47 protein-coding genes are annotated in these 57,305 nt (G+C 73.4%); 27 read left to right on the top strand and 20 right to left on the bottom strand.

Annotated elements, in window-relative coordinates:
- Positions 1-135 precede the first annotated feature (135 nt).
- From AMK24_RS09350 to AMK24_RS09335, 4 genes are all read left to right on the top strand, one after another.
- The gene (locus AMK24_RS09350) at positions 136-426 is read left to right on the top strand and encodes a hypothetical protein (RefSeq protein WP_073766996.1); all 291 of its coding nucleotides are present in this window, start codon (positions 136-138) and stop codon (positions 424-426) included.
- Positions 427-495: 69 nt separating this feature from the next.
- Positions 496-906, top strand: a complete 411-nt coding sequence (locus AMK24_RS09345) for a rodlin (RefSeq protein ID WP_073766994.1) — start codon at positions 496-498, stop codon at positions 904-906.
- A 207-nt stretch (positions 907-1,113) separates the two neighbouring features.
- Positions 1,114-1,320, top strand: a complete 207-nt coding sequence (locus AMK24_RS09340) for a hypothetical protein (RefSeq protein ID WP_073766992.1) — start codon at positions 1,114-1,116, stop codon at positions 1,318-1,320.
- Positions 1,321-1,437: 117 nt separating this feature from the next.
- The gene (locus tag AMK24_RS09335; protein ID WP_073766990.1) at positions 1,438-1,845 is read left to right on the top strand and encodes a rodlin; all 408 of its coding nucleotides are present in this window, start codon (positions 1,438-1,440) and stop codon (positions 1,843-1,845) included.
- A 244-nt stretch (positions 1,846-2,089) separates the two neighbouring features.
- On the opposite strand, the gene AMK24_RS09330 is transcribed toward AMK24_RS09335, so the two are convergent.
- Entirely contained in the window at positions 2,090-2,590 is a 501-nt protein-coding gene (locus AMK24_RS09330) for a DUF5949 family protein (protein ID WP_073766988.1), read from the bottom strand.
- Positions 2,591-2,942: 352 nt separating this feature from the next.
- On the opposite strand from AMK24_RS09330, the gene rsgA reads away from it, so the two are divergent.
- The 3 genes from rsgA (at position 2,943) to AMK24_RS09315 (ending at position 6,763) form a co-directional block, all read left to right on the top strand.
- Complete coding sequence (rsgA, locus tag AMK24_RS09325) at positions 2,943-4,100, top strand: ribosome small subunit-dependent GTPase A (RefSeq protein WP_073766986.1); 1,158 nt, start codon at positions 2,943-2,945, stop codon at positions 4,098-4,100.
- A 274-nt stretch (positions 4,101-4,374) separates the two neighbouring features.
- Positions 4,375-5,130, top strand: a complete 756-nt coding sequence (locus tag AMK24_RS09320; RefSeq protein WP_073766985.1) for a dienelactone hydrolase family protein — start codon at positions 4,375-4,377, stop codon at positions 5,128-5,130.
- Positions 5,131-5,377: 247 nt separating this feature from the next.
- Complete coding sequence (locus AMK24_RS09315; RefSeq protein ID WP_073766984.1) at positions 5,378-6,763, top strand: DNA-3-methyladenine glycosylase 2 family protein; 1,386 nt, start codon at positions 5,378-5,380, stop codon at positions 6,761-6,763.
- Between the two features lie 123 nt (positions 6,764-6,886).
- Here the strand turns inward: AMK24_RS09315 and AMK24_RS09310 are convergent, their stop codons facing one another.
- Together AMK24_RS09310 and AMK24_RS09305 are read right to left on the bottom strand one after the other, a co-directional pair.
- Positions 6,887-7,369 (bottom strand): DUF456 domain-containing protein, encoded by a 483-nt coding sequence (locus AMK24_RS09310; RefSeq protein WP_073766983.1) that lies wholly within the window; start codon positions 7,367-7,369, stop codon positions 6,887-6,889.
- 91 nt (positions 7,370-7,460) lie between these two features.
- Positions 7,461-8,453: a helix-turn-helix transcriptional regulator gene (locus AMK24_RS09305; protein ID WP_073768721.1), complete on the bottom strand. Its 993-nt coding sequence runs from the start codon at positions 8,451-8,453 to the stop codon at positions 7,461-7,463.
- Positions 8,454-8,664: 211 nt separating this feature from the next.
- Between AMK24_RS09305 and AMK24_RS09300 the strand changes: the two genes are divergently transcribed.
- The 3 genes from AMK24_RS09300 (at position 8,665) to AMK24_RS09290 (ending at position 16,246) form a co-directional block, all read left to right on the top strand.
- Positions 8,665-12,432, top strand: coding sequence for a S8 family peptidase (locus tag AMK24_RS09300; RefSeq protein WP_073766981.1), 3,768 nt, complete (start codon positions 8,665-8,667; stop codon positions 12,430-12,432).
- Positions 12,433-12,618: 186 nt separating this feature from the next.
- Positions 12,619-14,391, top strand: a complete 1,773-nt coding sequence (locus AMK24_RS09295) for a protein phosphatase 2C domain-containing protein (RefSeq protein ID WP_073766980.1) — start codon at positions 12,619-12,621, stop codon at positions 14,389-14,391.
- Between the two features lie 112 nt (positions 14,392-14,503).
- Positions 14,504-16,246 (top strand): pyruvate dehydrogenase, encoded by a 1,743-nt coding sequence (locus AMK24_RS09290; protein ID WP_073766979.1) that lies wholly within the window; start codon positions 14,504-14,506, stop codon positions 16,244-16,246.
- Positions 16,247-16,330: 84 nt separating this feature from the next.
- On the opposite strand, the gene AMK24_RS09285 is transcribed toward AMK24_RS09290, so the two are convergent.
- On the bottom strand, positions 16,331-16,765 hold the full coding sequence (locus AMK24_RS09285; protein ID WP_073766978.1) for a ribonuclease: 435 nt from the start codon (positions 16,763-16,765) through the stop codon (positions 16,331-16,333).
- A 342-nt stretch (positions 16,766-17,107) separates the two neighbouring features.
- Here AMK24_RS09285 and AMK24_RS09280 point away from each other — a divergent pair, with 342 nt between their 5' ends.
- Positions 17,108-17,485: an ATP-binding protein gene (locus tag AMK24_RS09280; protein ID WP_073768719.1), complete on the top strand. Its 378-nt coding sequence runs from the start codon at positions 17,108-17,110 to the stop codon at positions 17,483-17,485.
- 24 nt (positions 17,486-17,509) lie between these two features.
- Here AMK24_RS09280 and AMK24_RS09275 read toward each other — a convergent pair whose 3' ends face one another.
- A complete protein-coding gene (locus AMK24_RS09275; protein WP_073766977.1) occupies positions 17,510-18,613 on the bottom strand; it encodes a DUF2637 domain-containing protein in 1,104 nt (367 codons plus the stop codon).
- A 192-nt stretch (positions 18,614-18,805) separates the two neighbouring features.
- A complete protein-coding gene (locus AMK24_RS09270; protein ID WP_073768717.1) occupies positions 18,806-19,654 on the bottom strand; it encodes a (2Fe-2S)-binding protein in 849 nt (282 codons plus the stop codon).
- A 146-nt stretch (positions 19,655-19,800) separates the two neighbouring features.
- Here AMK24_RS09270 and AMK24_RS09265 point away from each other — a divergent pair, with 146 nt between their 5' ends.
- On the top strand, positions 19,801-20,610 hold the full coding sequence (locus AMK24_RS09265) for a GntR family transcriptional regulator (protein WP_073768715.1): 810 nt from the start codon (positions 19,801-19,803) through the stop codon (positions 20,608-20,610).
- Between the two features lie 258 nt (positions 20,611-20,868).
- Here AMK24_RS09265 and AMK24_RS09260 read toward each other — a convergent pair whose 3' ends face one another.
- The gene (locus AMK24_RS09260; RefSeq protein WP_073768713.1) at positions 20,869-21,651 is read right to left on the bottom strand and encodes a hypothetical protein; all 783 of its coding nucleotides are present in this window, start codon (positions 21,649-21,651) and stop codon (positions 20,869-20,871) included.
- Between the two features lie 170 nt (positions 21,652-21,821).
- Positions 21,822-23,564 (bottom strand): PucR family transcriptional regulator ligand-binding domain-containing protein, encoded by a 1,743-nt coding sequence (locus AMK24_RS09255; RefSeq protein WP_073766976.1) that lies wholly within the window; start codon positions 23,562-23,564, stop codon positions 21,822-21,824.
- Positions 23,565-23,890: 326 nt separating this feature from the next.
- Between AMK24_RS09255 and AMK24_RS09250 the strand changes: the two genes are divergently transcribed.
- From AMK24_RS09250 to AMK24_RS09225, 6 genes are all read left to right on the top strand, one after another.
- Positions 23,891-24,781, top strand: a complete 891-nt coding sequence (locus tag AMK24_RS09250) for an FAD binding domain-containing protein (protein ID WP_073766975.1) — start codon at positions 23,891-23,893, stop codon at positions 24,779-24,781.
- Between the two features lie 2 nt (positions 24,782-24,783).
- The gene (locus AMK24_RS09245; protein WP_073766974.1) at positions 24,784-25,383 is read left to right on the top strand and encodes a (2Fe-2S)-binding protein; all 600 of its coding nucleotides are present in this window, start codon (positions 24,784-24,786) and stop codon (positions 25,381-25,383) included.
- Entirely contained in the window at positions 25,380-27,794 is a 2,415-nt protein-coding gene (locus tag AMK24_RS09240; protein ID WP_073766972.1) for a xanthine dehydrogenase family protein molybdopterin-binding subunit, read from the top strand. Before AMK24_RS09245 ends, AMK24_RS09240 begins: the two co-directional genes overlap by 4 nt.
- 352 nt (positions 27,795-28,146) lie before the next feature.
- A complete protein-coding gene (locus AMK24_RS09235) occupies positions 28,147-29,604 on the top strand; it encodes an NCS2 family permease (protein ID WP_073766970.1) in 1,458 nt (485 codons plus the stop codon).
- A 40-nt stretch (positions 29,605-29,644) separates the two neighbouring features.
- Entirely contained in the window at positions 29,645-30,787 is a 1,143-nt protein-coding gene (locus AMK24_RS09230) for an XdhC family protein (protein ID WP_073766969.1), read from the top strand.
- 62 nt (positions 30,788-30,849) lie between these two features.
- A complete protein-coding gene (locus tag AMK24_RS09225; protein WP_073766968.1) occupies positions 30,850-31,521 on the top strand; it encodes a hypothetical protein in 672 nt (223 codons plus the stop codon).
- 83 nt (positions 31,522-31,604) lie between these two features.
- Here AMK24_RS09225 and AMK24_RS09220 read toward each other — a convergent pair whose 3' ends face one another.
- The 3 genes from AMK24_RS09220 to AMK24_RS09210 all read right to left on the bottom strand — a co-directional run bounded on the left by AMK24_RS09220 (position 31,605) and on the right by AMK24_RS09210 (position 34,817).
- Entirely contained in the window at positions 31,605-33,158 is a 1,554-nt protein-coding gene (locus tag AMK24_RS09220) for a peptidoglycan-binding protein (protein WP_073766967.1), read from the bottom strand.
- 259 nt (positions 33,159-33,417) lie between these two features.
- Complete coding sequence (locus AMK24_RS09215) at positions 33,418-34,149, bottom strand: nitroreductase family protein (RefSeq protein WP_073766966.1); 732 nt, start codon at positions 34,147-34,149, stop codon at positions 33,418-33,420.
- Between the two features lie 221 nt (positions 34,150-34,370).
- Positions 34,371-34,817, bottom strand: a complete 447-nt coding sequence (locus AMK24_RS09210) for a nitroreductase family deazaflavin-dependent oxidoreductase (protein WP_073766965.1) — start codon at positions 34,815-34,817, stop codon at positions 34,371-34,373.
- Positions 34,818-35,145: 328 nt separating this feature from the next.
- Here AMK24_RS09210 and AMK24_RS32600 point away from each other — a divergent pair, with 328 nt between their 5' ends.
- From AMK24_RS32600 to AMK24_RS09195, 3 genes are read left to right on the top strand one after another with little or no spacing between them, the layout of a single operon-like run.
- Positions 35,146-35,385 carry an acyl carrier protein gene (locus AMK24_RS32600; protein WP_384579787.1) on the top strand — a complete coding sequence of 80 codons (240 nt, stop codon included), beginning with the start codon at positions 35,146-35,148 and terminating at the stop codon, positions 35,383-35,385.
- Positions 35,382-36,644, top strand: coding sequence for a beta-ketoacyl-[acyl-carrier-protein] synthase family protein (locus AMK24_RS09200; protein WP_073766964.1), 1,263 nt, complete (start codon positions 35,382-35,384; stop codon positions 36,642-36,644). The genes AMK24_RS32600 and AMK24_RS09200 overlap by 4 nt, the downstream gene beginning before the upstream one ends.
- A gap of 27 nt (positions 36,645-36,671) precedes the next feature.
- Positions 36,672-37,571: an alpha/beta fold hydrolase gene (locus AMK24_RS09195; protein WP_073766963.1), complete on the top strand. Its 900-nt coding sequence runs from the start codon at positions 36,672-36,674 to the stop codon at positions 37,569-37,571.
- A 159-nt stretch (positions 37,572-37,730) separates the two neighbouring features.
- Here AMK24_RS09195 and AMK24_RS09190 read toward each other — a convergent pair whose 3' ends face one another.
- The 3 genes from AMK24_RS09190 to AMK24_RS09180 form a co-directional block, all read right to left on the bottom strand.
- A complete protein-coding gene (locus AMK24_RS09190; RefSeq protein WP_073766962.1) occupies positions 37,731-40,148 on the bottom strand; it encodes an endonuclease/exonuclease/phosphatase family protein in 2,418 nt (805 codons plus the stop codon).
- A 225-nt stretch (positions 40,149-40,373) separates the two neighbouring features.
- A complete protein-coding gene (locus tag AMK24_RS09185; RefSeq protein WP_073768709.1) occupies positions 40,374-41,453 on the bottom strand; it encodes a glycoside hydrolase family 5 protein in 1,080 nt (359 codons plus the stop codon).
- Between the two features lie 177 nt (positions 41,454-41,630).
- Positions 41,631-42,026, bottom strand: a complete 396-nt coding sequence (locus AMK24_RS09180) for a VOC family protein (protein WP_073766961.1) — start codon at positions 42,024-42,026, stop codon at positions 41,631-41,633.
- Between the two features lie 129 nt (positions 42,027-42,155).
- On the opposite strand from AMK24_RS09180, the gene AMK24_RS09175 reads away from it, so the two are divergent.
- Entirely contained in the window at positions 42,156-43,655 is a 1,500-nt protein-coding gene (locus AMK24_RS09175) for an MFS transporter (RefSeq protein ID WP_073766960.1), read from the top strand.
- Positions 43,652-44,689: a glutathione S-transferase family protein gene (locus tag AMK24_RS09170; RefSeq protein WP_073766958.1), complete on the top strand. Its 1,038-nt coding sequence runs from the start codon at positions 43,652-43,654 to the stop codon at positions 44,687-44,689. The genes AMK24_RS09175 and AMK24_RS09170 overlap by 4 nt, the downstream gene beginning before the upstream one ends.
- A 160-nt stretch (positions 44,690-44,849) precedes the next feature.
- Here the strand turns inward: AMK24_RS09170 and AMK24_RS09165 are convergent, their stop codons facing one another.
- A complete protein-coding gene (locus AMK24_RS09165) occupies positions 44,850-45,728 on the bottom strand; it encodes a DMT family transporter (RefSeq protein WP_073768707.1) in 879 nt (292 codons plus the stop codon).
- 145 nt (positions 45,729-45,873) lie between these two features.
- Between AMK24_RS09165 and AMK24_RS09160 the strand changes: the two genes are divergently transcribed.
- Complete coding sequence (locus AMK24_RS09160; RefSeq protein WP_073766957.1) at positions 45,874-47,001, top strand: winged helix DNA-binding domain-containing protein; 1,128 nt, start codon at positions 45,874-45,876, stop codon at positions 46,999-47,001.
- A gap of 79 nt (positions 47,002-47,080) precedes the next feature.
- Here AMK24_RS09160 and AMK24_RS09155 read toward each other — a convergent pair whose 3' ends face one another.
- Positions 47,081-47,923, bottom strand: coding sequence for a response regulator transcription factor (locus tag AMK24_RS09155; protein ID WP_073766956.1), 843 nt, complete (start codon positions 47,921-47,923; stop codon positions 47,081-47,083).
- 129 nt (positions 47,924-48,052) lie between these two features.
- Between AMK24_RS09155 and AMK24_RS09150 the strand changes: the two genes are divergently transcribed.
- Both AMK24_RS09150 and AMK24_RS09145 read left to right on the top strand, forming a co-directional pair.
- Positions 48,053-49,729 (top strand): AMP-binding protein, encoded by a 1,677-nt coding sequence (locus AMK24_RS09150; protein WP_073766955.1) that lies wholly within the window; start codon positions 48,053-48,055, stop codon positions 49,727-49,729.
- Entirely contained in the window at positions 49,726-51,381 is a 1,656-nt protein-coding gene (locus AMK24_RS09145) for an AMP-binding protein (protein WP_199876404.1), read from the top strand. Before AMK24_RS09150 ends, AMK24_RS09145 begins: the two co-directional genes overlap by 4 nt.
- A gap of 54 nt (positions 51,382-51,435) precedes the next feature.
- On the opposite strand, the gene AMK24_RS09140 is transcribed toward AMK24_RS09145, so the two are convergent.
- The 3 genes from AMK24_RS09140 to AMK24_RS09130 form a co-directional block, all read right to left on the bottom strand.
- Positions 51,436-51,633 (bottom strand): hypothetical protein, encoded by a 198-nt coding sequence (locus AMK24_RS09140; protein ID WP_073766954.1) that lies wholly within the window; start codon positions 51,631-51,633, stop codon positions 51,436-51,438.
- A 9-nt stretch (positions 51,634-51,642) separates the two neighbouring features.
- Entirely contained in the window at positions 51,643-52,272 is a 630-nt protein-coding gene (locus AMK24_RS09135) for a GNAT family N-acetyltransferase (protein ID WP_073766953.1), read from the bottom strand.
- A 94-nt stretch (positions 52,273-52,366) separates the two neighbouring features.
- Positions 52,367-53,077, bottom strand: coding sequence for a hypothetical protein (locus tag AMK24_RS09130; protein WP_073768703.1), 711 nt, complete (start codon positions 53,075-53,077; stop codon positions 52,367-52,369).
- Between the two features lie 281 nt (positions 53,078-53,358).
- On the opposite strand from AMK24_RS09130, the gene gcl reads away from it, so the two are divergent.
- Positions 53,359-55,143 (top strand): glyoxylate carboligase, encoded by a 1,785-nt coding sequence (gene gcl / locus AMK24_RS09125; protein WP_073766952.1) that lies wholly within the window; start codon positions 53,359-53,361, stop codon positions 55,141-55,143.
- Between the two features lie 598 nt (positions 55,144-55,741).
- On the opposite strand, the gene AMK24_RS09120 is transcribed toward gcl, so the two are convergent.
- Entirely contained in the window at positions 55,742-57,199 is a 1,458-nt protein-coding gene (locus AMK24_RS09120) for a catalase (RefSeq protein WP_073766950.1), read from the bottom strand.
- Positions 57,200-57,305 lie beyond the last annotated feature (106 nt).

Here is a 57,305-nt window from a genome sequence, read left to right as displayed (position 1 = left end):
AGTGCTCCGCAGTTTCCCGACTGCGCACTGATCGTTGATCAGAGGGAAAGCGGCAGAAGTCACAGGCAAAGAAGACCTTGTGTGCGGCACGGAAACGTGACCGAAGCAGACGCCGCGCGGAAGGGAACCAGAAAAGTGAAGTACGCGAAGACCGCCGCCCTCGTCGTCGGTTCCGTGGCGGCTCTCGGAACGGCCGCCCCCGCCTTCGCCGTTACTACGCCCACGGCCCCCAACTTCAGCCTCGACGGCGGCCTCAACCAGGTGATGGCCAGCGCCCCGCAGGTCGTCGACCCGCTGGTGGAGACGGCCGCCGACACCACCGAGACGCTCACGGAGGACGGCACCGTCGGCAAGCTGGCGGGCCGGGCGACCGGTGCGGTCGAGGGCGCGGCTCCGCTGCTGGGCGGCGTTCCCCTCGGCGGCTGACCGCCGCCGCACGGCCGGTTTCCCCGGCTTCTCCACCTGATCCGCATCCATATCCAGAAGGGCTTTTCCATGTTCAAGAAGATCATGTCCTCGGCCGCCGTCGCCGTCTCCATCGTCGGCGTCTCCGCCGCGGCCGCCCCGTCCGCCATGGCCATCGCCAATGACGGCGGCACCACCACGGTCAACGGCAACGGCGCCTCGCAGGCGTACGGCAACTCCGAGACCCACGGCGACTGGAGCCCGCAGTTCGCGCTCATCCAGGGCTCGCTGAACAAGCCCTGCATCGCCCTGCCGGCCAAGGCGAACGTCGGTTCGCTGCTCGGCGTCGTGCCGATCTCGGTCCAGGACATCAACGTCCTGTCCTCGCCGCAGAACCAGCAGTGCACCGAGAACTCCACCCAGGCCAAGGGCGACGAGGCCCTGTCGCACCTGCTGAACGACATCCCGATCCTCTCCGGCAACGGCGCCGGCAACAACTGAGGCCGGGCGGCTCCGGGCCGCACGGAGCGGCGCACGGGGGGCCGGTCCCTCGCGTCGTCACGGCGACCGTTCTTCACCGTGACGGCGGGGCCGGCCCTTCGTGGTGCGCGGACCGCGGTGAGCGGGAGCCTCCGGCCGGGGCGCCCCGTTGGGCCGGATGCCGTAGCCCCGGCCGACGATCCGGGCCGGGCCGGGTAGGGCCTCCCCATGGACCCGTACGGCAGTCAGACCCCGCAGGGCGGCGAGCGGCGCCCCGCGCCGACCGGCACCCCGATCTACGACCGGCTCGTCGCCGAATGGCGGGCGGCCGGAGGCGACCACCCCTTCGCCGAACCGGCCCCGAGCCCGGTCCCGCGCCGCGGCGCCGGGTTCGTACCGGCGGCACGCACCTCGGAACCGGCCCCTGGAAACTGAGGAAAGCGTCGACTTCGCGCCGGAAACAACCCATTTGAGTGGCATTGCGCAACCCCACAGGGGCAACGGCAGTTGATCAGTACGTTCCACAACGGGACGCTCCGAAAGGTGAAGTTGATGAAGAAGATGATGGCCGGCGCTGCAGTGGCCGTGTCCCTGCTCGGTCTGTCCGCGGCCGCGGCTCCCTCGGCCATGGCGATCGGCAACGACGGAGGAACCACCACCCTCAACGGCAACGGCGCCGAGTCGGAGATCGGCAACGCCGAGACGGAGGGCGACTTCAGCCCGCAGAGCCAGCTCATTCAGGGCACCCTGAACAAGCTGTGCGTCGGCCTGCCCCTCAAGGCCAACGTCGGTTCGCTCATCGGTGTCGTGCCGATCGCGGTCCAGGACGTCAACGTCCTCTCCAACCCGCAGAACCAGCAGTGCGCCGACAACTCGACCCAGGCCAAGGGCGACGAGCCGCTGTCGCACATCCTGGACGACATCCCGGTCCTCTCGGGCAACGGCGTCGGCAACAACTGACGCGCCACAGCCTGAGGCGTTGAACGCGGGCGGTCCGGAGATCACTCTCCGGGCCGCCCGCCGCCGTTCCCGCCACACGGCCTGCACGCCGTCCGCGACGAGCGGGGCGCGACGGATGCGGCGGCGCACCCGTCCGGGCGTACGGAGGGCCGGGCGCAGGGGCGTCCGGGCGCACGGGTGAGGCCCACCGTCCCCTGCGGGTCGGTGGGCCTCCATGGGTCTCCGGGGCGGCGGGGCCGGCGCCTCAGCCCAGGGACCGGACCGGGAGAAGGCAGTGGGCGGCCGTGCGGACGACGTCCTCGTCCGTGACGAAGGCCCGCAGCCGGTCCTCGCCGACCGGGTGCCCGGGTACGGCTTCCGGCCACGGGGCCGTGGCGAACATCCCGTACACCTGCCCCTGCCCCTGGGTCGCGGCCAGCCACTCGGCGGGGGCGGGGTACTGCGCCGAGAGGTGAGGAAGCGTCAGGACGGCTTGACCCGCCTGGACGAGGAGCTTCGCCTGGACGCGCGAGGACTCCGCCGCGTCCTGGATCGGGCCGCCCACGCGGAGGCCCGCGCGCCCCAGCGCGGCGCGCATCGCCTCACGGCCGACCTCCGGGCCGTCCTGCCCGTCCCCCAGCGAGTAGGCGAGGAGGAAGGCGGTGTCCTGGTCGGCGCCGGGCTGCCGCCCGCTCCAGCCGATCAGGATCTGCGTGCCCAACTGGGCCTGGGTGAACGTGCCGGCGGGCGCCTGGGGTGTGGTCATGCTCGGCACCCTAACGGCCATGGACCGGGCTCTCCGCACGCGTATCACTCGATAGAGGGAGATCTGCGGGTGAGACCGGAGAAAAGTACCGGCCTCGGCATGCCGGAGAAAACCTGTTGACGGTGGTCCCCGGCCGACCGCTAAGGTGGGCGACGTTCCGCACGCGGCGCTGACGTGTGCGACCGGAAGCCAGAGGAACCAGGAGGTGAGGACATTGATGACTGTCGTTGCGATGGGCACTGCCCACAACCGGAAGAGCATCGTCCTCATCCCCGTGGCCACCGGCTGACCGACTTCTCCCACTTCTCCGCGCCGAGCGCGCGTGCCGGGGCCACCCTGTGAAGGGTTTCCCTTGTCTTTCTCGTTCTCCTCTTCCTCCACCGCCTCTTCCTCGCACCCGCTGACTCCGTACGGCTGGGACGAGGACTGGGCGGCGGCCTTCTCCCCGTACGCCGAGCAGGGGCTCGTGCCCGGCCGGGTCGTGCGGGTGGACCGCGGCCGGTGCGACGTGGTCACCGCTGACGGCACGGTCCGCGCCGACACCGCGTTCGTGGTGCCCCGCGACCCGATGCGGATCGTCTGCACCGGCGACTGGGTGGCGCTCGACGCGGACGGCGACCCCCGGTTCGTCCGTACGCTGCTGCCGCGCCGGACCGCCTTCGTCCGCTCGACCTCCTCGCAGCGGTCCGAGGGCCAGGTGCTCGCCACCAACATCGACCACATCGCCATCTGCGTCTCGCTCGCCGTCGAGCTGGACCTCGGGCGGGTCGAGCGGTTCCTCGCGCTCGCCCTGTCCAGCTCCGAGGGCGCCGCGCTGCTGGGCGACGGCTCCGGCGGGGAGTACCGGCCCCAGCCGATCGTGGTCCTGACCAAGGCCGACCTGGTACCCGACGCGGCCACCCTGTCCCACCTCGTCCAGGACATCGAGTCCATCGCGCCCGGCGTCCAGGTGCTGCCCGTCAGCTCCACCACGGGCGAGGGGCTCGACGTCTTCGGCGCCATCGTCTCCGGCGGTACGAGTGTGCTGCTGGGCATCTCCGGGGCGGGCAAGTCCACCCTGGCCAACACCCTTCTCGGCAACGACGTGATGGAGGTGCGGGCCATCCGGGAGATCGACGGCAAGGGCCGGCACACCACCACGACCCGCAACCTGCTCGTCCTGCCGCAGGGGGGCGTCCTCATCGACACCCCCGGGCTGCGGGGCGTCGGGCTCTACGACGCCGGGACCGGGGTCGGGGAGGTGTTCTCCGAGATCGAGGAACTGGCCGCCGACTGCCGGTTCCACGACTGCGCCCACGAGGCCGAACCGGGATGCGCCGTCCTCGACGCGCTGGAGGACGGGACGCTGCCCGAGCGGCGGCTGGAGAGCTACCGCAAGCTGATCCGCGAGAACCAGCGCATCGTCGCCAAGACCGACGCCCGGGTACGCGCGGAAATCCTGCGGGACTGGAAGCGCAAGAGCGCGGTGGGGCGCGCGGCCCTGCAGGCCAAGCGCGGCCGGGCGCGGTAGCCGGGCGGGGCCGGGACGGGGCCGTGTGCGGGGGTCCGGAGCGGGCGGCGGTTCGCTCCGGGCCGGTCCGGGCGCCCCGCACTTCTCCTGGGAGCGAGCGGGACACGCGCCGAAAGGGCGACGGGAGGGTCCTGAAGCCCTCGGCGCCCGGCCCGTCGCCCGTTCGGCGCGGTTCCGGTGAGCCGCCGCCGCGATGCAGAGCGGCGTCCGCGCTGTTCTGCCCGTGGCAGAACAGCGGGCGGACCGGGCTGGACCACTCCTACAGTCCCGTTCCATGACGACGATCACGACGCGTACGGTCGAGTACCCGGCGGACGGTCTGCCGATGATCGGACACCTCGCGCTCCCGGCCGGTACCGGCCGCCGGCCCGCGGTGCTGGTCGGGCCGGAGGGCATGGGGCTCAGCGACGTCGAACGCCGCCGGGCCGACGCCCTCGCCGAGCTGGGATACGTGGCGCTGGCCTTCGACCTCCACGGCGGGCGCTACCTGGCCGACCCCGAGGAGATGCTGGCCCGTTGCATGCCGCTGCTCGCCGATCCCGAGCGGATGCGGGGCATCGGCTGTGCGGCGCTCGACGTGTTGCGCGCCGAACCGCGGACCGACCCCGACCGGATCGCCGTCATCGGCTACGGCACCGGGGGCGCCGTCGGGCTGGAACTCGGACGCGACGGCTTGGGCCTGCGCGCGATCGGGACCGTCAACGGACTGACCACGGGCCGACCGGGCGAGGCGGCGCGCATCCGCTGCCCGGTGTGGGCCGGGGTCGGGTCGGAAGACCCGATCATGCCGCCCGCACGACGGGACGCGTTCACCGCCGAGATGCAGGACGCGGGCGTCGACTGGCGCCTCACGGTCTACGGCGGCGCCTTGCACGCCTTCCACCACCCGCCCGTCGACCACCCCGCGGTCCCCGGCGTCGGCCACCACCCGCGCCACGCGCGGCGAGCCTGGCGCGACATCGTGGACCTGCTCTCCGAGTGCCTGCCCCTGACGGAGGACCCGGCCGGTCCGAGCACGACCGCCCGCTGACCGGCGCCCACCGGACCGCGCGGCACGTTTCCGGCATCGCTCCGGTCCCGCCCCCTTTTCCCGCAGCGGGACGCCGACGCCGCGCTCCCCGCCCCGGAACGGAAGGCGTCCCCGGCTCCGCCGACGAGCAGAGGACCCGCACACCCAGGGCCGTCTCGTCGCCCCTTCGACCCGTACCCCGGCCCCCGGTTCGACGTCCGAAAACCGCCGGTGCGAGGGTTCCGGCTGCCGCACACTGGACGGTGTGATGGACGAACGGACCCGGTACGAGGCGGTGAGCAGCCGTGACGCACGGTTCGACGGCGCCTTCTTCTTCGCCGTCGTGACCACCGGCATCTACTGCCGGCCGAGCTGCCCCGCCGTCACCCCCAAACGTGCCAACGTGCGCTTCTACCCCACCGCCGCGGCGGCCCAGGCGGGCGGCTTCCGGGCCTGCCGCCGCTGTCGGCCGGACGCCGTCCCGGGCTCCGCCGAGTGGAACGCCCGCGCGGACGTCGTCGGCCGGGCCGTGCGGCTGATCGGCGACGGCGTCGTGGACCGCGAAGGGGTTCCCGGGCTCGCCGGGCGGCTCGGCTACAGCGCCCGCCAGGTCCAGCGCCAGCTCACCGCGGAGCTGGGCGCCGGACCCGTCGCGCTCGCCCGCGCCCAGCGCTCCCACACCGCCCGGGTGCTCCTCCAGACCACCGGCCTGCCGGTCACCGAGATCGCCTTCGCCGCCGGGTTCGCCAGCGTGCGGCAGTTCAACGACACCATCCGGCAGATCTACGCCCGCACCCCCAGCGCCCTGCGCGCCGAGGCCGGTACGGGGCTCGGCGGCGGACGCCGCGAGGGACTGCGCTCCGGCATCCCGCTGAGGCTCGCCCACCGGGGCCCGTACGCCACCGCCGCCCTGTTCGACCTGCTGGCCGCCGAGGCGGTCGCCCGGGTGGAGGAGGTGGCGGGCCCGCCCGGCCGTCGCGTCTACCGGCGTACCCTGCGGCTGCCCTACGGGTGCGGGATCGTCGCGGTCGACGAGGCGGCTCCGGGCGGCCCCTGGCTGGAGGCCCGCGTCCAGCTCACCGACCTGCGCGACCTCACCACCGCCGTCCAGCGGGTGCGCCGGCTGTTCGACCTGGACGCCGACCCGTACGCGGTGGACGAGGCGCTGGCCGCCGACCCCCGGCTCGCCCCGCTCGTGGCCGCCCGCCCCGGGCTGCGTTCGCCCGGCGCGGCCGACCCGGAGGAGGCCGCGGTACGGACCCTGGTCGGGCGCGCGGACGCCGAGGAACTGGTCGAGCGGTACGGGAAGACGCTGGACGTGCCGTGCGGCGGACTCACCCACCTGTTTCCGGAGCCCGGCGTGCTCGCCGGCTCCGCCGAGGACCCGGCGCTGCGGGCCCTGGCCGCGGCGCTCGACGACGGCGTGCTGCGGCTGGACGCCGGGGCCGACCGGGACGAGGCGGAACGCGTCCTCCTGACGCTGCCCGGGATCGGCCGGCGCACCGCGGCCCTGATCCGCATGCGGGCGCTCGGCGATCCGGACGTGGACCCCTGCGGAACGCCCGGCGCGGAGCTGTGGCGGCCCTGGCGCTCCTACGCCGTACGCCACCTGGAAGCGGACGCGGAAGCGGAGGCGGCCCCGCGCCCGAGCTGACGTCCCGAGCCACCCGGGAGCCCCGAGGCCCCGGCCGTGAGCCGGGGCCGGGTCCGGGCCGCCGGGGCCTCGGGCCGGGCGGACGCGGTGGCCCGCCGTCCCTCAGGCCGCCCCGGGGCCCGGTCAGCCCCAGAGCACCGCGCCCAGCCAGGCGCCCGCCACCAGCAGGCAGCAGAACAGCTCCACCAGCACCGCGTAGCCCGTCGCCCGCATCACCGCGCGCACCGACGTCCAGGCCGCGCCCCGGCTGCCCAGCCGCAGCCGCTCCGCGGCGAAGACGGCGCCCACGTATCCGAGGACCCCGCCCACCACGGGCACCACGAAGAAGCCCACGATCCCCGCGACCCCGCCGAGCATCAGAGTGCGGCGGGGCGCGCCCGACTCGCCCGGGCGGCGCGGCGGCAGCACGGGCTTGAGGGCCTGGTTTAGCAGCATCAGCGCCGTCGCGCCGATCAGGACGCCCCACGCGGTCGGGGTCATGTCCGTCAGCGCCCACCACAGCACCCCGGCCCAGACGATCGCCTGACCCGGCACACCCGGCGCCAGCACCCCGACCAGGCCCAGCAGCAGGACCAGCCCCACGGCGACGAGCTGCCACACACTCATCCGACCAGCCTGCCCGAGAGTGCCCCGCTCCGCCCGTCAGCACACCCCGGCCACCTGCGCGGACGCGGCGACGGGCTTCCGGGCCGGGCCCTCAGCCCCCCGGACCGGTACGGGCCACCCAGCCGCGCTCGTACGCGTGCCAGCCCAGCTGGAGCCGCGTCGAGACCCCGGTCAGCTCCATCAGCCCCTTCACCCGCCGCTGCACGGTCCGCAACCCCAGATCCAACTGCTTGGCCACACTGGCGTCGGTCAGCCCGGCCAGCAGCAAGGACAGGATCTCCAGGTCCGTGGGGTCGGGCCCGGCCCCGTCCTCACGCACCCCGCCGCCCTCGCCGAGCCGCAGCGGCATGGCGTCGCGCCACACCGACTCGAAGAGGCCCATCAGCGACTCCAGCAGCCCGCTGGCGTGCACGACCAGGGCGGCGGGCTCCGCGCCGCGCCCGGTGAGCGGGACCATGGCGAGGCTCCCGTCGGCGACCACCAGCTTCGTCGGCACCCGGCCCACCACCCGGCACTGCTCGTCCCGGCTCAACGCCGCCGACACCTCCATGATCCCGTACGGCGTCGACAGCACCTCGCGCTCGACCACCACGCGGTAGCTCACCCCGCGCGACGCCGCCCGCTCCTCCGACTCGTTCTCCATCCCGGTCACCACGGCGGGCGTCCCCGTCACCAGGGCGCACACCTCGGACGCCGCCCCGAGCTGCAACTGGTGGAAACGCTGGGACACGGCGCTCGCCCCCGTCACCACCTCCACCAGGTCGTGCACCGCCGGCTGGCTCGCCTCGGCCCGGTACTCCTCGGCGAGGAGCGCGGACGCCAGCTCCGCCTGCTCCAACTCGTGCCGCTGCTGGATCAGCAGGGCGCCGAGCGCCACGCCGGGCGGGGCCGCCACCCACCGGCCGGGCCGGGCCGACGACTGGGCGGCGAGCCCCTGCCGCTCCAGCCGCCGCAGCACCCGTTCCGCATCCGCCTCCGGCAGGGCGAGCCGGTGCGCCAGATCGGCCAGCTCCGCCGCCCCCGTCGCGACGAGCGCGCGGTACGCCGCCTCCTGCCTCTCGTCGAGACCCAGGGCCCCCAGCATTCTCCCGACCTCCCCGAACGTGCTGATCGCGCACCGCGGCGCCCCTGCGGCCGGGCCCCGGATGGCGGGAAAGGGCCACGGCGTAAACCCGCCGCCCACATCATCCCCCGTACCCCTGGCACCTCTGCCACTGTGGCGCCACCGCAGCACCAACCAGCCCCGGAATTCTGCCTCTTGGGCTGATTCATTCCGGATTGACCAGGGGAGAGCGATGCGCCCGATATCGCGTACGGCACTCGGAGCGGCGACCGCCGCCGTGCTCGCCGTCACCGTCGTGGCACCGTCCGTGGCAGCGCCACCGGACGCGCCCGGCGCGAAGAGACCGATCACCGGGAGCACGGCGGCCGCCGCGGACCGGAAACCCGTCACGGTGACCCTCGTCACCGGCGACCGGATCCTGGTGACCAAGAACGCCTCGGGTGCCTCCAACGCCACGGCGCTGCCCCGCGAGGACGGCACCGTGCCGCTCGTCCAGACCCGGCAGTCCGGCCCCGACCTGTACGTCTACCCCGAGTCCGCCGTCCCCGCGCTCGCCGCCGGCACCGTGGACGAGGAACTGTTCAATGTCACCGGACTCGTCCGCCAGGGTTACGACGACAGCCGCACGGACTCCGTCCCGCTGATCGCCACCTACACCGGGGACGCCGCCCGTCGCTCCTTCGCCGCCCCGCGCGGGGCCGAGCGCGGAGCGGTCCTCGACGTCATCGGCGGACAGGCGCTGAAGGCCGACAAGAAGCGCGCCGCCGACTTCTGGGCCGATCTCACCACGCGCCGCACCCTGTCCGGCTCCGGTCTGAAGAAACTCTGGCTCGACCGCAAGGTGGAAGCGAGCCTCGACCGGTCGACGAAGCAGGTCGGCGCGGACCTCGCCTGGGCCGCCGGCTACGACGGCGCCGGCGCCAAGGTCGCCGTCCTGGACACCGGCGCGGACGCCGAACACCCCGACCTCCAGGGCCGGATCACCGCGTCGGAGAACTTCACCGGATCCGGTGGCACCGACGACCACCAGGGCCACGGCACCCATGTCGCGTCCACCGTCGGCGGCTCCGGCGCGGCGAGCGGCGGCACGAAGAAGGGCGTCGCGCCCGGCGCCGATCTGATGGTCGGCAAGGTCCTCGACGACGGCGGCTCCGGTGCGACCTCCTGGATCATCGCGGGCATGCAGTGGGCCGTCGACAACAAGGCCGACGTCGTCTCCATGAGCCTCGGCAGCGCCGGGCCCACCGACTGCACCGACCCGATGGCCCAGGCCGCCGCCGAACTCGCCGAGAGCGAGGACACGTTGTTCGTGGTGGCCGCCGGGAACATCGGCCCCTCTCTCAACACCGTCTCCTCGCCCGGCTGCGCCCCCGGCGTGCTGACGGTGGGCGCGGTGGACCGCGACGACTCCACCGCGAACTTCTCCAGCCGGGGGCCCACGATCGGTTCCCACACTCTCAAGCCCGAGATCGCCGCGCCCGGCGTCGCCATCTCCGCCGCGGCGGCGGGCGGCCGGGGCTCCAAGGCGTACCGCTCCATGTCCGGTACGTCGATGGCGACCCCGCACGTGGCGGGCGCCGCGGCCGTGCTGAAGCAGCGCCGCCCCGAGTGGACGGCCCAGCAGATCAAGGCGGCCCTGGTCTCCTCGGCGAACAGCGCCGTCCCCGGTGACGTCCGCGAGACCGGCGGTGGCCGCCTCGACGTGGCCCGCGCCGTCCGTACGCCCGTGTTCGGCCCCTCCGTCGTGCAGGGCGGCACCTTCAACTGGCCGCAGGACAAGAGCGACCGCACCACCGCCGCCGTGCCGTACACCAACACGAGCGGCAAGCCGGTGAAGCTCTCGCTGAAGCTCGCGGGGGTCACCGGCAACGACGGTTCGGCGGTCCGCTCGCGGATCGCCGAGCTGAACCGCACGTCGGTCACCGTGCCCGCCGGCGGGACCGTCGAGGTCCCGCTCGCCCTCGACCCCGACGCCCGGCTGACCGCCGCCCAGTACGGCGACGTCACCGGCCGGATCCTCGCCACGGCCCCCGGCGGAGTGAAGGTCTCCACCCCCTTCTCCCTGTACGTGGCCCCCGAGACGGTCACTCTGCGCGTCAAGCTCGTCGACGGCACCGGCAAGCCCGCGGGCGGCGTCTCCTCCGTCGACCTCGTCGGCACCGACACCTCGTCGGGCGAGCGCCGCTTCAACGCCGGCGCGGCCGACCAGACCTACCAGATGCGGCCCGGCGCGTACTTCGTCTCCAGCTTCGTCGAAACACCCGACACCAGCGATCCGACCGGCCGGCTCGCGGCTTCCGTGGGCTATCTGGCGCGCCCCCAGCTCAACGTCACCGAGGACACCACCGTCGTCCTCGACGTCCGCAAGGCCCACCGGCTGAAGGTGCGGACCGAGGACCGGGTCTCCGAGACCCGGGGCGCGACCCTCGCGTTCGGCCGCACCTGGAACGACACCTGGCTGCACTCGGGATCGATCTCCGGGCCCGGGATCATCAAGGACTACCTGGTCGACGTGCGGGGCAAGGCCCGTGACGGGGACTTCGAGTTCTCCTCCTTCTGGCGGGCCTACGCCCCGCAGATCCAGAAGTTCTCCCTGGTCGGCGGAGCGGCCCTGCACCCCCGGCCCGCCACCACCGGCTCGGTCAACCTGGATGGCGCCGGCCGCGCCGAGGTCGTCGACGCCGGTGCGGGCAGTGCCGCCGAACTGGCCGCCGCCGGAGTGAAGGACCGGATCGCCCTCGTGAAGGTCGGCGACGACGACTCGACCGTCCTGGCCCAGGCGCGGGCCGCTCAGGCCGCAGGGGCGAAGGCGCTCCTGGTGCACCGCCCCGCGGCCGGGGACTGGCAGCCGGGCCTCGGTTACGGAGCCGCGCCCCTGCCGGTCCTCGGACTGCGCGCCGACGAGGCCGCCGTGCTGAAGAAGGCCCTCGGCGAGGGGAAGGCGGAGGTCTCCTGGAGCGCCACGGCCGTCAGCCCGTACGTCTACAACCTGTCGTTCCCGGAGAAGGGGCAGATCACCTCGGACCGCACCTACAAGGTCGAGGACGAGAAGCTCGGCTCGGTCGTCTCCACCCATGAATCCATGGGCGTGGCCGCCGACTTCGTCGACACGCTCCTGGTCGCCCGTCCGTACGGAGGCACCTTCTTCGCGTCCACCATGGCCGTGGTCGCCACCCCCGGGAAGCGCACCGAGTACTACTCGGCGGGCGACACCGTCTGGCAGAAGATGCTCTCCTCCAGCTTCCCGTGGGGCGAGTTGATGACGGGCGACGCCCGTACCCACCAGGCCGGACGGACGCTGGCGGAGTCGTGGTACCGGGGCCTCCTGGTCCCCGGCGCCCCGCGTGACGCGGACGGCGAGGAGGCCCTGGCCGGTGAGCGTCAGGACAACGTGATCGGTGCGGCTCCCGCGTTCATGACCGACTCCGAACACGTCGGGCAGCAGGGCTCATTCGGAGACATCGGGAGCATGCGGCTGAAGCGCGACGGCAAGGCCGTCGGCGAGACCGGCTACCCGTACGGCGCGTTCGACGTGCCCGCCGAGGACGCCGCGTACGAACTGACCCTGACCACCACGAAGATCGGCGCGCCCGCCAAGGTCTGGAAGCGGTCGACCCTGACCGAGACCACCTGGGGCTTCCGGTCGGAGCGGAAGCCGGACGTGGCGTCGCAGGGGATCCCGATGCTGTTCCCGCGCTACGACGTGCCGATGGACGGGATGAAGACCGTGCCCGCGAAGAACGGCCAGCGGATTGGCCTCGCCGCCACCGGCCACGCCGGGTACACCCCCGGCGAACTCACCGCCGCGAAGGTCTCCTTCAGCTACGACGGCGGCGAGACGTGGCACGCGGCGACCACCGCGGTGAAGGGCGGCCGGTGGACCGCGACCGTCGACCACGCGGACGCGCGGGGCGAGTCCGTAGCCCTGCGGACGGAACTGACCGACGCGAACGGCAACTCCGTCGTCCAGACCGTCCACGACGCGTACGCCGTGCGCTGAACGGTGTCGCTGAACCGGTGATCGGCTGAGCATACGAGCGGCCGGAAGGCCGATACGCCGATCACATCGACCGGTCCGCCGGGCGTCCTTCCCGTGGGGGGTGAGGCGCCCGGCGGGCCCTTTTCCACGGCCCGCATTTTCCCGATGTCCCGTTTTCGGGCCGCCTCGGCGGTGGACAATAGGGGCATGAGTCAGCAGGGGGAGACACCCGCCGCCCACGAGGACGACTGGTGGCGCAAGCTGTACGACGAGACCGCGCCGGACACCGGTCCCGGCAGCGCGGCCGACAGCCTCGACGACCGCTTCCACTCCGTGTCGGACACGGTGGGCGGCCCGGTGGACGACGACCGCCGGGCCACCGTCCGCGAACCCGTACGGGGCCCGTACGCGGAGGCGTACGAGGACCCGTACGCGGACCGGTACGAGGGGCCGGAGCCGGACCGTGACGAGGAGCCGTACGCGGTTCGCGGCCCGAAGACGGAGGCGGACCGCTCCCAGGAGCCGCCCGGTGCGCCCGGAACGCCCCGGGAGGCGGACCGTCAGGAGGAACCGGTCGCGGCCCGCGAGGCGGTCCCGGCGGAGGACCATGACGAGGAGCTGTACGGGGACGCCTCCCGGCGCCGGGTCCCGCCACCGGGCCGGGCCGCGACCACGGACGCGACACCGGCCCCGGACCGTGCGCCCGCCCCGCCGGTGTCGCCCCCGCCCCCCCCCCCCCCGGTGTCGCCCCCCCCCCCTGCCCCGCCGGTGTCGTCCCCGCCTCCGGACCCGCGTGTGGCGCTCCCGCTCCCGGCCCGGGGCCGCGCGCCCGCCCCGCCGCCCGGCTCTCCGCCGCCCCCGCCGTCGCCCCGCACCGCCGTCTTCCCCGCCCCCTGGGAACCGCCCGGCGGACAGACGGGGCCCCGGACCTTCACCGCCCCCCGGAGGCCCGCCGGACCCGGCCCCGGGACTCCGCGCGAACGCCGGCCGGTCCCCGACGCCTTCGATGCCGAGGCCCGGCCCGCCGTAGGCCACCTGGGGGAGCGGCCCCCCACCTACGACGCCGAGCCCGCCGCCCTGCCCTCCGCCACCTCGGAGAACCTGGGCACGCTCGTCCCCGACACCGTCCTGGACGGCGCGCGGTACGGCACGTACACCCTGCGCACCGCCTCCGTACGCGGCGACTCCGCCCGCTTCCGGGGCGAGCCCCGGCGCGACGGGCTGCTCACCGCCCGCTTCGGGACCGGCGAGAGCGCCCTCGTCCTCGTCGCCGTGGCCGGCGGCAGGCGGTCCGGCGAAGCGGCGCACCTCGCCGCCGCCGACGCCTGCCGCTGGATCGGCGGGGCTGTCGCCCGCAGCCACCTGCGGCTCTCCGAGGACATACGGGCCGGCCGTCGGGGCGACCTGAAGTCCGGGCTGCACCGGCTCACGGACCGTACGTACGGAAGGCTGCGCGCCCGCGCCGCCGAACTGGGCGTGGCACCCGACGCGTACACCGCGAGCCTCCGCTGCCTCCTGCTGTCCGCCGACCCCGAATGCCGCACCCGGGTCTTCTTCGGCGTCGGCGGCGGCGGCCTCTTCCGGCTCCGCGACGGACTGTGGCAGGACCTGGAACCGGTCGTTCCCGAGGCCGCGGGCGGGCGGCCGGGCGACGAACCGGCGGAGGGGGCGGACGGCGATCGGCTGACCATGGACCTCCACATCACCGCGCCCCCGTCGGCGGAGACCGGCGGACCCCCGGGGCCGCCCGCCGAGCCCTTCCGCTTCCGGGCCTCCGTGGCGCGTCCCGGCGACACGCTGATGCTCTGCGGCAGCGGCCTCGCCGAGCCGATGCGCGGCGAACCGGAACTGCCCGCCGCGCTCGCCGACCGCTGGGGTAGCGGCGGCCCGCCCGGACTGCCCGCCTTCCTCGCCGACGTCCAGCTCCGCGTCACGGGGTACGCCGACGACCGCACCTGCGCCGCCGTCTGGGAGGCGTAACCGCGCCCCCCGTGGGTTGATGGATTCCGGAGACCGGCGACGAGGTGTTTCGCCGCTCCGGTCTCCGGACAACCGAAGTGCACGGATCACGGGCAAGGAAGGGCGCGCACCCATGGCCAAGCAGAACGTGGCGGAGCAGTTCGTCGACATCCTCGCCAGGGCAGGCGTCAAACGCCTGTACGGCGTCGTCGGCGACAGTCTGAACCCCGTCGTGGACGCCATCCGGCGTAACTCCTCCATCGACTGGATCCACGTCCGGCACGAGGAGACTGCCGCCTTCGCGGCCGGTGCGGAGGCACAGGTCACCGGCTCCCTCGCGGCCTGTGCCGGTTCCTGCGGACCGGGCAACCTGCACCTGATCAACGGCCTGTACGACGCCCACCGGTCCATGGCCCCCGTGCTGGCGCTCGCCTCGCACATCCCCTCCGGCGAGATCGGCCTCGGCTACTTCCAGGAGACCCACCCGGAACTGCTGTTCCAGGAGTGCAGCCACTACAACGAGATGATCTCCAACCCGGAGCAGATGCCCCGACTGCTCCAGACGGCGATCCAGCACGCCATCGGGCGCGGCGGGGTCGGCGTCGTCACCATGCCGGGCGACATCGCCTCCAAGCCCGCCCCCGAGAAGTCCATCGAGCACGCGCTCGTCACCGAGCGGCCCACCGTACGGCCCGGGGACGACGAGATCGACAAGCTCTGCCGCATGGTGGACGAGGCCAAACGGGTGACGTTGTTCTGCGGCAGCGGCACGGCCGGGGCGCACGCCGAGGTCATGGCGTTCGCCGAGAAGATCAAGTCGCCGGTCGGCCACGCGCTGCGCGGCAAGGAGTGGATCCAGTACGACAATCCGTACGACGTCGGTATGAGCGGGCTGCTCGGCTACGGGGCCGCGTACGAGGCGACGCACGAGTGCGACCTCCTCATCCTGCTCGGCACGGACTTCCCGTACAACGCCTTCCTGCCGGACGATGTGAAGATCGTCCAGGTCGACGTGCGCCCCGAGCGCCTCGGCCGCCGCTCCAAGCTCGACCTCGCCATCTGGGGCGATGTGCGCGAGACCCTGCGCTGCCTCACCCCCCGGGTGCAGCCCAAGTCCGACCGCAAGTTCCTCGACCGGATGCTGAAGAAGCACGCCAACGCCCTGGAGGGCGTGGTCAAGGCGTACACCCGCAAGGTCGACAAGCACGTGCCGATCCACCCCGAGTACGTCGCCTCCGTGCTGGACGAGATGGCCGACGAGGACGCCGTGTTCACCGTCGACACCGGCATGAACAACGTGTGGGCCGCCCGCTATCTGACGCCCAACGGCAAGCGGCGGGTGATCGGTTCGTTCAGCCACGGCTCGATGGCCAACGCACTGCCGCAGGCGATCGGCGCCCAGTTCACCGACCGGAACCGGCAGGTCGTCGCGATGTCCGGCGACGGTGGATTCTCCATGCTGATGGGCGACTTCCTCACGCTGGTCCAGTACGACCTGCCGGTGAAGGTCGTCCTCTTCAACAACTCCTCCCTCGGCATGGTCGAGTTGGAGATGCTGGTGGCCGGGCTGCCGTCGTACGGGACCACCAACAAGAACCCCGACTTCGCCGCCATCGCCCGTGCGGCCGGCGCCTACGGGGTCCGGGTGGAGAAGCCCAAGCAGCTGCAGTCCGCGCTCAAGGACGCGTTCAAGCACAAGGGCCCCGCCCTCGTCGACGTCGTCACCGATCCGAACGCGCTCTCCATCCCGCCGAAGATCAGCGCCGACATGGTCACCGGCTTCGCGCTCTCCGCCAGCAAGATCGTGCTGGACGGGGGAGTGGGCCGGATGCTCCAGATGGCCCGCTCCAACCTCCGCAACGTGCCGCGTCCTTGACCGGAACCGGAACCGGGGCCGGGGCCGGTGCCGCCGGGGCCGCCGGGGCCGGCCGTCGGCCCCGGCGGGAGGTTCGGCGCGGGGTCAGCAGCCGTGGTCGACCAGGTCGAAGGACGCGTAGTGGTCGGCGGTGTAGTAGTCCTCCTCGTTCCGCTCGCCGGTGACGATCCGGCGGGCGCCGCGGGTCTCGGAGCCGGGTGTGACCACGGTGTACTCGTGGTAGTAGCCGGTGGACCGGTCGGGGAGCAGGCCCTCGCGGTTCTGGAAGACGGCGCCGTCCTGCTCGTACGGGAAGGGCCCGCCCCGCTCGATCAGGTCCAGGGTGTCGTGCGCCTGGGAGGGGAGGGCGGAGAGGCAGATGCTCCCGACCGCCGCCGCCCGGAACGCGGACGCGGAGTGGGAGGCGGCCGGGGCCGTGGTGGGGCCGGCCGCCTGGGCCGTGACCGGACCCGAGGCGATGAGGAGGGAGAGGAGGGCGGCCGAGCCGCCGAGCCGGGAGATCCGCGGGAGGGTGCGCATGCCCCATGATGGTGCGCGTGGACGGCGCACGGTCAACGCCGACTTGCGCGTGTTCGCAGGATGTCGACCTCGGCTGCGCCTATGTGGTGATGACGTGCGCGGGTGGGATGTTCTGTGCGCCCCTCGCCGCTTCCGGCCGTGCGCGTATCGGCCCGCCGCCAAGCGTGACCGTGTGCGTACAGGGGCATGCATCCCGTGAGGCTGTTCGACGGACGGCCGGACCGGAGGGGGTAGGCGACTGTGCGGGCGGGGGAAATGACGAAGCGTCAGAAGAGGGCCGGGGTCGTCGAGGTGCGCGGCCCCCGGGGGCGCAGACCGGGCGATGCGCCGCAGCCGGCCCGGATGCGCCGAAGGGTCGGCCACGCCGACCGGTCCGCGGTGGGGGAAGTCCGCCGGGAGCTGCGGGAGTTCCTGGAGCACCGCTCCGGGCGGGAGCAGACCGAGGCGGCGGAACTGCTGGTGAGCGAACTGGTGACCAACGCCCTCATCCACACGAGGCACGGGGCCGTGGTCACCGCCACGGCGACGCCCGCCCGCCTCCGCGTCGAGGTACAGGACTTCGCGTCCGAGGACCTGCCCGCTCCGTACGTACCGAACGCCGACGACGGTACGCACGGCAGGGGACTGCTCCTGGTCCGGAGCCTGGCCGACGCCTGGGGGGTGGAAGCGCAGGCCCTGGGCAAGGTCGTCTGGTTCGAACTGCACGGCGGAAGGCCCTGAGGGGCCCTCCGCCGCACGAGGGGATCAGCCGAACTGCTGCTCCAGATCCTTGAGTTTCTGTTCCAGGGAGTCCAGCCGGGGAAGTGTCTGGGTGTCGTCCTCCGCGGTGAGGTCGACGGTCCGCGGGTCACTTCCCCGGTCGGGGGCGTCCAGGCTCTTCGAACCCGGGCCGTCCGCCTGCTTCGGGCCGACGGCTTGCAGGGATGGCCGGGGTCGCAGGGGCAGCTGACCCGGCTCCGCTATGGCGGGCTCCGTGACGGCCGGCGCGGAGCCCGCCGACGACGGGGCGAGGGCGGGCGCGTCCACCTGGTGCCCGCCCCGGACACCGCGCCCCCAGGCCCGGTTCTGCCGGTTCAGGGCCTTGATGCGGGCCCGGTCCAGCTTGGCCTGTTCCCGGCGGCGCACCCGGGTCTGCTCCTGCTCCTTGCGGTCCTCCCGCACCTCGTCCACCGCCTCGTCCAGGGTGCGGACGCCCTCCAGGAGCATCAGCGACCAGGCGCCGAAGGTCTCCCGGGGGGCCCGCAGCCAGCGGACGATCCGGATCTGCGGCAACGGACGGGGCACCAGGCCCTGTTCGCGCAGCGCCGCACGGCGGGTCTGCTTCAGGGCGCGGTCGAAGAGCACCGCGGCCGAGAGGGACATCCCCGCGAAGAAGTGCGGCGCGCCCGCGTGGTCCATGCCCCGGGGCGCGTGCACCCAGTTGAACCAGGCGGCGGCCCCGGCGAACGTCCACACCAGCAGCCGGGAGCCGAGCGCCGCGTCTCCGTGGCTCGCCTCCCGTACGGCCAGCACGGAACAGAACATCGCGGCCCCGTCCAGTCCGAACGGGACCAGGTACTCCCAGCCGCCGCTGAGGTTCAGGTTCTGCCGGCCGAAGCCCACGAGCCCGTGGAAGGAGAGCGCGGCGGCGACCGCCGCGCAGCAGAACAGCAGGACGTACGAGGCGGTGGCGTACAGCGCCTCCTTGCGTCTGCGGCGTTCCTCGCTGCGTTCCCAGGAGTCGTCGGCCGCCGCGGCCTTGCCGGCGGCACGCTTGCCGCGTGCGACCACCGTCACCGCCGCCATGACTCCCACGAGCAGTACGGCGCCCGGAAGCAGCCAGTCAAGCGATATGTCGGTCAGTCTCATGCGCGGTCCCTTGCGTCACGTAGGGCGTTTCGTGCGCCATCGTGACGGAATTACCGTGCCGCTCCGGTGGTTTCGGGACAAGAGCACGCCATGGGGGTGGGAGGTGCTATCGATGGGTGGAAATTTCTCGAACGCCCGGCCGATCGGACAGAGTCGCGTTCGATTTCCCGTCCTCCGGAAGGGCGGTGTGGATCAGGAAGCCGCGGCGAGCTTCCGCACCCGGTCCGCGTCGCAGGTACGCGGGCAGGTGACGCAGGTGTCATCGGGCCGCAGCGTGTAGAACAGGCAGCAGCTCGCCCGGTCCCGGGTCGGCAGGGACTGCCCCTCGGGCCCGGTCAGCTCCCGGAAGCCCGCGCCGCCGGCGTACGGCTTGGTCGCGCCGGGGAGCAGCAGCTCCAGTTCGGCCATCGCGCGGCGCTCCTCGCTCAGCAGGTGCGCGATGTACCAGAGGCCCTCGACGATCTCGTCCGTCGCCATCCCCCACAGGGCCCGCTTCCCGCGCCGCATGCGCGGTCCGAAGCCCTCCAGCACCGGACCGAGGTGCTCGGCCAGGGAGTCCAGGACCTCGGCCCGCAGCGCCGCCTCGTCCGGGACGACCCGGGCCCCGGGCAGCGCGGCGGCCGGGTCGTCCGGCAGGCAGGCGAACTCCCCCGCCCGCACGGCCAGCCGCCCCAGCGCCCGCTGGAAGGACACGGCCCCGACCGGGACGCGGGGCACCCGGCGCTGAAGGAACCACGGGACCGTCACCAGCAGGCAGGCGGGCCAGGCGTACCGGTGCAGTCCGAAGCTGGCCACCACGTCCGGACGGGCCTGCTGCCCGTAGTCGCGCAGCACCTGGGCCTCGTCCCAGGCGAGGAAGGAGTCCACGGCGCCGCCGCCGGCCGCCAGCTCCGCCGCGCCGACCCAGTCCGCGCCGGACGGGGCGTCGGCGTCGCCGTCGAGCACGTCGATCCGCAGACCGGGGAACACCTCGCTCAGGCGGGCGTACGCGGCGGCCGCGGGTGACGTCGCGGCGTCGATGAGCGGCGGGGAGAGGGGCATGCAGGGGACCACCGAATCGGGATCGGTTGCAGGTAAGGCTTACCTTATCCGATCTCGTCGATGCGGGAACCGCGACCTTCTCCCTCTATCGTGCACAGGAGGTCCGGCCCACGCGAGCCGGCATGCGGCGGGCGGAGGAGGTCCGGGTGGAGCAGGGCAGCGCGCACGACGGCGCACGTCCGGCGTACGCCCCCGGCGTGTTCCCACGCACGGAGGCCGGGGCGCGCGTCCCGGCACAGGCGCCGGGCCCCGGCCGCGCCCCGGCGTCCGAGCGGGCCCGGAGCGGGCGCCCCCGCGGTGAGAGCCTTCCCGGCGAGCCGACCGCGCCGCGCGCCGTGCGGCGGCACTCCGTGCGCGGACAGATCCTGGACGCCCTGCGCACCGCTCTCGTCGACGGCGAGCTGGCGCCCGGCCGGGTGTACTCCGCCCCCGTGCTCGGCGCGCGCTTCGGGGTCTCCGCGACCCCCGTGCGCGAGGCCATGCAGCAGCTGGCCGCCGAGGGCGCCGTCGAGGTCGTGCCGAACCGCGGCTTCCGGGTCAGCGAACGCGGCCCCCGCGAGCTGGCCGAGCTGGCCCAGGTGCGGGCCCTGATCGAGGTCCCGGTGATGCTGGACCTGGCCCGTACGGTCCCGGCGCACCGCTGGAGCGCCCTGCGCCCCCTGGCGGACGCCACGGTCGCGGCGGCGGCCGTGGGCGACCTGGCCGCCTACGCGGAGTCGGACCGGGCCTTCCACAGCGCGGTCCTCGCGCTGTCGGGCAACGGGCAGCTCGTGGCCGTCGCCGAGGAACTGCACCGGCGCGCCCAGTGGCCGCCGGTCTCGGGCCCCGTCACCCGCCGGGCCGACCTGCTCGCGGACGCCTCCGAGCACACCGCCCTGCTCGACGCGCTCGTCGCCCAGGACCTGGCCGTCGTCCGGGCCCTGGTCGGCGAGCACTTCACCGGCGCCGCGGGCTGACGGAAGGAGCCCCGGACCGGGAGGTCCGTGCCTCCCCGGTCACCCCCCCCACCCGCACCTTTCACCCGGACGGCCCGCACTCCAACGGGTCATGCCCGTACAGGTCGCGCCCGCACGGGCCGCACACGTACAGGCCGCATACGTACAGGCCGCGCCCCCGACTCCGTCACCCGCGCCGTCGAGCGGATGCGCGGCCCGTATCCACCCGGCCCGCGCCCGAACGACGGGACCGTGCCGGAGCCGGTGCGCTCCGAGGGGTCAGTCCGCCCCGCCCGTGCGCGGCGCGGGCGGCCCCAGGTACGGGGCCAGCCAGGTGGGCACGCCGCCCAGCAGCCGGAACAGCCGGCCGGCCTCGGCGCGCAGCCGGGCCGCCTCCGGTTCCTCCGCCGTCTCCGCGAGCGAGATCAGCGCCGGAGCCGTACCGACCAGGAACCCCAACTCCTCGCGGATGCGCAGAGATTCGGCGAATCCCCGCCGGGCCGCGGCCAGCTCCCCCTCGCGCAGGTCGAGGGCGGCCAGGTGCCGCCAGGTGGACGACAGCAGCAGCGCGTCGTCCTGCTCCGCCGCACCGGCGTGCGCCCGGCGGAACGCGGCCCGTGCCGACTGCGGCGACTCCGCGATGTTCTGGGCGATCAGCCCGCGGCGGAAGTCCAGCAGCGGACGGGCCGGAGACGCGGGGGCCAGCAGGGCCGCCGACCGGCTGAGCGCCACGCTCGCCTCGTCGGCCCGGTCCCGTACCGCCAACAGGGTGGAGGCGTACGCCAGATGACCCCGCTCCGAGGCGGCCGAGCCCCGTTCGTCGTCGCTGCGGGCGACGGCCTCCGCCGTCCGCAGGGCGTCCTCCGCCTCGGTCCAGCCCTGTCCCGTGTACAGGCACCGCTCGGTCAGCAGCGCGGTGCGCTGGAGGGCGGCCGCCGCGTCGGTGCTCGCGTGGTGCTCCAGGAGGGCGGCCGCGTCCGTCCAGCAGGCGCGGGACCGCAGCCGCCATACCGCGGTCTGGAGCGGCGGATCGTCATCTGCTGTCGTTCCGGAACCAGACATGGCGGTATGCGCCACATTGCCCTCCCCGAGCGCGCCGTCGTGCTGTTGGGTACGGCGCATCTCAGCACGGATGGGCACTCCGGGCCAAGGGGTCCGGACGATGTCAGGTGAAATATTTCACAATCGGCGGGAGCGCTCCGGGCCCGGCGGCCCCGTCCCCCGCCGGAGCGTCAGCTCATGCGCAGGGCGAGGAAGAAGTCGAGCTTGTCCTCCAGGCGCGAAAGGTCACGCCCCGTCAACTGCTCGATTCGTCCGACGCGGTAGCGCAGGGTGTTGACGTGCAGGTGCAGCCGGGCCGCGCAGCGGGTCCATGACCCGTCGCAGTCCAGGAAGGCCTCCAGCGTCTCGATCAGCTCCGCCCGGTGGCGCCGGTCGTAGTCGCGCAGCGGGTCCAGCAGCCGGGCGGTGAAGGCGCGCCGGACGTCGTCGGGGACGAACGGCAGCAGCAGCACGTGCGAGGCCAGTTCGTGGTGGCCGGCGGCGCAGACCCGGCCGGGCCGGGCGGCGGCCACCCGCCGCGCGTGCCGGGCCTCCTCCAGCGCGCCGCGCAGCCCCTCGGCGGAGTGCACGGCCGCGCTGACACCGAGTGTCAGCCGCCCGTCGTCGCCCAGTCCGGCCGAGAGCGGTTCGCGCACGGAGGCGAGCAGCGCCTCGGCGTGGAGTCCGGGCTCCCCGGGGAGCGCCTCGGCGTCCGCGCCGTCCGCCGCGGCCCCGTCCGCGCCCTCCCCGGCGTCCGAGGGCGGATCCGCGGGCGCGGGCAGCGGCACCAGCGCGATGGCCTCCTCGCCCGTGTGGGCGACGGCGATCCGGTCGGCCGAGTCGGGGCCGCCGACCGCCGGGTCGACGAGGATCTCCTCCAGCAGCGCCTGCGCCACCGGGCCGCTCGCGATGCCGCCCGCGGCGGCCGGCCCGCCCGCCGCGCTCCAGTCCACCCGGGCCACCACGACCTGCCACTGCGGGGCGGCGCCGAGGCCGGGCAGCAGGACCGGCGCGGCGACCCGCAGCCTGGCCGCGATCTCCGCGGGGGCGGCTCCCGCCTGGACCAGCTCCAGCACCTCCTGGGCGAGCCTGCGGCGTACGGCACGGGCCGCGTCGCGGCGGTCCCGCTCGACCGCGATCAGCTGGGTGACGCCCTGGAGCAGGTCGAGGCGGGCGGCGGGCCAGTCCGAGGCGTCCGCCTCGACCGCCAGCAGCCAGTCGGAGAGGACCGACTCCCGTACGTCGCGGGCGGGCGCCGAGCCCCGGCCGGTGTTCCGGATCGGGAAGAGCGCATACGTCGTACCGGCGACGGCCGCCCGGTGCGGGGCCCGGCGGCCGGCACGGGTCGCGGCCAGGTGGTGGCCGGCCAGCGCCGTGCCCAGCGGACCCGGCAGCGGGGCGCCCGCCCCGGCGACCTGGCGGCCGGTGGGGGACAGCACCCAGGCCCGCAGGTCCAGGTCGGAGGTGAGGAGGTCCAGCACCACATCGGGGCCGCCGCCCGCCGGGCCCGAGGTCATCAGCCGCCGGTGCCGGTCCACCACGGCCGCCAGGTCCCCGGCCCGCTCGCCGGACACCTGGCGTACGACGTGTTCGGTGATCGTCGCGAAGGCCACCGTCTCGTGCACCGCGAAGAGCGGGAGGCGGTGGCGCCGGCACGCCTCCACCAGATCGGCGGGAACGTCCCCCAGCTCCGCCTCGCCGGCCGCGAGACCGGCCACCCCCGCGCCCGCGAGGATCCGGACGAACGGCTCGGAGTCCGCGGCGCCCCGGTGCCAGGCGAGGCCCGTGAGCACCAGTTCGCCGCCGGAGAGGTAGCGGCTGGGGTCGCGCAGGTCGGTCGTCATGACGCCCCGGACCGTGCGGTCCAGCTCGTCCTCGCCGCCGAGCAGCCGGAGGCCCAGCGCGTCGGTCTCCAGCAGTGCGCGCAGCCGCATCTCGTCGCCGCCGATCTTTCGTGGAAGGAGTGGGTGAAGGGGTGGGGCCGGTGGCCGCGAGGGGGTGAAGGGGGCCGTGGGGCGGGGGAGGGGTGGGTCGAAGGGGTACCTGTGAATTGCGGAGAGATGACGAACCTCCGCCATTCGTTCGAATCTACAAGACGAGGACGGAGACCAGCCAACTGCTTCGGTGTTTCGGTGACTGCACCGGCCGGGGCCCGGCTTGTGTACTGGGTCACACACCACGTGAACACCGCATGAACGCCCAGTCGAGGGCCGGCCGTCCCCAGTCCCGGCGAACCACCCGATCGAGAAGAGAGCCACTCATGGACTTCCTTCGCCCCGCCAGCTGGGAGGAGGCGCTCGCAGCCAAGGCCGAGCACCCCACGGCTGTGCCCATCGCGGGCGGCACCGATGTCATGGTCGAGATCAACTTCGACCACCGGCGGCCCGAGTACCTCCTGGACCTGAACCGGATCGGTGAGCTGTCCGAGTGGGAGGTGGGCCGGGAGAACGTACGTCTCGGCGCCTCCGTGCCGTACAGCAGCATCATGGAGCACCTGCGCGCCGAGCTGCCCGGGCTGGCGCTCGCCTCGCACACCGTCGCCTCCCCGCAGATCCGCAACCGCGGCGGGGTCGGCGGCAACCTCGGCACCGCCTCCCCGGCCGGCGACGCCCACCCGGCCCTGCTCGCCGCCGGCTGCGAGGTCGAGGCCGAGTCCGTACGCGGAAAGCGGCTGATCCCCATCGACGCCTTCTACACGGGCGTCAAGCGCAACGCCCTGGAACCGGACGAGCTGATCCGCGCCGTGCACATCAGGAAGGCCGACGGACCCCAGCAGTACTCCAAGGTCGGCACCCGCAACGCCATGGTCATCGCCGTCTGCGCGTTCGGCATCGCCCTGCACCCCGAGACCCGCACCGTGCGCACCGGCATCGGCTCCGCCGCCCCGACGCCCATCCGGGCCAAGGAGGCCGAGGAGTTCCTGAACGCCGCGCTGGAGGAGGGCGGCTTCTGGGAGAACGGAAAGATCATCACCCCGTCGATCGCCCAGCAGTTCGCCGCCCTCGCCTCCGGCGCCTGCAACCCGATCGACGACGTACGCGGTACGGCGAAGTACCGCAGGCACGCGGTCGGCATCATGGCCCGCCGCACGCTCGGCTGGACCTGGGAGCAGTACCGCGGCGCGGGCCGCGCGCTGGAAGGAGCCGCGTAACCATGCGAGTCAATTTTACGGTCAACGGCCGTCGGCAGGAAGCCGACGACGTGTGGGAGGGCGAGTCCCTCCTCTACGTCCTGCGTGAGCGCATGGGCCTGCCCGGCTCCAAGAACGCCTGCGAACAGGGCGAATGCGGCTCCTGCACGGTCCGCCTGGACGGCGTCCCGGTCTGCGCCTGCCTCGTCGCCGCCGGCCAGGTCGAGGGCCGCGAGGTCGTCACCGTCGAGGGCCTCGCCGACTACGCCAAGCACCGCCAGGACGCCCACCCCGGCGGCGGCTGCGCCTCCGGCGCGTGCGGCACCACCCTGGACGCCGCCCAGCGGTGGCAGGCCCGGCCCACCGACGGCCAGGCCGGCGAGGCCGTCGAACTGGCCCCGATCCAGCAGGCGTTCATCGACGCCGGAGCCGTCCAGTGCGGCTTCTGCACCCCCGGCCTGCTGGTCGCCGCCGACGAGCTGCTGGAGAACACCCCCTCCCCGTCCGACCAGGACATCCGCGAGGCGCTCTCCGGCAATCTGTGCCGCTGCACCGGGTACGAGAAGATCCTCGACGCGGTCCGCCTCGCGGCCGCTCGCCAGGGAGAGGCGGACCGGTCATGACGACGCCCCAGACCCGGTACGTACCGGCCGGAACGCCCACCGGGATCACCCAGGGTTCGCCCACGAAGGGCGGGATCGGCGAGTCCACGCTCCGCCCCGACGGCACCCTCAAGGTCACCGGCGAGTTCGCGTACTCCTCCGACATGTGGCACGAGGACATGCTGTGGGGGCAGACGCTGCGCTCCACCGTCGCGCACGCCGAGATCGTCTCCATCGACACCTCCGAGGCGCTCGCGACGTCCGGGGTCTACGCGGTCCTGACCTACGACGACCTGCCCGCCGCGATGAAGAACTACGGCCTGGAGATCCAGGACACCCCGGTCCTCGCCCACGGCAAGGTCCGCCACCACGGTGAACCGGTCGCCCTCGTGGCCGCCGACCACCCGGAGACCGCGCGCCGCGCCGCCGCCAAGATCAGGATCGAGTACCGGGAGCTGCCCGTCGTCACCGACGAGGCGTCGGCGACCGCACCCGACGCCGTCCTCGTCCACGAGAACCGCGACGACCACCACATCGGCCACGTACCGCATCCCAACATCGTGCACCGGCAGCCGATCGTCCGCGGCGACGCCGACGAGGCCGCGAAGCGCGCCGACGTCGTCGTCACCGGCGAGTACACCTTCGGCATGCAGGACCAGGCGTTCCTCGGCCCCGAGTCCGGCCTCGCCGTGCCCTCCGAGGACGGCGGCGTCGAGCTGTACGTCGCCACCCAGTGGCTGCACTCCGACCTCAAGCAGATCGCCCCCGTCCTCGGCCTGCCCGAGGACAAGGTCCGCATGACGCTCTCCGGCGTCGGCGGGGCCTTCGGCGGCCGTGAGGACATCTCGATGCAGATCCACGCCTGCCTGCTGGCGCTCCGGACCGGCAAGCCGGTCAAGATCGTCTACAACCGGTTCGAGTCCTTCTTCGGACACGTCCACCGCCACCCGGCGAAGCTCCACTACGAGCACGGCGCCACCAAGGACGGCAAGCTCACGCACATGAAGTGCCGCATCGTCCTGGACGGCGGGGCCTACGCCTCCGCCTCCCCGGCCGTCGTCGGCAACGCCTCCTCGCTCTCGGTCGGCCCGTACCGGATCGAGGACGTCGACATCGAGGCGGTCGCCCTCTACACCAACAACCCGCCCTGCGGCGCGATGCGCGGCTTCGGCGCGGTCCAGGCGTGCTTCGCCTACGAGGCGCAGATGGACAAGCTCGCCGCGAAGCTCGGCATGGACCCGGTCGAGTTCCGGCAGCTCAACGCCATGGAGCAGGGCACCCTGCTGCCCACCGGCCAGCCCTGCGACTCGCCGGCCCCGGTCGCCGAGCTGCTGCGGCGGGTCAAGGCCCGGCCGATGCCGCCCGAGCAGGAGTGGCTGACCGCTGGCAGCGACGGCGCCTCCGTCGACGTCCGGGCGCTGCCCGGCGGACTCTCCAACACCACCCACGGCGAAGGCGTCGTGCGCGGCGTCGGCTACGCGGTCGGTCTGAAGAACGTCGGCTTCTCCGAAGGGTTCGACGACTACTCCACCGCCCGCGTCCGGATGGAGGTGATCAACGGCGAGCCGGTCGCCACCGTGCACACCGCGATGGCGGAGGTCGGCCAGGGCGGCGTCACCGTCCACGCCCAGATCGCCCGCACCGAACTCGGCGTCAACCAGGTCGTCATCCACCCGGCCGACACCCGCGTCGGCTCCGCGGGATCCACCTCCGCCTCCCGGCAGACGTACGTCACCGGCGGCGCGATCAAGAACTCCTGCGAAGCCGTCCGGGAGAAGGTCCTGGAGCTGGGCCGCACCAGGTTCGGCTCCTACCATCCGGCCTGGGCCACCGCCGAACTCCTCCTGGAGGGCGGCAAGGTCGTCACCGACGGAGGCGAGGTCCTGGCCGATCTCGCCGACGTACTGGAGGACGAGGTCGTCGACGTCGAGCTGGAATGGCGCCACCGGCCCACCGAAGCCTTCGACCTGCGTACCGGACAGGGCAACGGCCACGTCCAGTACTCCTTCGCCGCCCACCGCGCCGTCGTCGAGGTCGACACCGAACTGGGCCTGGTCAAGGTCATCGAACTGGCCTGCGCCCAGGACGTCGGCAAGGCGCTCAACCCGCTCTCCGTCCTCGGCCAGATCCAGGGCGGCACCCTCCAGGGCATGGGCGTCGCGGTGATGGAGGAGATCATCGTGGACCCGAAGACCGCGAAGGTGCGCAACCCGTCCTTCACGGACTACCTGCTCCCCACCATCCTCGACACGCCGACGATCCCCGTCGACGTGCTCGAACTCGCCGACGAGCACGCCCCCTACGGGCTGCGCGGCATCGGCGAGGCCCCCACCCTCTCGTCCACCCCGGCCGTCCTCGCGGCGATCCGGAACGCGACGGGCCTGGCGCTCGACAGGACACCGGTGCGGCCCGAACACCTCACCGGCACCTGACGGTCCGCCGGGCGGGCCCCACCGGCCGTCCGCCCGGCGGCCCCGCGAACGGCCCCCGGACCCTCCGGGCGGCCCCCCGGACCCTCCGGGCGGTGCGCGACGCCGGGAACGTCACACTTCTCCGCACCCCGCACCGCCCGGAGCCACCGAGTACCGCACCGCTCGCGGTTCCTCACCGCCGTGCCCCCGGGCACGGCACGCCCCACGGACCATCCGTGCCTCCGGCACATCCGTTCTGCCTCACCACTCCGTCCCGGCCGTCCCCGGGTCGTGCGGCCGACGCGGTCATCCCAAATCCCGCATTCAGGAATCTCCAGGCGGGTGCCCCTGTGAACCTTGGGAGTCAGGCATCATGACCCAGCAGTCAGTGGAACCGAAGACCAGTCCGGAGGAGGCGGGCCCCGGCTCGCGCGTCCCCGCCGGAAGATCATGGCTCGACCGGTACTTCCACATATCCGAACGGGGATCGACCGTCGCGCGCGAACTGCGCGGCGGCGTCACGACCTTCATGGCCATGGCGTACATCCTCCTGCTCAACCCGCTGATCCTGGGCGGGGAGGACGTCGAGGGGAACCTCCTCGGCCAGCCCGGCCTGATCACCGCGACCGCCTTCGCCGCCGCCGCCACGACCCTGCTCATGGGCTTCGTCGGCAAGGTGCCGCTCGCGCTCGCCGCCGGACTCAGCGTCTCCGGCGTGCTCGCCTCGCAGGTCGCGCCCGCCATGACCTGGCCGCAGGCCATGGGCATGTGCGTCGTCTACGGTGCGGTGATCTGCCTCCTGGTGGTCACCGGCCTCCGCGAGCTGATCATGAACGCGATCCCGCTCGCGCTCAAGCACGGCATCACCATGGGCATCGGGCTCTTCATCGCCCTCATCGGCCTCTACAAGGCCGGCTTCGTCCACCAGGGCAAGGCCACCCCGGTCTCCCTCGGCCCCGCCGGTGAACTCGCCGGCTGGCCCGTCCTCGTCTTCTGCGTCACCCTGCTGCTCATCTTCATGCTCCAGGCGCGCAACGTCCCCGGCGCGATCCTGATCGGCATCGTCGTCGGCACCGTGGTGGCGATCGCGGTCAACGCGATCGTGGACATCGACCCCGAGGCGTGGAGCAGCGGTCCGCCGGAGCTCACCGGCGGCGCGGTCTCCACCCCCGACTTCTCGCTCTTCGGGAACGTCGAGTTCGGCGGCTGGGGCGACGTCGGCGTGATGACCGTCGGCATGATCGTCTTCACCCTGGTGCTGGCCGGCTTCTTCGACGCGATGGCCACCATCATCGGCGTCGGCGCCGAGGCGAAGCTCGCCGACGACAAGGGCCGGATGCCGGGCCTGTCCAAGGCGCTGTTCATCGACGGCGCGGGCGGCGTCATCGGCGGCGTCGCCTCCGGCTCCGGCCAGACCGTCTTCGTCGAATCGGCCACCGGCGTCGGCGAAGGGGCCCGGACCGGGCTCGCCTCCGTCGTCACCGGCCTCTTCTTCGCCGCCTGCCTCTTCTTCACCCCGCTCACCGCGATCGTCCCGACCGAGGTGGCCTCCGCCGCTCTCGTCGTCATCGGCGCGATGATGATGCAGAACGCCCGGCACGTGGACTGGGGCGACCGCTCGGTCGCCATCCCGGTCTTCCTGACCGTGGTCCTGATGCCCTTCACCTACACCATCACCACCGGTGTGGCCGCGGGCGTCATCTCGTACAGCGCCATCAAACTCGCCCAGGGACGGGCCCGCGAGGTCGGGGCCTTCATGTGGGGGCTGACGGTGGTCTTCACCGTCTTCTTCGCCCTCAACCCGATCGAGAGCTGGCTGGGCGTCCACTGACGCGCCCGCCCCGCCCCCTTCACCCTCCGAGGAGACACGCATGCTGGACATCGCCGAAGAGCTGCACCGGTGGGTCTCGCAGGGACGTGAGTTCGCCGTCGCCACCGTGGTGGCGGTCGGCGGCAGCGCGCCCCGGCAGCCCGGCGCCGCCCTCGCCGTCGACCGCGACGGCACGGCCGTCGGCTCGGTCTCCGGCGGCTGCGTGGAGGGGGCGGTGTACGAGCTGTGCCGCCAGGCCCTGGAGGACGGGCGGTCCGTCCGCGAACGGTTCGGCTACAGCGACGAGGACGCCTTCGCGGTCGGCCTGACCTGCGGCGGCGTCATCGACATCCTGGTGACGCCGCTGCGGGTGGACGACCCCGCCCGCCCGTTGTTCGCCGCCGCCCTCGCGGCCGCCGCCGAGGGGACGGCGGCGGCGCTCGCCCGGATCACGGACGGACCCGCCGAACTGCTCGGCCGCCCGCTCCTGGTCCGCCCCGACGGCAGCTACGAGGGCGGGTTCGGCGGCGATGCGGCGCTCGACCGTACCGCCGCCGCCGAGACCCGCGCCCTGCTCGACGCCGGCCGCACCGGACCTCTCGCCATCGGCGCGGAGGGCTCCCGGTGCGGCCGGCCCGTCGAGCTGCTGGTCGAGTCCAGCGTCCCCCCGCCCCGCATGATCGTCTTCGGCGCCATCGACTTCGCGTCCGCCCTCGTGCGGGCCGGGAAGTTCCTCGGCTACCGGGTCACCGTCTGCGACGCCCGCCCGGTCTTCGCCACCGCCGCCCGCTTCCCCGAGGCCGACGAGGTCGTCGTCGACTGGCCCCACCGCTACCTCGCCGGGACGGCCACCGACGCCCGTACGGTGCTCTGCGTCCTCACCCACGACGCCAAGTTCGACGTGCCCCTCCTGGAGGCCGCCCTGCGCCTCCCGGTCGCCTACGTCGGCGCGATGGGCTCGCGCCGCACCCATCTGGAGCGCGAGGACCGGCTGCGCGAGGTCGGCCTCACCGACCGCGAACTGGCCCGGCTCCACTCGCCGATCGGCCTCGACCTCGGCGCCCGTACGCCGGAGGAGACGGCCCTGTCCATCGCCGCCGAGATCGTCGCGGTCCGGCGCGGCGGCAGCGGCGTACCGCTCACCGGGGCCCACACCCCCATCCACCACGACACCGGCGGACAGCCCCTCGCGCCGGTGGCCTGAACGTCCCTTCCGGGCACGGGACCAGGTACGGGGCGCCTCGGCCGGTGCGGTTGGATGAGCGTATGAGCGTTCACGACGTGGCCCGCAGGCTGCCGGGCATATCCACCCTCTCCGACCGCTGCCGATCCCTGGCGATGCTCGACGCGATCCTGTGCGCCGAGTGGGACCACCGCTGGCACGGCTTCGACGCGCGGTGGTCGCCGACCGAGGCGATGGCCTCGATGCGGGACGGGTCGGGCGGGGAGTACTCGGTGGTCTTCTCCGCCGCCGGGGCCTACGCGCGCGGCTTCGACCACGAATCCCCGATGAGCCCCTCCGTGGACGACGTCCCCTGGCCCGGCGTGCTCGACGAGGTGCCCGCCGTCTTCCGCCGGTACGTGGACGAGCCCTCGTTCTGCGACGAGTCCGGCCTGCCCGTCGTCACCGCCTGCCTCTGGCGCGAGAGCGGAGACGACCGCTGGCGGGCGGGGCCCGTCGAGTTCCCGGAGGAGGGGGAGGACGCCGACGGGGCGAACTGGCTCTTCCACCTCCTCGTCACCGGAACCCCCGAGTCCTACCGGGAGTGGGCCGAGGACTACTTCGAGACCTCCGTCGACCTCGAAGCCGTACGGCATGTGTACGCGCTCAGGCCGCTCACCGAGGCGGTGGTCGCCGCGCTCGACCCCGAACGGGTGCTGGCCGACCTGGCCGAGGACGTCGAGGAGATCGGGTATCCGGCCGACGCGGGGGAGTGATGTTCCGGGCGCCCCCCGGGAGCGTCGGCCGAGGCCCCGGGCGGCCCCTCCCCGCGGGCGCGGAGGGGCCGCCCGGGCCGTGCTCACTTCCCGCTCTGCAACGCTCCCCAGGTGGCCGGGCCCACCTTGCCGTCGACGGTGAGACCGCGGCCGGTCTGGTAGCTGCGCACCGCCGTCTCCGTGGCCGGCCCGAAGCTGCCGTCCGCGTTCACCGGGGTGCCGAGCGCCGCCGTCAGCGCCCGCTGGAGCCGCTTCACCGCGTCGCCCGACGCGCCCTTCGCCAGCGCCGGGGTCGTCCCGGCGGACAGCAGGGCCGTCCACGTCTTCGGGCCGACCGTGCCGTCGGCCACCAGCGAACGGGCCCGCTGGAACGCCTGCACCGCGCTCGTGGTGGTGGGCCCGAAGCTGCCGTCCACCGCGCCCGCCTCGTACCCCTGGGTGTTGAGCAGCGTCTGCACCGCCTTGACCTGCGGGCCGGTGGAGCCGGACTTCTGCGTCGTGTACGAGGAGAAGGTCAGGCCGTCGCCGCCGGGGGCCGGATCGCCGCCGATCAGCTGCATGTAGTGGTTCCAGTCCCAGTTGGGGCCGGGGTCCGTGTGGGTGGCGCCGGGCGCCTCGCTGTGCCCGATGATGTGCGACCGGTTCTTCGGGATGTTGTAGCGCGCCGCCAGGTGCTTGGTCAGGGCGGCGGAGGAGCGGTACATCGCCTCGGTGTACCAGGCGGGGTTGTCGACGTAGCCCTCGTGCTCGATCCCCACCGACGAGGAGTTGGCGGAGCCGGCGTGCCAGGCGGTGTCCTTCTCCCGGACCGACTGGGTCACCTCGCCGTCCGACGAGCGGATCGTGTAGTGCGCGCTGACCTGCGAGGCCGGGTTCTGGTACCAGCTGATGGAACCGGCGTACGACCCCTGGGTGGTGTGGATGACCACCTTGTCGACGGCGGCCTTGCGCCCGACGACGTAGTTCCCGGAGTACGCGGGCACCCAGAGCGCCGTCGGGTAGTCCGTGCTGAGGATGTGCGCGTCGGACGCCGCCAGCGCGCCCTTGTCCGGGGCGACCGGGCGGGACGGCACGAGCACCTCCTCGCCGCCGGAGACCGTGGCGGAGACGCCCTGGGCTAGGAACGTGTACACGGCGTCCGCGTAGAGGACGGCGGCCGTCCCCCCGGCGGCGCTGTAGCGGGCCACCGCCGGATACCAGGCGTCCACGTCCCGGCGCTCGGCGGCGTCCAGGCCCAGCGCGTCGGCGTGGTCGCGCAGGACGGCCGCGCCGCCGAGGATGTTGGCCGCGGTGTCCCGGCGCAGCTTCGCCGCGCTCGCGCCGGTCAGCTCGGCGGCCTTCTCCAGGGAGCGGTTGGCCGGGTTGCTCGCCAGGTGCATCACGCCGTAGCCGTTGGCCTGGCTGGGCGTGCCCGCGTGGCCGTCGAGGCGGGACTCGCCGTAGCCGACGGCGGCCAGCAGGTCGCGCGGTACGCCGTACTCGCGGGCCGCCTCCGCGAAGGCTCGGTTCAGCCGGCCGGCCGTGTCCGTGTGCGGGGCGGCGGTCGCCGGGTGCCCGGTCGCGAGGAGCGCGGCGGCGGTGAGGGCCGCCACGGCGCAGGCGCGGGCCCGGGTGCGGGCGGCGGTGCGTTGGGGCATGAGGGCTCCTGCTCGGTGGGGAGGTGGGGGGGAAGGGTGGCGCGCGAAGAGAAAAGCCCCCGCACCCGAGACGGGTCCGGAGGGTCGACGAACGCGGCCAGGCTATCGATATGAGCAGTGCATGACAATGAGTGACTGGGGTGTTGGGAGTGGCAACATCCTGCAGAACTTGGGGAGTTGACGGAAGCGCTGAGCCTGTCGGGTGACGTCGAGCGTCACCCGACAGGGGAGGGGGTCGCGGTTGACGCGCGGCCGGAGGCTACCAGCGGTCGCGGTGGACGACGTCCGCCACCGGGCGTCGCCGGACGGGGCCGAAGTTGCCCGCGGGCCACCCCACCGGAACGGCCGCGAAGGTGTTCATGTCCTCCGGGATGCCCAGCTCCCGCTTCCACTCCCGCTCCAGCATCAGGTGCCAGATGGTGATGTTCGCCGCGAGCCCGAGACCTCGGGCCGCGAGCAGCAGGTTCTGGACGCCCGGATAGACGCACGAGCCCTCCGCCAGCGCCTGGAAGCGTGTCTGCGTCTCCATCATGTGCCGCGTGCCCTCGGGGCCGAGCGCGCGCGCCGAGGCCGCCAGGCCCTCCTCGTCCAGGCGCGGCTCCGGGAACCGGTAGCACGGGATGATCAGCACGGGGGTGTCGGCGAAGTGGTCGCGCTGGTGCTCGATCGCCGCGACCATCCGGCCGTACGCCGCCTCGTCCATGCCCTGGGGCGCGTGCTTCCCGGTCGTCGCCAGGTACGCGTCGACGCACCGCTTCCACAGCGGGGCGAGCCGCGCCATCACCTCGCGGTCGGTCACCACCACGTACTCGTACCGCTGCATGTTGCCGCCGCTGGGGCCCCAGACGGCCGCCTGTATCAGCTGCTCGACCGTCTCCTCCGGTACCGGGTCCGGCTTGAGGCGGCGCATGGCGCGCATCGTGGACATGGTGTCGAAGAGGGCGGGGCCGCCGAGGGCGGACGGGTCGGGGCGAACCGTTTCCATGGTCATGATCGCGGAGTTTACGGCGCGGAGCGGAGCTCCAGAAGGGCTCCCGGCGGCCTTGTCCGAGGCATATGCGGCTTCGGACGGGGTGCCGAGCCGTCACCCCCGAGGCGCCCCCGAGCCGCCCCCCGAGTCGTCGCCGGGTCGCCGCCGTCGAGCCGTCGCCGCCGGTCCGCGCCTTCGGTCCGCCGCCGCCCGCTGCCGCCGCCCGGCGCCCGGCCTCCGCCTCAGCGCCGGGTCAGCCGGACGACCGGGATGTCCCGCTCGGTGCCCGCCTGGTACTCGCCGTAGCGCGGGAACAGCTCCACCAGCCCCGGCCACACCCGCGCCTTCTCCTCGGCGGGAAGCGTCGCCGCCACCGCCCCGAACCGCTCGGTTCCCACCCGGAGTTCGACCTCCGGTTCCGCCTGGAGGTTCAGGTACCACAGCGGAGGCCGGTCCGAGCCGCCGTTGGACGCCACGATCAGGTAGTCCTCGCCGTCCCGCCCGTACATCAGCACCGTGCGCCGCACCGCTCCGCTGCGCCGCCCCACGTAGTCCATCAGCAGACAGGGGACGCCGAGCTGGGTGGTGCCCTGCGTGCCGCCGGAGGACTCGTACAGCTCGGCCTGCCGGGCGACCCATGCGGCGGGGCTGGGGATGACCTCGGCGGTGCCGTCCTGCTCGGCCGTCATGGGCGTCTCCTTCGGTCGTGCCGTCCGGTACGGGCTGAGCCCCATCCTGGCACCCCTGCCGCCGCGCCCCGAATTCGTACACCTGCGCAGCACTCCCGTCGCACGGGGGAACGGGGGCCGGGAACTCGCCCGCGAAGGCGTATAAAGATGTCCTCCGGAGCAGCCGGCGTCCCCCGATGGCCCCTCCCCCACTCCCCTCACCACGCGGCAGGCGTCACCGCGTCACCGAGCCCAGGAGAGCCGAATGAGCACGTCGGAAGAGATCAGCACGTCGGAAGTGGCCGACGGGTCCGCGGAGACCGGAACGTCCGTGGAGGCCGGGGCGTTCGTGGAAACCGGTACGTGGACGGAGATCCGCACGCTGCTGGTGACCAGGTTCGGAACCGCCCCCGACGCCGTCCGCCCCGAGGCCCCGCTGCGCCGACTGCGGTTGGACTCCCTCGCGCTGGAGGAGCTGCGGCTGCTCATCGAGGACCGGCTGGACGTGGACCTGGAGGACGCCGTGCTCACCTCGCGCGACACCGTCGGCCGCCTCGTCGAGGTCGTCCACGGGAAGGTCTCCGCATGAGCGCGACCGCCGGACCCCACCGCCGGCGCCCGCTCCCCCCGTACGCCGCCGCCGTCACCGGCGTCGGCCTGGTCACCGCGGCCGGCACGGGGACGGACGCCGCCTGGCGCGGCGTCACCGAGCACCTCGTGCCCTCCGTCGGACCCCGGCCCGAACTGGCCGGACTGCCGTGCGACTTCTTCTATTCGGTCACCGACTGCGACCCGGGGGCGATTCTCGGGGTGGCCGCCCAGCGGCTGATGGACCGCTTCGCCCAGTTGGCCGTCATCGCCGCCCGCGAGGCCGTCGCGGACGCCGGACTGGACCCGTCCCTCTGGGACAGCGCACGCGTCGGCGTCGTCATCGGCTCCGCCCACGGAGGCCTGCCGTTCTACGACGAGCAGCAGGCCGTCCTCGCGGCCCGGGGCCCCCGGCGGGTCTCCCCGAAGCTCGCGCCGCTCACCGTCGTCAACGGCGCGGCCAGCAGCGTCAGTCTGGACCTCGGCGTGCACGGACCCAGCCAGGCCGTCTCCACCGCCTGCTCCTCCGGCACCGTCGCCATCGGCACCGCCCACCAGATGCTCCGCTCCGGGGCGTGCGACATCGTCATCGCCGGCGGCGCCGAATCCACCTGCACCCGGCTCCTGATCGCCAGTGCGTGCAGCCTCAAGGCCGTCTCCACCCGCCGCGAGGACCCCGCCGCCGCCTGCCGCCCCTTCGACACCCACCGCGACGGCTTCGTCGTGGGGGAGGGCGCCGGGCTCCTCGTCCTGGAACACCCGGAACACGCCCGTGCCCGGGGGGCCGCCGTCCGCGCCCACGTCAGCGGTTACGGGGCCACCAGTGACGCGCTCTCCGCCGTCGCCCCCGACCCGGACGGCCTCGGCATCGAACGGGCCCTGCGCACCGCGCTCGCGGACGCCGGGCTCTCCCCGGCCGACGTCGGGCACGTCAACGCCCACGGCACCTCGACGCTCTCCAACGACCTGATCGAGGCGACGATGCTGCGCCGGGTCCTGGGCGAGAGCCCCCTGGTGACCTCCACCAAGGCGATGACCGGCCACACCCTCGGTGCGGCGGGCGGCATCGAGACCGCGCTCACCGTGCTCGCCCTCCAGCACCAACTGGTCCCGCCCACCGTCAACCTGGACGCGCCCGACCCGGAGATCCCGATCGAGGCCGTCGCCAAGGAGGCCCGCGGCGCCTCCTTCGACTGCGCCGTCAAGACCTCGCTCGGCTTCGGCGGCCACAACGCGGCGCTCGTCCTCACCAAGGCCTGACGGAGCAGAAGGGAACGCGGCCCACCCATGCCCGAGGAGATCATCCGGCCCCTGTCGGTCGACGGAGTGCGCTTCAGCTACCGCCTCCTGCCGCACTCCCGCCCCGGAGGCGCCCCCGCCACGGAACCGACGCTCATTCTCGGCGGCGCGCTCCAGGGCATGTTCGGCTGGCCCCAGATGGACGACCACCTCGGCGACGCCGCCGACGTGGTCACCGCCGACCTGCCCGGCATGGGCAGCGCCGACCCGCTGCCGCCCGGGCCCAGCGGCGGCCTGCTGCGCCGCGCGGTGCTCGCCGTCGCGGACGACATCGGAGCCCGGCGGCTCAACGTGTTCGGCTTCTCCTACGGCACCGCCATCGCCTTCGGGTTCGCCCGCCGCCACCCCGAGCGGGTCGCCCGTCTGGCGCTCGGCGGCGTACCGGTCCACATCGACGCGGTCCAGATCGACCGCTGGGAGCGCGCCCGGCGACAGCTCGCCGCGGGGGACCGCGAGGGGTTCGCCGCGACGGCGGCCGACGCGCTGATGTGCCTGGATCCCGAACGGCCCGTTCACCGGAGGGAGTTGGCGCGCCGCTACGTGCGGCGCTCCTTCCTGCACGCGCTCGCCCACTCGCCGCACGCGGCGGACTCCCTCTACCGGGCGCTGGCGGACCGGCCCGACTTCTCCGGCGGTCTCGCCGGCGTACCGGCGCTGGTCTTCGCCGGGGAGCACGACACGGTGACCTCGCCCGCCCGGCAGCGGGAGTTCGCCGCGACCATCGAGGGCAGCCGGTTCCTCACGATCGAGGAGTCCGACCACTGGGTGGTCCTGGAGCGGGCCGAGGAGGTGGCCACGCTGGTCGCCGGGTTCTTCACCGGGCGGCGTCCGGCGGCCGGAGCGGTCACGCTGCCGCGCCAGGCGGGCGCCCGGGCGGCGCGGACCTGAGGCGCGCGGGCGGTCGGGACCCGATGGGACCCGCCCGGCCCGAAGACGGACCGGGCGGGGCGGGACGGCTCGAAAACGGGCCGGGCGGGGCGGGCCTGCTCGAAGACGGACCGGGCGGGACGGGACGGAGAATCGCCCGTCCCGCCCGGACGCCGTGCTCTACCAGGACCAGGGCCAGAGGCCGCCGACCTTGATCCGCACCACCTGCGGGTCGTGGTCGCTCGCCTGGTCGGCGAACTCGGCGTTGATGTGCACCACGTCGTAGTCGGGGCGGCGGACGCCGGGACTCGTCAGGATGTGGTCCAGCGTCTGCGAGTTGCCGTCGAAGACGTAGCTGTAACGCTCGGCCTCGGGCAGCGTCGTGATCAGCGGCTTCAGCGCCCGGTCCTTGGTCAGCGCCTCCATCGTCGGGGAGAACTCGAAGTCGTTGAAGTCGCCGAGCGCGACGACCTGCGCCGACTTGTCGGCCTTCAGCAGCGAGGCGACGAAGGTGTTCACCTCGGCGGCCTGCTGGATCCGCTTGGTCTCCGAGGAACGCGTCGGCTCCTGGAAGCGGCCGTGCAGCGGCTGGTCGCCGCCCTTGGAGGCGAAGTGGTTGCCGATGACGAAGACCGGCTTGCCCCGGAAGGCGAACTCGCCCACCAGCGGCTTGCGGCTGTCCGCCCACGCCGGGCTCGCCGGGTTGATCCGGCCCGGGGACGCGGAGAGCCGGACGCCCTTCCAGGTGTCGACGGCCCGCACCGGCGTGGTGGCGTCGCCGCCCGCGCGGTCGGTGAAGGAGACCCGCTCCGGGTTGTAGAGGAAGACGTTGCGGATGTTGCCGCCGGGCTCGCCGCCGTCCTTGTTGTTCTCGGGAGCTATGTAGCGCCAGGCGTAACGCGGGCCGCCCTGGGCGACGATCGCGTCCGTGAACCGCTTCAGCGTCGCCTCGGAACCCGTCGTGCCGTCGTTCACCGCACCGTTGTCGTCCTGGATCTCCTCCAGCGAGACGATGTCGGGGGAGGAGAGGTTGACCGCGACGCCGGCGGCCAGGGTGTCGAACTTCGCCTGGTCGTCGCGCGCGTCGAGGTTCTCCACGTTGTACGTGGCGACCGCCAGCTCGTTCTTCTTCTGCTTGCGGGTCACCTCGCGCCGCAGCCCGTTGTCGACGAGTGTGCCCAGTTCGGTGGCCTGGACGTTGTAGCCGCCGTAGCTCGCGTAGTCGAGGACGCCGGTGGTGCGGCCCTTCAGCACGTCCCCGACGTTCGCCGTCGGGACCGGCCGCGCCGGGTCGAGCGAGAGCACCTTGAGGCGGCCGGTGTTCTGGTCCTCGTACGAGGCGTACCGGGTGCCGCCGCGCCGGGTCGGGTTCTCCCCGGGCTTGACCGTCACCCAGATCTCGTCGTACGCGGTCGTCGCGCCGGTGACCCGCGTGTCGGCGAACGTGACGCGGGAGCCCTCCAGCGCCTCGTAGAGGTCCAGCGCGTACCGGCTCGGGTCCAGGGGCAGCGCGTCGATCGATCCGCCGTCCGCCGAGGGCACGTAACGGCCGGGCACCGAGCGGGCGTCGAGGACGGCCGGGTCGGGCAGCGCGTTGCCGGAGGAGAGCACGGTGGTGCGGGGCGAGGTGATCTGGGTGAGCGACTGGGTGCCGGTACCCGGGTAGTACTCCGCGACCTTGCCGCTGACCAGGACGGAGTCCCCGGTCTTCACGGCCGGCGCGGCGGAGCCGGTGTAGACGAACAGGCCCTCGCCCGTACGCGGGTCCTCGTCCGGCGCGGTGTCCTGGATCCAGAAGCCGCGCGATCCGCTGGTCCGCACGCCCGTGACGACGCCCGGGACGCCGGTCACCGCGGTGCCGGCGAGCGGGGAGACGCGGGTGGCGCCCTGGATGTCGTGGACGCGGACGGGGCCGGGCTCGGTGGGGCCGGGCTCCTCCGGGGGCTGTCCGCCGCCGGACGTCTCGCCCTTGGTGTTGACCGGGGTGGGGGAGCCCGCGGCGAGGTCGGCGGCGTTGTCGTCGGTGTCGGCGAGCGAGGCGGCGCGGGCGACGGAGGCGGTGGCCGAGGCGCCGGGAACCGGGCCGCTGCCCTCGCGGACGACCGCGGAGCCGTAACCGACCAGGTCCACGATCCGGGTGTCGGCCGCGCAGTCCGCCGCCGACTTGCAGGTGAGCGGGGTGGTCCCGGAGACCAGGGCGACGGTGCCGCTGCCCGCCGCCATGGCGACGGCGCCGGTGGCGTCGGCGGTCGGCAGGGCGACGGTGCCGCCGGTGCCCGCGGCCTGGGCGACGAGGTACCGGCCGCCGGGGGCGATGGACCCGGTCAGGGCGGAGACCTGCCACTGCGATCCGGCCGAGGGGCTGCCCGGGAGGTACTGGACGCTGAGTCCGCCCACCTCGTAGGGCGCGGAGCCGGCGTTGGCCAGCTCGACGAAGTCCCGGGTGAGCGTCGCGCCGGAGTTGCCCCCGCCGCCGTACACCTCGGAGATGACGGCGGTGGCGGACGGGGCCGCGTGGGCGGCGGGCAGGGCGGTCACCGCGAGCGCGGCGGCGACGGCTCCGGTCAGCAGGACGGAACCGGATCTGTATATCTGCACGGGAGGTGCCCCCAACTGAGTAGTAGGGGCAAAAACTATGCGCGTAGAACAGGGTATGACAAGGCGTGGAGGGTTAATTCCGGGAGTACTGGGAGTGAGCGCCACGGCAACGCGCCCGGCGCGGCCCCGCAGGAGGGGCGCGCGCCGGGCGCGTCGGTGGGCTCCCGGGCCGGCCGGGCGCGACCGGGCCGGGTCACCGGCGGATGCGCTCGCGGCCTGGACCGGTCACTGGCGGATGCGCTCGCGGATCCAGACCCCGGCCTCCTTGAGGACCCCGGTGCCCGTCCAGGTGGAGCCGTTACAGGTGCCGGTCTTGAAGACGGCGCCCGAGCGGTGGTCGTCGGAGTAGTTCCAGTTGGTCCAGGAGATCTTCTTGCGCTTCATCAGGTCGAGGTAGCGCTGCGACATGGTGAAGTCGTTCGCCCCCTCGCCCGCGTAGTTCTGCGTGCCGAACTCGGTGACGAAGACGGGGAGCTTGTCGGACGCCCGGTCGAGCGTCTTCAGGTACTCGTCGCGGTGCGAGGCCGCGTAGAAGTGGAAGGTGTACATGATGTTCGAGGCGCGGACGGGGTTGTTCACGACCTCCGACTCGTTCGCGCCCTCGGACACCCCGAACGAGGACCAGGCGCGCGTCCCCACCAGCACGACCCCGTCGGGGTCCTGGGCGCGGATCACCGGGATGATCTTCTCGGCGTACGACTTGACGGCCGACCAGCTCACCCCCGAGGGCTCGTTGGCGATCTCGTAGAGCACGCCCGGATGGTTCTTGTACTTCTTCGCCATCGCGGTGAAGAAGGTCTTCGCCCGCGAGAGGTTCGCGTTCGGGTCGCCCGGGTCGAGCATGTGCCAGTCGATCACCGCGTACATGCCGCGCGCGTGCGCCGCGTCGACGAACTTCTGCGCCCGGGCGGTGAATCCGGCCGGGTCGGTCTCGTACCCGTCCTCCTGCACGTAGGTGGAGACGCGCAGCACGTCGGCGCGCCAGTCCTGGGCGAGGGCGTCGAGCGAACCGCCGGTGACGCACTGGGCGTACCACTGGGTGCCGTGCGTGCTCATCCCGTTCAACGCGACGGCCTCGCCGGAGGCGTTGCAGAGCTGGCGGCCGCAGACGGAGAGCTGGCCGTTGGCGGCGAGCGGGGTGGCGGCGGTGGGAGCGGCCGGGGCCGGGGCGGCGCCCGCCCGGACGGGAGCCATGAGCGCGGTGACGGCGCCGAGCGTGGACACGGCGATCAGGGCCTTGCGCGCCAGACGGCGGCGGCCGGGCGTGGACGCGGAGCCGGTGGGGGGTGTGGTGCGCTGGTGCATGGTGGTGCTCCCTTCGGAGGGGGTGGGAGGCGCCATGTCGGCAGCATCGAAAGTAAGGGTTCCTTCCAATTGCCGTCAACGGTGTTGGGAAACTTTCCTGTCTATTAACGCGCGTGACGGAAGGGCCCGTTGGGGCCCTTCCGCAACGTTCCCCTCCCGAAGGTCCGGCGGTTCCGCTCAGCCCTCCGGCAGCGGGTAGACCGCCAGCGTGAACGAGTGGCCCGCCGGGTCCGCGTACGTCCGCACGTCCCGGGGCCCGCTGTTGCCGTCACCGGTGTCGACGGGTCGGGCTCCGAGGGATATCGCCTCCCGCTCCGCCTCGTCGATGTCCTCCCGTGACACCAGGATCCGCACATGCGCCTGCTGCGAGTCCTCCGGGCGGGGCCAGCTCGGCGGGGCGTAGCCGTGATCGCGGCGGATCGCCAGCCGGACGCCGTCGTTGCCGACGATCTCGACGAAGTCGGGGTCGCTGCCGATCCGGGTCTCCGCGCCGAGGAGGCCGGCGTAGAACTCGGCCAGCTCCACGGGCTCGGCACAGTCAAGGACGAGGACGCTCGTTTTCTCCACAGTCATGCGGGAACCACTACCCCCACCGGGAGCGCGCACGCCGTACCGGGCCCGGGCCGGGAAACCGGAATCCGGGCCACCGGCGCGGCCGCGTCCCGGATGAGGAAACACTCCACCCGACCTAAGGTGCGAACCATGGCACGGAGCGCGGCGCACACCGGGCCGACCGGGGGCGACGCCGCCCCGGACGGCCCCGACCCCCGGAGGTGGCGGGCGCTGGCCGTCTGCCTGGTGGCCGGGTTCATGACCCTGCTCGACGTCTCCATCGTCAATGTGGCCCTGCCCTCCATCAAAGCGGGCCTGCACACCCCCGAGTCCGACCTCCAATGGGTGCTCTCCGGCTACGCCCTCGCCTTCGGCCTCTTCCTCATCCCCGCCGGACGCCTCGGCGACGCACGGGGCCGCCGGGCGGTCTTCATGGCCGGGCTCGCCCTGTTCACCCTGGCCTCCGCCGCCTGCGGAGCCGCCCAGTCCAGCCTGTGGCTGGTGATCGCCCGCCTCGTCCAGGGCATCGCGGGCGGCCTGATCTCCCCGCAGATCTCCGCCCTGATCCAGCAGATGTTCTCCGGGCGCGAGCGCGGCCGGGCCTTCGGCATGTTCGGCACCGTCGTCGGCATCTCCACCGCCGTGGGCCCCCTGCTCGGCGGACTCCTCATCCAGGCCGCCGGACCCGACCACGGCTGGCGCTGGGTCTTCTACGTCAACCTCCCGCTCGGCGTCCTCTGCCTCCTGCTCGCCCACCGGCTGCTCCCGGACACCCCGTCGGCCGGCCGGGTACGGCCGCGCGACCTGGACCCGGTGGGCGTCGCCCTCCTCGGGACCGGGGTGCTGGCACTGCTGCTGCCGTTCGTCCAGGCCCAGCAGTGGCCCGGCAACGGCAAGTGGCTCCTGCTGGTCCTGGCCGCAGCCCTGCTCGGCGCGTTCGTGGCCTGGGAGGCGCGGTGCACGGGCGGACGCGTCCACCCGGTCCTGGACCTGTCCCTGTTCCGGCTGCGCTCCTACTGGCTGGGCTGCCTGCTGATCCTGCTCTACTTCGCCGGATTCACCTCCATCTTCTTCATCACGACCCTCTACCTCCAGTCCGGCCTGGGCTACTCCGCGCTCCAGGCCGGGCTCGCCATCACCCCCTTCGCCCTCGGTTCCGGCGCCGCCGCGTCCCTCGGCGGCCGGCTCGTCGGCCGCTTCGGCCGCCCGCTGGTGGTGGCGGGGCTGGCCATGGTCGCCCTCGGCCTCGGCGGCACCGCGCTCGCCGTCCACCTGGTCCCCGGCGCCGGAGGGGGCTGGGCCATGGCCGCTCCGCTGCTCCTCGCCGGCCTCGGCAGCGGCCTGGTCATCGCCCCTAACCAGACCCTGACCCTCGCGGAGGTGCCGGTGGACCGGGCCGGCAGCGCCGGGGGCACCCTCCAGACGGGGCAACGGGTCGGCTCCGCGATCGGGATCGCCGCGGTCGGCGCGGTGTTCTTCGCCCAGGTCGGCCCCGACGGCTGGGCCGACGCCTACGACCACGGGCTCGTCGTCTCCGTCGCCTTCGTGGTGGCCGGGCTGATCGTGGCCCTGGCCGACGTGGGCGCGGACCGGCGGGGCAGACGACGCACAGCGGACCGCACCACCGACCCATCGAGGAGCACGGCATGAGCGACACGACGACCGGCAGCGCCGGGACCGAGGGCAACGACTCCTACGGCCACAAGCCGTTCAAACGGTCCCGCAGCCACTTCGCCGACCGGATCACCGCGGACGGCCGCCACGGCTGGCCCGTCGAGGCCGGCCGCTACCGGCTCGTGGTCAGCCGGGCCTGCCCCTGGGCGAGCCGCGCCCTGGTCTCCCGGCGGCTCCTCGGCCTGGAGGACGCCCTCTCGCTCGCCGTCGCCGACCCGATCCAGGACGACCGCAGCTGGCGCTTCACCCTCGACCCGGACGGCAAGGACCCGGTACTCGGCATCCACCACCTCAGCGAGGCGTACGACGCCCGGGAGCACGGCTACCCCGGCGGCGTCAGCGTGCCCGCCGTCGTGGACGTCCCCAGCGGGAAGCTGGTCACCAACGACTACCAGCAGCTCACCCTCGACCTGGCCACCGAGTGGACCGCCCTGCACCGCCCCGGCGCCCCCGACCTCTACCCCGAACCGCTGCGCGCGGAGATCGACGAGGTCATGGAGGGCGTCTACCGGGACGTCAACAACGGCGTCTACAAGGCCGGGTTCGCCAGCTCGCAGCAGGAGTACGACGAGGCGTACGAGGCCCTCTTCGCCCGCCTGGACCAGGTGTCCGCCCGTCTCGCGGACCGCCGCTACCTGGTCGGCGACACCATCACCGAGGCCGACATCCGCCTCTTCACCACCCTGGTGCGCTTCGACCCCGTCTACCACGGCCACTTCAAGTGCAACCGGAACAAGCTGACCGAGGACCCGGTCCTGTGGGCGTACGCCCGTGACCTCTACCAGACGCCCGGCTTCGGCGACACGGTCGACTTCGACCACATCAAACGGCACTACTACCAGGTGCACACCGGCATCAATCCGACCGGCATCGTCCCCCTCGGCCCCGACCTCTCCGGCTGGACCACCCCCCACCACCGCGAACAGCTCGGCGGCCGGCCGTTCGGCGACGGCACGCCCCCCGGCCCCGTGCCGCCGGGCGAGCAGGCGCCCCCGGCGGCGACCTTCTGAGCCTCGGCGGCGACAAGGAGTCGTCCGGCCGCACCGGACCGGACGACTCCCCCCCTCGCCTTCCCGCGCCGGTGCGGACGTCCACCGGGCGACGGCGACCACGGCGGGCGGCACGTACGAGGTGCACGGCGACTTCGCGCCCGCCCCCTGAGCGGGAGGCTCACCGCACCCGCGGCGGAGCCGGCCGCGGAGCGAGCGTGCCCGCCGCCAACGGCGTACGGGCCAGGCGCACGCACCCCGCGGTGATGAGGGCCAGCGCCGCCAGCTCGGGCAGCAGCCACCAGCCGGTCCGCAGCACCTCGCCGAAGAGCGTCACCCCGTACACGATGCTGATCAGCGCGTCCCCCAGGGTCAGCACCGGCTGCACGGCGACCAGGCTGCCCGCCTGGAGGGCGTTCTGCAGCAGGAACAGGGCGCCCACCCCGGCCACCGCCGTGGCGTACAGCTGCCAGGACGACAGCAGCGCGCCGGCCCCGCCCTCGTCGAGGCGCGCCATCGCGTCCTTCATCAGAGCGGCCGTCAGCGCGTACCCGCACGCGGCGGCCGACCCCAGCAGCGCCGCCCGGAGGTTGCCGCGCGTCCGCAGCGCGCCACCGATCAGCGCCGCCTCGAACAGTCCGGTCAGCACCAGCGCCGGAAGCCACGCCGCGCCCCGGACCGTTTCGGAACCGCCGACCGGCGCGGCCGACGCCATGCCGAGCGCGAGACCGACCGTGACGGCCGCGACGCCGTACCACAGCGCCCGGTCCGCCCGGACCCGCATCACGTACCCGGCGATCAGCAGCGTGGCCGGCAGCTCGATCACGAAGATCGGCTGGACCACCGCGATCGGCCCGGTGGCCAGCGCGACCGCCTGGCAGACGGCCGCCACGATCACCAGCCCGATCCCCGCCAGCCACACCTTCTGCCGCAGCAGCCGGCCGAACAGCGACAGCCGCATCGCCTCGCTGTCGGGCACGCGCATCGCCGCCCGGCGCTGGAGCACCGAGGCGGAACCGTTGCTGAGGGCGGTGAGGACGGCGAACAGGATGCTGATCACCGGTTCATCATGGCGGCGGCCCGGCCGGACCGCGCGGCGCGAGACCCGGTGGGCGTAAGCGCCCCGTCCGACCGGAACGTCCCGGTCCCGCCGCCCGGCGCCCGGGCGGGCCGGGCCGCCCGCGGGCCCCGGTAGCGTACGGGCCATGCCCGCGCAGACGCACCGCCCCGCCGCCCGCCTCACCACGCGCGAGCTGAACCGGGCGACCCTGGACCGCCAGCTCCTGCTGCGCCGGTCGGCGATGTCCGCGAAGGAGGCGGTCGGCCACCTCGTCGGGCTCCAGGCCCAGAACACCAAGCCGCCCTACTTCCAGCTGTACGCCCGGCTCGCGGACTTCGACCCGGCCGAGCTGTCCGCCCTGATGGAGTCCCGCGAGGCGGTCCGCCTCGTCACCCTGCGCTCCACCCTGCACACCCATACGGCGGACGACGCGCTCACTTTGGCGCCCCTGGTGCGGGCGCCGCGCGAACGGGAGCTGAGGTCGTTCCGGCGCGGGCTGGAAGGGGTGGACCTGGACCGGCTCGCGGCGGTGGCCCGGGAGCTGGTCGAGGAGCGCCCCCGCCCGCTCGGGGAACTGCGCGCGGACCTTCTCGCCCACTGGCCGGACGCCGACCCCCTCGCGCTCACCACCGCCGCCCGGTGCCTGCTGCCGCTCGTCCAGGTCACCCCGCGCGGACTGTGGGGCCGCAGCGGGCAGGTCGCGCTGACCACCGTCGAACGCTGGCTCGGCCGGTCCGCCGGGCCCGGGCCCGGGCTCGACACCACCGTGCTGCGCTACCTGGGCGCGTTCGGGCCCGCCTCGGTGAAGGACTTCCAGAGCTGGGCGGGGATCACCCGGACGAAGGAGGTCTTCGAACGGCTCAGGCCCCGGCTGGCCGTTTTCCGCGACGAGAACGGCGTCGAACTCTTCGACCTTCCCGACGCCCCGCGCCCCGACCCCGAGACCCCGGCCCCGCCCCGCTTCCTGCCCGAGTTCGACAACGTCCTGCTCGGCCACGCCGACCGCACCCGCGTCATCCCCGCGGCCAACAAGGGCCGCAACGGAGTGGGCAACCAGACGTACGGGAGCGTCCTCGTCGACGGCTTCCTCGACGCGCTCTGGCGCGTCCGGCGGGAGAAGGACACGGCGGTCCTGACCGTCCAGCCGCTGCGGAGCCCGACCCGCGCGGAGACCGCCGGGATCACCGAGGAGGCGGCCCGGATGCTCACGGTGATGACGGACGCGCCGGACCACGACATCCGGTTCGGCACGTTCCTGGACTTCCAGGAGTGAGCGGCCCGGGAAACGTCTGAGCGGACCGGGGAGGACCGGCGCACGGACGGGACGGCGGCCCCGCCCGCCCCGGGGCCGGTCAGGGCAGCAGCCCCGCCCGGCGGGCGGCGACCACCGCCTCCAGCCGCGTGTGCGCCCCCAACTTCCGCATCGCGGACCGCAGATACCCCTTCACCGTCTCCGGCCGCAGCCCCAGCCGCTCCGCCGCCGCCGCGTTCGTCGCCCCCGCCGCCACGCACGCCACCACGTCCACCTCGCGCGGGGCGAGCCGCACCTCACGGACCGTCGGCGTCCGGGTCCCCGACGCCGAGGCCAACCGCCCGCAGACGTCGAGGAGTTCGGCGCGCAAAGCCGGGTCGAGGACCCTGGGGGCCAGGGCGCGCAGTTCGCGGTGGGCCTCGCGCACGTCCTCCCAGGCGCCGGGCGCCGTACCCGGGTCGCTCACCTGCTCGCGTCCCGCCGCCAGCAACCGCCGTACCTCGTCCCGTACCGCGAGCGACTGCTCGACGTCCCGCGCCGCCGCCACCACCGCGTCGAACGTCCGGTCGCCGAGCGTGACCGGGGTGCGCAGCGCCCCGTACAGCACGCCCCGCACCGTACGCCGTACGACGACGGGGACCGCGACGACCGAACGCAGCCCCTCCGCCGCCACCGCCGCGTCGTACTCGTGGCTGATGTGGCGCGAGGAGGCGTAGTCCGTCACCGCGCACGGCCGCGACAACGCGATGGACTTCCCGCCGAGACCGCTCCCGGCGGAGACGACGAGACCCCGCAGGGCAGTGGTCTGCGCCCCGTTCAGCTCGGCGATCCGCGCATGGCGCGCGTCCGACAGCAGACCGCCGAACACCACGGGAAGCCCGCTGGCGCGGCGCAGCCTCAGCAGCGCCGCCTGCATCTCCACCGCCTCGACCGCTTCCGGCACTCCGACGCCCCTCCGCCCCGGTCCGCCCGGCCCCCGGTCGGGGGAGACGACCACCCCCGTCCGGGGGTGGTGAGACCTGGGTCACTGTTTACATGATGTTAGGCGACCGCTCGGTAATGAGGAGGGCACATGTCGGCAACCAGCGCGACCGAGACGTTCCGGGCCGCCCGGGACTTCCTGCTGGAGCACCGCGAGGACTACGAGCGGGCGTACGCCGGCTTCCGATGGCCCCGGCCTGACCACTTCAACTGGGCCCTGGACTGGTTCGACGTCATCGCCGAGGGCAACGACCGCACCGCCCTGCACATCGTCGAGGAGGACGGCCGGCGCACCGAGGTGTCCTTCGCGGAGATGTCCGAGCGCTCCGCACGGGCCGCCAACTGGCTGAAGGCGCAGGGCGTACGGGAGGGCGACCGCGTCCTCGTGATGCTGGGCAACCAGGCCGAGCTGTGGGAGACCGCGCTCGCCGCGATGAAGCTGCGCGCCGTCGTCATCCCCGCCACCCCGCTGCTCGGCCCCGCCGACCTGCGCGACCGGGTGGAGCGCGGCCGGGTGCGCCACGTGCTGGTGCGGGACGCGGACACCGCCAAGTTCGACGAGGTCCCCGGCCGCTACACCCGGATCGCGGTGGGGGAGGAGGTGGCGGGCTGGCGCTCGTACGCCGGCGCGTCCGAGGCGTCCGCCGTGTTCACGCCCGATCGGGAGACCGACGCCGACGAGCCGCTGATGCTCTACTTCACCTCCGGCACCACCGCCAGCCCCAAGCTGGTCGAGCACACCCACGTGTCGTACCCCGTGGGCCACTTGGCGACGATGTACTGGATCGGTCTGAAGCCCGCAGACGTCCACCTGAACATCTCCTCGCCCGGCTGGGCCAAGCACGCCTGGTCCAACCTCTTCGCCCCCTGGACCGCCGAGGCCACCGTCTTCATCTTCAACTACACCCGGTTCGACGCGGGCCGTCTGATGGCCGAGATGGACCGCTCCGGCGTCACCAGCTTCTGCGCCCCGCCCACCGTCTGGCGCATGCTCATCCAGGCGGACCTGAGCCGGTTGAAGACCCCGCCGCGCGAGGTCGTCGCGGCCGGGGAGCCGCTGAACCCGGAGGTCATCGAGACGGTCCGGCGGGAGTGGGGCGTCACCATCCGGGACGGCTTCGGCCAGACGGAGACCGCCGTCCAGGTCGCCAACAGCCCCGGACAGCTCCTCAAGACCGGCTCCATGGGCCGCCCGAGCCCCGGCTTCACCGTCGAACTGCTCGACCCGGTCACCGGACAGCCCGGAGCGGCCGAAGGAGAGATCTCGCTCGACCTGGCCGACCGCCCCGCCGGTCTGATGACGGGCTACCACGGCGACCCCGACCGCACCGCCGAGGCGATGGCCGGCGGCTACTACCGCACCGGGGACATCGGCGCCCGCGACGAGGACGGCTACATCACCTACGTCGGCCGCGCCGACGACATGTTCAAGGCGTCCGACTACAAGATCTCGCCGTTCGAGCTGGAGAGCGCCCTGCTGGAGCACGAGGCGGTCGCCGAGGCCGCCGTCGTGCCCGCCCCCGACCCGCTCCGCCTCGCCGTCCCGAAGGCGTACGTCGTGCTGGCGGAGGGCTGGGAGCCGGGCCCGGACATCGCCCAGGCCCTCTTCCGGCACTCCCGGCAGGTCCTCGCCCCGTACAAACGCATCCGCAAGCTGGAGTTCGCGGAGCTGCCCAAGACCGTGTCGGGCAAGATCCGCCGCATCGAACTCCGCGAGCGCACCGCACTCGGCGGCGGCGTCGAGTTCGACGAGGGGGACCTGAAGTGAGCCTGCCCGCCCCCGAGAAGCTGTCCTACGCCCATGGCGTCGGCTCCACCCCGCTGCTCGGCGACACCATCGGCCGCAACCTCGACCGCGCGGTCGCCGCGCACGGCGACCGCGAGGCCCTGGTCGACGTGGTCTCGGGCCGCCGCTGGACGTACGCGGAGTTCGGCGCCGACGTGGACGTGCTGGCCCGCGCCCTGATGGCGTCCGGGGTGGCGAAGGGCGACCGGGTCGGCATCTGGGCGGTCAACTGCCCCGAATGGGTGCTCGTCCAGTACGCCACCGCCCGCATCGGGGCCGTCCTGGTCACCGTCAACCCGGCCTACCGCGCCCACGAGGTGGAGTTCGTCCTCAACCAGGCGGGCGTCTCCCTGCTGGCCGCCTCCCTCTCCCACCGCACCAGCGACTACCGTGCCCTGGTCGACCGGGTCCGCGCCGACTGCCCCGCCCTGCGCGCCGTCCACTACATCGGCGATCCGAGCTGGGACGAACTGATCGCCGCCGCGCCCGCCGTCAGCGGTGAGCAACTGGCCGCCCGCGAGGCGGAACTGTCCTGCGACGACCCGATCAACATCCAGTACACCTCGGGCACCACGGGCTTCCCCAAGGGCGCCACCCTCTCCCACCACAACATTCTCAACAACGGCTACTTCGTGGGGGAGACGATCGCCTACACGGAGGAGGACCGGATCTGCATCCCCGTGCCCTTCTACCACTGCTTCGGCATGGTGATGGGCAATCTCGCGGCCACCTCGCACGGCGCGTGCATGGTGATCCCGGGCCCCTCCTTCGAGCCCGCCGCCGTGCTGTCCGCCGTCCAGAGAGAGCGCTGCACCTCGCTGTACGGGGTGCCCACCATGTTCATCGCGGAGCTGGACCTGCCGGAGTTCGCGACGTACGACCTCTCCACGCTGCGCACCGGCATCATGGCCGGCTCCCCCTGCCCGGCCGAGGTGATGAAGCGGGTCGTCGCCGAGATGCACATGGCCGAGGTGTCGATCTGCTACGGGATGACGGAGACCTCCCCGGTCTCCACCCAGACCCGCCGCGACGACGACCAGGAGCGCCGCACCGGCACGGTGGGCCGCGTGCTGCCGCACATCGAGGTCAAGGTCGTCGACCCGGCCACCGGCGTCACGCTGCCGCGCGGCGGCGCCGGTGAACTGCGCACCCGGGGCTACAGCGTGATGCTGGGCTACTGGGACCAGCCCGAACGCACCGCCGAAGTCGTCGACGCGGGGCGGTGGATGCGCACGGGGGACCTCGCGGTGATGCGCGAGGACGGGTACGTCCAGGTCGTCGGCCGGATCAAGGACATGATCATCCGGGGCGGCGAGAACGTGTATCCGAGGGAGATCGAGGAGTTCCTGTACGGCCATCCGAAGATCGCCGACGTCCAGGTGGTCGGGGTGCCGGACGAACGGTACGGCGAGGAGATCCTGGCCTGTGTCATCCCCCGCGACCCGGCCGACCCGCCGACCCTGGAGGAGGTGGCGGCGTTCTGCCGGGAGCGGCTGGCGCACTACAAGATCCCGCGCAGGCTGCGGGTCCTCGCGGCCTTCCCGATGACGGTCAGCGGGAAGGTCCGCAAGATCGAGCTGCGGGAGACCTACGCGGAACGAGCGGACCCGGCGCGGCGCGTGGAAAGGCGGTGACCCCGTAGAGGACGGGGTCACCGCGGGTGAACGCGGTCCGTACGCCGGAGCGGGTCAGGCGGCTTCGATGATGTCGGGGTCGCCCCGGGTCGCCGCCGCCCACTCGATGAGCAGCACCTCGTAGGTCGCCGCCGACGCCTCGGACCAGTCGGTTCCGGTGGCGTCGACGAGTGCGCGGATCGCCTCGTTGGCCAGCTCGGCGGCGGGCGCGGGACGGGCGGCTGAGGAGGAGCTGTCCGGGAGTAAAGCCATGCGCACAGCTTACGCGCCACCACCGACAGCTACCGTCTCCGAAGCGCCGGACGCCTCCGAAGTGTCCGGAAGAAGCTGTGGCCGTGCGACCGTTCGTGCGTTCTTCGGCGGGGGGACGGCGGCCAGTTCCCGGCGCATGCAGACGCGTGGCCAGCGGTCCAGGCCGTGCTGGGCCTCCTCGCCGCGGATCGTCCGCAGCCCGTCGGTGAGTTCTTCCTCACGCAGGACCCTGAAGCCGATCCGGGCGTAGTACGGGGCGTTCCACGGCACGTCGGTGAAGGTGGTCAGGGTGAGGGCCGTCATCCCGCACCGGGCGGCCACGCCGGCGAGGTGGGCGATCAGGTCCCGTCCGATGCCCCGGCGTGCGGCGGCGGGGTCGACCGACACCTGCTCGATGTGGAGGGCGTCGTCGACGGGGTCGGCGAGCACATAGCCGAGCGGCCGGTCGCCGGTGGCGGAGAGGGGGTCGGTGGCCACCCAGCAACGGCCTGCCTGCCGGTAGCTCTCCAGCAGGTCCAGCGGGGGCGGGTCGTCGTCGGCCACGAAGGCCATGCCGAGGGCGCGGAACGGTTCCCCTGCGGCGCGCTCGATGTCCTGGAGTACCGGGAGATCCGAGCGTCTGGCGGAGCGGATACGCATGCACTCAGTGTGCCGCGCCGGAGCCCGGACCGGTACGCGAGGCGCAGGATTCCGGCTCCCGGCGGCGGGGCCGAAACCGTGCCCCGAACGCCGGTCAGGCGCCGGCGCCGACCAGCTCGTCGGCCGGGCCGTTCACCGGCTGGGGGACTCCGGCGAGGTCCAGGACGAAGAGGGGGAGCCCGACGCCGTCCGCCCGGGCCCGCGCGTCGGCCGCGTACCCCGCGAGGGAGAAGAACACCCCGGCCGCCGACGCGCCCAGCGCGTTGAGCCAGAGGGTCTCGACCGCGCGCAGGGCGGCCGGAAGGGTGCTGGAGTCCACGCGCGCGACGACCCGGTCGCCCCGCAGGTCGATCCCCGAGGCGGGGCCCGCGCCGGGCCGGCCGACGTCGCGGTAGCCCAGCCAGGTCAGGTACCGCCCGGCCGCGGTCACCGCGTCGTGGCCGGTGCGGATCACCGTCGGGCGGAACGCCGGACGCGGGCGGGCGGCGGTGCGCGGCAGCGGGATGTGGGCGGGGGAGACCGGCTCGTCCCGCACCGGCGGGGTGGCCGCGGGGCGCACCGGCAGGCGCAGGACGGTCCCGCACGGGCAGCACAGCTCGGGCTGCGGCCACTGGTCCTCCCGGGCGCAGGACGCGCAACGCACGGTGACCCAGGCGTCGTTCCAGCTGCGGTGGAGGACCCGGACCGCCGGGGCGCCGCGCAGCAGCGGCGGGGCGGTGGGCTCACCGCACGGGCAGGGGTAGGCCGGGGCGCTGTAGGCGTGGTCCCGGCCGCAGACGGGGCACCGGACCGGCACGGACTCCACGTTCACCTCCCTCCGGCACGGACCCGCGACCGACCGCGCTCCGCGCCTCCCTCGTGACGCCATCGTCCACCAGGAGGGGGGTGCCGGGGAGGGGAACGGCGGACTCCGCCCCGGGCGCACGGTCCCTTCCGGCCGTCCGCGGGCCCGTCCCGCCCTTGACGGGGGGCCACCCAGGTTTTAGATTGCTTCCGTATAACAGAAGTAAGTTTCCGTAATGCGGAATTGGTGCTCTCAGGTGGCGCGACAGAGCCCGACTCCACCAATCCCGAGCAGGAGCTTCCATGCCTCGTATGACCGCTGCCCGAGCGGCAGTTGAGATCCTGAAGCGCGAAGGCGTCAGCAACGCGTTCGGCGTTCCGGGCGCGGCGATCAACCCCTTCTACGCGGCCCTCAAGGCCGCCGGCGGGGTCACCCACACGCTGGCCCGGCACGTGGAGGGCGCCTCCCACATGGCGGAGGGCTACACCCGGGCCGCGGCGGGCAACATCGGCGTCTGCATCGGCACGTCGGGCCCGGCGGGCACCGACATGATCACCGGGCTGTACTCCGCCATCGCCGACTCCGTCCCGATCCTGTGCATCACCGGCCAGGCGCCGACCGCCGTCCTGCACAAGGAGGACTTCCAGGCCGTCGACATCGCCTCGATCGCGAAGCCGGTCACCAAGGCGGCGACCACCGTCCTGGAGGCCGCGCAGGTCCCCGGCGTCTTCCAGCAGGCATTCCACCTGATGCGCACCGGCCGCCCCGGCCCGGTCCTCATCGACCTGCCGATCGACGTCCAGCTCACCGAGATCGAGTTCGACCCCGACCTGTACGAGCCCCTGCCGGTGCACAAGCCCGCCGCCTCCCGCAAGCAGATCGAGCGGGCCGTGGCGATGCTGAACGCCTCCGAGCGCCCGGTCCTCGTCGCGGGCGGCGGCATCATCAACGCCGACGCCTGCGATCTCCTCGTGGAGTTCGCTGAGCTGACCGGCGTCCCCGTCGTCCCGACCCTGATGGGCTGGGGCATCCTCCCCGACGACCACGAGCTGAACGCCGGCATGGTGGGCCTGCAGACCTCCCACCGCTACGGCAACGCGAACTTCCTGGAGTCCGACTTCGTCCTCGGCATCGGCAACCGCTGGGCCAACCGCCACACCGGCAAGCTGGACGTCTACACCCGGGGCCGCACCTTCGTCCACGTCGACATCGAGCCGACCCAGCTCGGCAAGATCTTCGCCCCGGACCTCGGCATCGCCTCCGACGCCAGGGCCGCGCTGGAACTCTTCGTCGAGGTGGCGCGCGAGCTGAAGGCCGCGGGCGAGCTGAAGGACCGTACGGCCTGGGCCGCCTCCACGCAGGAGCGCAGGGCGGCGCTCCAGCGGCGCACCCACTTCGATGACGTGCCGCTCAAGCCGCAGCGCGTGTACGAGGAGATGAACCGGGCGTTCGGCCCCGAGACCCGTTACGTCACCACGATCGGGCTCTCCCAGATCGCCGGCGCGCAGATGCTGCACGTCTACCGGCCGCGCCACTGGATCAACTGCGGCCAGGCCGGCCCGCTGGGCTGGACGATCCCGGCCGCGCTGGGCGTCGCCACGGCGGACCCGGAGGGCACGGTCGTGGCCCTCTCCGGCGACTACGACTTCCAGTTCATGCTGGAGGAGCTGGCCGTCGGCGCCCAGCACCGCATCCCGTACGTCCACGTGCTGGTGAACAACTCCTACCTCGGGCTCATCCGCCAGGCGCAGCGCAACTTCGACATCGACTTCCAGGTCAACCTGGAGTTCGAGAACCTCAACTCCCCGGAGCTGGGCGTCTACGGCGTGGACCACGTCAAGGTCGTCGAGGGGCTGGGCTGCAAGGCGATCCGGGTCACCGAGCCGGACCAGCTGCTGCCGGCGTTCGAGGAGGCGAAGAAGCTGGCGGCGGAGTTCCGGGTGCCGGTGGTGGTCGAGGCCATCCTGGAGCGGGTCACGAACATCTCGATGAGCGGGAGCGACATCGCCTCGGTGAACGAGTTCGAGGATCTGGCCACGGACCCGTCCCACGCCCCGACCGCGATCCGCCCGCTGTCGGTCTCCTGACGGCCGGGCCGCCCACCAGGCCCCTGGTCCGGAGCCACCCTCCGGACCAGGGGCCCTTTCGCGTGCCGTGCCCCCCGGCCCGCGCGGTGTCCGGGGCCCGCGGAGGCCGGCCCTGGAGCATCTTGTCCGGGGGCGGAACCCCGGGGCGGGCGGGCCCGGACGCTCGGGACGGGAAGCCGGGTGTCCCTCGACGCGGGGTGCGGCCCCGCCCCCCCGGGGGTCCGTCCTCGAGCGCCGGACGGTCGGGGATCGTGCGGCCCCGCCCCGGCGGGGGTTCCGCCGTCGAGCGCCGGACGGGGCGGAACGGCGCGCTCCCGCCGCCGCACGGGCGCGGGCGGGCCGTGGCGAACGGGTGCGGGCACGCGGAAGGGCGCGGAGTACGGGACCGTATCCGTACTCCGCGCCCTCGTTCACCGGGTGACAGGGACCGCGGCGGCGGCGATCGGCCCGGGGGAGGGCGTCTCCTTCAGGTCAGGAGACGGTCCCCGGTCCTTCACCACCGCACTGGCATCGCTCGACCGCCGCGGCCTCGTCGTCCTGCCCGTGCCGCGCGGCACCCCTCATCCGGGTGCGCGGCAGGGGCAGGGGCCTGGGAGGCTCAGTCCTCGCGCAGGGCGCGGACCGCCTCCTCCACGCGCCTGCCGTAGTCGGCGTCGGCGGCGTGGAAGTGGGCGAGGTTCTTCTCGATCACGTCGTCGCGGGTGACCTGGGAAAGGCCCCCGGCGATGTTCGCGACCAGACGGCCCTTCTCGTCCTCGGACATGAGCCGGTACAGCTCGCCCGCCTGGAAGAAGTCGTCGTCCTTGCTGTGCGCGGGCGCCTCGTGCGTTCCCGTCCAGCCGTGGACCGCGAGCGGGGAGGACAGCGCCGCGTCGGTCTGCGCCGGACCGGCGTACGAGTTGGGCTCGTAGTTCTTGTCGTGGCGCGAGCCGTAGCGGGTCGCGTGGAGGCCGTCGCGGCCGTAGTTGTCGACCACGGGGGTGCGCGGCGCGTTCACCGGCAGCTGGGTGTGGTTGACGCCCAGGCGGTAGCGGTGGGCGTCCGCGTAGGCGAACAGCCGGCCCTGGAGCATCTTGTCCGGGGAGGGCCCGATGCCGGGCACGAAGTTGTTCGGGGAGAACGCGGCCTGCTCGACCTCGGCGAAGACGTTGTCCGGGTTGCGGTTCAGGACCAGGCGGCCGACCCGCTGGAGCGGGTAGTCGGCGTGCGGCCACACCTTGGTGAGGTCGAACGGGTTGAACCGGTAGTCCGCGGCCTCGGCGGCCGGCATCACCTGGACGTACAGCGTCCAGGACGGGTTGACGCCGCGCTCGATGGCCTGGAGCAGGTCCGTCTGGTGCGAGTCGGCGTCCTTTCCGACGAGCTCGGCGGCCTGCTCGGCGGAGAGGGAGCGCACGCCCTGGTTCGTCTTGAAGTGGTACTTGACGAAGAAGGCGTCGCCCTTCGCGTTCGTCCACTGGTAGGTGTGCGAGCCGTACCCGTTCATGTGGCGGTACGAGGCGGGGATGCCGCGGTCGCCCATCAGCCACGTGACCTGGTGCGTCGCCTCGGGGGAGTGCGCCCAGAAGTCCCAGACGTTGTCCGGCTCCTGACGGCCCGTGAAGGGGTCGCGCTTCTGCGAGTGGATGAAGTCGGGGAACTTGATCGGGTCCTTGATGAAGAACACCGGGGTGTTGTTGCCGACCAGGTCGTAATTGCCCTCGTCCGTGTAGAACTTGAGGGCGAAGCCGCGCGGGTCGCGGACCGCGTCCGCGCCGCCGAGCGAGTCCGCGACCGTGGAGAAGCGGATGAACGTCTCGGTGCGCTTGCCCACGGCGGACAGGAAGTCGGCGCGGGTGAAGCCGGTGACGTCGTCGGTGACCTCGAAGTAGCCGTACGCGCCGGAGCCACGGGCGTGCACCACGCGCTCCGGGATGCGCTCACGGTTGAAGCGGGCGAGCTTCTCCAGGAGGTGCTGGTCCTGGAGGAGGAGCGGCCCGCCGGCGCCGGCGGAGGCGGAGTTCTGGTTGTCGGCGACCGGGGCGCCTGACTCGGTCGTGAGCACACGCTTAGCCATGTGGCGGGATGACCTTTCGTACGAGCTGCTGACGGCTTGTGGAGCGTAGATTCGCCGCTGAGCAACGTCAACAGTTTGTTGAAAACGAAGTATGGGGTTCCGGGCC

The organism is Streptomyces sp. CB02366 (assembly GCF_001905905.1).
Lineage (GTDB): Bacteria > Actinomycetota > Actinomycetes > Streptomycetales > Streptomycetaceae > Streptomyces.
Note: the sequence above shows the minus strand (reverse complement) of the source record. Positions and strands in the feature narration are given on the sequence as shown.

Coding starts and splice junctions, on each gene's coding strand:
- AMK24_RS09345 (WP_073766994.1), top strand. CDS start 496: ATGTTCAAGAAGATCATGTCCTCGGCCGCCGTCGCCGTCTCCATCGTC.
- AMK24_RS09340 (WP_073766992.1), top strand. CDS start 1,114: ATGGACCCGTACGGCAGTCAGACCCCGCAGGGCGGCGAGCGGCGCCCC.
- AMK24_RS09335 (WP_073766990.1), top strand. CDS start 1,438: ATGAAGAAGATGATGGCCGGCGCTGCAGTGGCCGTGTCCCTGCTCGGT.
- AMK24_RS09330 (WP_073766988.1), bottom strand. CDS start 2,590: ATGACCACACCCCAGGCGCCCGCCGGCACGTTCACCCAGGCCCAGTTG.
- AMK24_RS09320 (WP_073766985.1), top strand. CDS start 4,375: ATGACGACGATCACGACGCGTACGGTCGAGTACCCGGCGGACGGTCTG.
- AMK24_RS09315 (WP_073766984.1), top strand. CDS start 5,378: ATGGACGAACGGACCCGGTACGAGGCGGTGAGCAGCCGTGACGCACGG.
- AMK24_RS09310 (WP_073766983.1), bottom strand. CDS start 7,369: ATGAGTGTGTGGCAGCTCGTCGCCGTGGGGCTGGTCCTGCTGCTGGGC.
- AMK24_RS09305 (WP_073768721.1), bottom strand. CDS start 8,453: ATGCTGGGGGCCCTGGGTCTCGACGAGAGGCAGGAGGCGGCGTACCGC.
- AMK24_RS09300 (WP_073766981.1), top strand. CDS start 8,665: ATGCGCCCGATATCGCGTACGGCACTCGGAGCGGCGACCGCCGCCGTG.
- AMK24_RS09295 (WP_073766980.1), top strand. CDS start 12,619: ATGAGTCAGCAGGGGGAGACACCCGCCGCCCACGAGGACGACTGGTGG.
- AMK24_RS09290 (WP_073766979.1), top strand. CDS start 14,504: ATGGCCAAGCAGAACGTGGCGGAGCAGTTCGTCGACATCCTCGCCAGG.
- AMK24_RS09285 (WP_073766978.1), bottom strand. CDS start 16,765: ATGCGCACCCTCCCGCGGATCTCCCGGCTCGGCGGCTCGGCCGCCCTC.
- AMK24_RS09280 (WP_073768719.1), top strand. CDS start 17,108: ATGCGCCGAAGGGTCGGCCACGCCGACCGGTCCGCGGTGGGGGAAGTC.
- AMK24_RS09275 (WP_073766977.1), bottom strand. CDS start 18,613: ATGAGACTGACCGACATATCGCTTGACTGGCTGCTTCCGGGCGCCGTA.
- AMK24_RS09270 (WP_073768717.1), bottom strand. CDS start 19,654: ATGCCCCTCTCCCCGCCGCTCATCGACGCCGCGACGTCACCCGCGGCC.
- AMK24_RS09260 (WP_073768713.1), bottom strand. CDS start 21,651: ATGTCTGGTTCCGGAACGACAGCAGATGACGATCCGCCGCTCCAGACC.
- AMK24_RS09255 (WP_073766976.1), bottom strand. CDS start 23,564: ATGCGGCTGCGCGCACTGCTGGAGACCGACGCGCTGGGCCTCCGGCTG.
- AMK24_RS09250 (WP_073766975.1), top strand. CDS start 23,891: ATGGACTTCCTTCGCCCCGCCAGCTGGGAGGAGGCGCTCGCAGCCAAG.
- AMK24_RS09245 (WP_073766974.1), top strand. CDS start 24,784: ATGCGAGTCAATTTTACGGTCAACGGCCGTCGGCAGGAAGCCGACGAC.
- AMK24_RS09240 (WP_073766972.1), top strand. CDS start 25,380: ATGACGACGCCCCAGACCCGGTACGTACCGGCCGGAACGCCCACCGGG.
- AMK24_RS09235 (WP_073766970.1), top strand. CDS start 28,147: ATGACCCAGCAGTCAGTGGAACCGAAGACCAGTCCGGAGGAGGCGGGC.
- AMK24_RS09230 (WP_073766969.1), top strand. CDS start 29,645: ATGCTGGACATCGCCGAAGAGCTGCACCGGTGGGTCTCGCAGGGACGT.
- AMK24_RS09225 (WP_073766968.1), top strand. CDS start 30,850: ATGAGCGTTCACGACGTGGCCCGCAGGCTGCCGGGCATATCCACCCTC.
- AMK24_RS09220 (WP_073766967.1), bottom strand. CDS start 33,158: ATGCCCCAACGCACCGCCGCCCGCACCCGGGCCCGCGCCTGCGCCGTG.
- AMK24_RS09215 (WP_073766966.1), bottom strand. CDS start 34,149: ATGACCATGGAAACGGTTCGCCCCGACCCGTCCGCCCTCGGCGGCCCC.
- AMK24_RS09210 (WP_073766965.1), bottom strand. CDS start 34,817: ATGACGGCCGAGCAGGACGGCACCGCCGAGGTCATCCCCAGCCCCGCC.
- AMK24_RS09200 (WP_073766964.1), top strand. CDS start 35,382: ATGAGCGCGACCGCCGGACCCCACCGCCGGCGCCCGCTCCCCCCGTAC.
- AMK24_RS09195 (WP_073766963.1), top strand. CDS start 36,672: ATGCCCGAGGAGATCATCCGGCCCCTGTCGGTCGACGGAGTGCGCTTC.
- AMK24_RS09185 (WP_073768709.1), bottom strand. CDS start 41,453: ATGCACCAGCGCACCACACCCCCCACCGGCTCCGCGTCCACGCCCGGC.
- AMK24_RS09180 (WP_073766961.1), bottom strand. CDS start 42,026: ATGACTGTGGAGAAAACGAGCGTCCTCGTCCTTGACTGTGCCGAGCCC.
- AMK24_RS09175 (WP_073766960.1), top strand. CDS start 42,156: ATGGCACGGAGCGCGGCGCACACCGGGCCGACCGGGGGCGACGCCGCC.
- AMK24_RS09170 (WP_073766958.1), top strand. CDS start 43,652: ATGAGCGACACGACGACCGGCAGCGCCGGGACCGAGGGCAACGACTCC.
- AMK24_RS09160 (WP_073766957.1), top strand. CDS start 45,874: ATGCCCGCGCAGACGCACCGCCCCGCCGCCCGCCTCACCACGCGCGAG.
- AMK24_RS09150 (WP_073766955.1), top strand. CDS start 48,053: ATGTCGGCAACCAGCGCGACCGAGACGTTCCGGGCCGCCCGGGACTTC.
- AMK24_RS09140 (WP_073766954.1), bottom strand. CDS start 51,633: ATGGCTTTACTCCCGGACAGCTCCTCCTCAGCCGCCCGTCCCGCGCCC.
- AMK24_RS09135 (WP_073766953.1), bottom strand. CDS start 52,272: ATGCGTATCCGCTCCGCCAGACGCTCGGATCTCCCGGTACTCCAGGAC.
- gcl (WP_073766952.1), top strand. CDS start 53,359: ATGCCTCGTATGACCGCTGCCCGAGCGGCAGTTGAGATCCTGAAGCGC.
- AMK24_RS09120 (WP_073766950.1), bottom strand. CDS start 57,199: ATGGCTAAGCGTGTGCTCACGACCGAGTCAGGCGCCCCGGTCGCCGAC.